This is a genomic window from Bradyrhizobium sediminis (genome assembly GCF_018736105.1).
In the GTDB taxonomy this organism is placed as follows: domain Bacteria; phylum Pseudomonadota; class Alphaproteobacteria; order Rhizobiales; family Xanthobacteraceae; genus Bradyrhizobium.
Genome location: NZ_CP076135.1, coordinates 4,500,289 through 4,556,169, shown reverse-complemented (window position 1 = coordinate 4,556,169; position 55,881 = coordinate 4,500,289). Strand labels below are relative to the sequence as shown.

The 55,881-nt window shown below is 64.5% G+C and carries 52 protein-coding genes and 3 pseudogenes (1 of these 55 only partly in view); 33 read left to right on the top strand and 22 right to left on the bottom strand.

All coding sequences use genetic code 11. The annotated features are described in order from the left end of the window. Positions 1-298 precede the first annotated feature (298 nt). Together KMZ68_RS21675 and pgm are read left to right on the top strand one after the other, a co-directional pair. The gene (locus KMZ68_RS21675) at positions 299-3,469 is read left to right on the top strand and encodes a PAS domain S-box protein (protein ID WP_215613192.1); all 3,171 of its coding nucleotides are present in this window, start codon (positions 299-301) and stop codon (positions 3,467-3,469) included. A 134-nt stretch (positions 3,470-3,603) separates the two neighbouring features. Beyond that, on the top strand, positions 3,604-5,259 hold the full coding sequence (pgm, locus tag KMZ68_RS21670; protein WP_215613191.1) for a phosphoglucomutase (alpha-D-glucose-1,6-bisphosphate-dependent): 1,656 nt from the start codon (positions 3,604-3,606) through the stop codon (positions 5,257-5,259). Between the two features lie 20 nt (positions 5,260-5,279). Here pgm and KMZ68_RS21665 read toward each other — a convergent pair whose 3' ends face one another. The 3 genes from KMZ68_RS21665 to KMZ68_RS21655 all read right to left on the bottom strand — a co-directional run bounded on the left by KMZ68_RS21665 (position 5,280) and on the right by KMZ68_RS21655 (position 6,704). After that, positions 5,280-5,480: a hypothetical protein gene (locus tag KMZ68_RS21665; protein ID WP_215613190.1), complete on the bottom strand. Its 201-nt coding sequence runs from the start codon at positions 5,478-5,480 to the stop codon at positions 5,280-5,282. Further along, a complete protein-coding gene (locus tag KMZ68_RS21660; protein ID WP_215613189.1) occupies positions 5,473-5,727 on the bottom strand; it encodes a hypothetical protein in 255 nt (84 codons plus the stop codon). The genes KMZ68_RS21665 and KMZ68_RS21660 overlap by 8 nt, the downstream gene beginning before the upstream one ends. Before the next feature lie 65 nt (positions 5,728-5,792). Then, the gene (locus tag KMZ68_RS21655) at positions 5,793-6,704 is read right to left on the bottom strand and encodes a LysR substrate-binding domain-containing protein (RefSeq protein ID WP_215613188.1); all 912 of its coding nucleotides are present in this window, start codon (positions 6,702-6,704) and stop codon (positions 5,793-5,795) included. Positions 6,705-6,809: 105 nt separating this feature from the next. Between KMZ68_RS21655 and KMZ68_RS21650 the strand changes: the two genes are divergently transcribed. The 3 genes from KMZ68_RS21650 to KMZ68_RS21640 all read left to right on the top strand — a co-directional run bounded on the left by KMZ68_RS21650 (position 6,810) and on the right by KMZ68_RS21640 (position 8,708). Next, on the top strand, positions 6,810-7,571 hold the full coding sequence (locus KMZ68_RS21650; protein WP_215613187.1) for a sulfite exporter TauE/SafE family protein: 762 nt from the start codon (positions 6,810-6,812) through the stop codon (positions 7,569-7,571). A gap of 16 nt (positions 7,572-7,587) precedes the next feature. After that, positions 7,588-7,824, top strand: coding sequence for a hypothetical protein (locus tag KMZ68_RS21645; protein WP_215613186.1), 237 nt, complete (start codon positions 7,588-7,590; stop codon positions 7,822-7,824). 176 nt (positions 7,825-8,000) lie between these two features. Next, a complete protein-coding gene (locus KMZ68_RS21640) occupies positions 8,001-8,708 on the top strand; it encodes a glutathione binding-like protein (RefSeq protein WP_215613185.1) in 708 nt (235 codons plus the stop codon). Between the two features lie 117 nt (positions 8,709-8,825). Here the strand turns inward: KMZ68_RS21640 and KMZ68_RS21635 are convergent, their stop codons facing one another. Then, entirely contained in the window at positions 8,826-9,617 is a 792-nt protein-coding gene (locus KMZ68_RS21635; protein ID WP_215613184.1) for a crotonase/enoyl-CoA hydratase family protein, read from the bottom strand. A gap of 82 nt (positions 9,618-9,699) precedes the next feature. Between KMZ68_RS21635 and KMZ68_RS21630 the strand changes: the two genes are divergently transcribed. Then, the gene (locus KMZ68_RS21630; protein WP_215613183.1) at positions 9,700-10,305 is read left to right on the top strand and encodes a TetR/AcrR family transcriptional regulator; all 606 of its coding nucleotides are present in this window, start codon (positions 9,700-9,702) and stop codon (positions 10,303-10,305) included. A 34-nt stretch (positions 10,306-10,339) separates the two neighbouring features. Here KMZ68_RS21630 and KMZ68_RS21625 read toward each other — a convergent pair whose 3' ends face one another. The 5 genes from KMZ68_RS21625 to KMZ68_RS26075 form a co-directional block, all read right to left on the bottom strand. Then, positions 10,340-10,984 (bottom strand): nitroreductase family protein, encoded by a 645-nt coding sequence (locus tag KMZ68_RS21625; RefSeq protein WP_215613182.1) that lies wholly within the window; start codon positions 10,982-10,984, stop codon positions 10,340-10,342. 55 nt (positions 10,985-11,039) lie between these two features. Continuing rightward, on the bottom strand, positions 11,040-11,297 hold the full coding sequence (locus tag KMZ68_RS21620) for a hypothetical protein (RefSeq protein WP_215613181.1): 258 nt from the start codon (positions 11,295-11,297) through the stop codon (positions 11,040-11,042). Between the two features lie 118 nt (positions 11,298-11,415). Continuing rightward, positions 11,416-11,901 (bottom strand): hypothetical protein, encoded by a 486-nt coding sequence (locus KMZ68_RS21615; RefSeq protein ID WP_249779442.1) that lies wholly within the window; start codon positions 11,899-11,901, stop codon positions 11,416-11,418. Beyond that, positions 11,898-12,473: a hypothetical protein gene (locus KMZ68_RS21610; RefSeq protein WP_215613179.1), complete on the bottom strand. Its 576-nt coding sequence runs from the start codon at positions 12,471-12,473 to the stop codon at positions 11,898-11,900. The genes KMZ68_RS21615 and KMZ68_RS21610 overlap by 4 nt, the downstream gene beginning before the upstream one ends. 173 nt (positions 12,474-12,646) lie before the next feature. Beyond that, entirely contained in the window at positions 12,647-12,844 is a 198-nt protein-coding gene (locus tag KMZ68_RS26075) for a hypothetical protein (RefSeq protein WP_249779441.1), read from the bottom strand. Between the two features lie 112 nt (positions 12,845-12,956). On the opposite strand from KMZ68_RS26075, the gene KMZ68_RS21605 reads away from it, so the two are divergent. The 3 genes and pseudogenes from KMZ68_RS21605 to KMZ68_RS21595 all read left to right on the top strand — a co-directional run bounded on the left by KMZ68_RS21605 (position 12,957) and on the right by KMZ68_RS21595 (position 16,174). Next, on the top strand, positions 12,957-14,519 hold the full coding sequence (locus KMZ68_RS21605) for a DUF1800 domain-containing protein (protein WP_215613178.1): 1,563 nt from the start codon (positions 12,957-12,959) through the stop codon (positions 14,517-14,519). Then, complete coding sequence (locus KMZ68_RS21600; protein WP_215613177.1) at positions 14,516-15,745, top strand: DUF1501 domain-containing protein; 1,230 nt, start codon at positions 14,516-14,518, stop codon at positions 15,743-15,745. Before KMZ68_RS21605 ends, KMZ68_RS21600 begins: the two co-directional genes overlap by 4 nt. An 83-nt stretch (positions 15,746-15,828) precedes the next feature. Continuing rightward, positions 15,829-16,174, top strand: a pseudogene (locus tag KMZ68_RS21595) (endonuclease domain-containing protein). 184 nt (positions 16,175-16,358) lie between these two features. Here the strand turns inward: KMZ68_RS21595 and KMZ68_RS21590 are convergent. From KMZ68_RS21590 to KMZ68_RS21575, 4 genes are all read right to left on the bottom strand, one after another. Then, positions 16,359-17,300 (bottom strand): aldo/keto reductase, encoded by a 942-nt coding sequence (locus KMZ68_RS21590; RefSeq protein ID WP_215613176.1) that lies wholly within the window; start codon positions 17,298-17,300, stop codon positions 16,359-16,361. Between the two features lie 90 nt (positions 17,301-17,390). Continuing rightward, a complete protein-coding gene (locus KMZ68_RS21585) occupies positions 17,391-18,227 on the bottom strand; it encodes a lysophospholipid acyltransferase family protein (RefSeq protein ID WP_215613175.1) in 837 nt (278 codons plus the stop codon). 236 nt (positions 18,228-18,463) lie between these two features. Next, positions 18,464-18,925, bottom strand: coding sequence for a GNAT family N-acetyltransferase (locus tag KMZ68_RS21580; protein ID WP_215613174.1), 462 nt, complete (start codon positions 18,923-18,925; stop codon positions 18,464-18,466). 117 nt (positions 18,926-19,042) lie between these two features. After that, positions 19,043-19,858, bottom strand: coding sequence for a PAS-domain containing protein (locus tag KMZ68_RS21575; RefSeq protein ID WP_215613173.1), 816 nt, complete (start codon positions 19,856-19,858; stop codon positions 19,043-19,045). Between the two features lie 204 nt (positions 19,859-20,062). On the opposite strand from KMZ68_RS21575, the gene KMZ68_RS21570 reads away from it, so the two are divergent. Next, positions 20,063-20,416, top strand: coding sequence for a DMT family protein (locus KMZ68_RS21570; protein ID WP_215603365.1), 354 nt, complete (start codon positions 20,063-20,065; stop codon positions 20,414-20,416). Positions 20,417-20,638: 222 nt separating this feature from the next. On the opposite strand, the gene KMZ68_RS21565 is transcribed toward KMZ68_RS21570, so the two are convergent. Further along, positions 20,639-21,115, bottom strand: coding sequence for a cupin domain-containing protein (locus KMZ68_RS21565; RefSeq protein WP_215613172.1), 477 nt, complete (start codon positions 21,113-21,115; stop codon positions 20,639-20,641). A gap of 111 nt (positions 21,116-21,226) precedes the next feature. On the opposite strand from KMZ68_RS21565, the gene KMZ68_RS21560 reads away from it, so the two are divergent. From KMZ68_RS21560 to KMZ68_RS21530, 7 genes are all read left to right on the top strand, one after another. Beyond that, a complete protein-coding gene (locus tag KMZ68_RS21560) occupies positions 21,227-21,646 on the top strand; it encodes a MarR family winged helix-turn-helix transcriptional regulator (RefSeq protein WP_215613171.1) in 420 nt (139 codons plus the stop codon). A 544-nt stretch (positions 21,647-22,190) separates the two neighbouring features. Next, positions 22,191-23,609: a M20 family metallopeptidase gene (locus KMZ68_RS21555; protein ID WP_215613170.1), complete on the top strand. Its 1,419-nt coding sequence runs from the start codon at positions 22,191-22,193 to the stop codon at positions 23,607-23,609. A 269-nt stretch (positions 23,610-23,878) separates the two neighbouring features. Next, the gene (locus KMZ68_RS21550; protein ID WP_215613169.1) at positions 23,879-25,675 is read left to right on the top strand and encodes a peptide ABC transporter substrate-binding protein; all 1,797 of its coding nucleotides are present in this window, start codon (positions 23,879-23,881) and stop codon (positions 25,673-25,675) included. Positions 25,676-25,696: 21 nt separating this feature from the next. Further along, positions 25,697-26,656, top strand: coding sequence for an ABC transporter permease (locus tag KMZ68_RS21545; protein ID WP_215603360.1), 960 nt, complete (start codon positions 25,697-25,699; stop codon positions 26,654-26,656). Beyond that, positions 26,622-27,539: an ABC transporter permease gene (locus tag KMZ68_RS21540; protein ID WP_215613168.1), complete on the top strand. Its 918-nt coding sequence runs from the start codon at positions 26,622-26,624 to the stop codon at positions 27,537-27,539. Before KMZ68_RS21545 ends, KMZ68_RS21540 begins: the two co-directional genes overlap by 35 nt. Further along, on the top strand, positions 27,539-28,519 hold the full coding sequence (locus KMZ68_RS21535) for an ABC transporter ATP-binding protein (protein WP_215613167.1): 981 nt from the start codon (positions 27,539-27,541) through the stop codon (positions 28,517-28,519). Before KMZ68_RS21540 ends, KMZ68_RS21535 begins: the two co-directional genes overlap by 1 nt. Then, on the top strand, positions 28,516-29,499 hold the full coding sequence (locus KMZ68_RS21530) for an ABC transporter ATP-binding protein (RefSeq protein ID WP_215613166.1): 984 nt from the start codon (positions 28,516-28,518) through the stop codon (positions 29,497-29,499). The genes KMZ68_RS21535 and KMZ68_RS21530 overlap by 4 nt, the downstream gene beginning before the upstream one ends. Positions 29,500-29,536: 37 nt before the next feature. Here the strand turns inward: KMZ68_RS21530 and KMZ68_RS21525 are convergent, their stop codons facing one another. After that, positions 29,537-30,730 (bottom strand): CaiB/BaiF CoA transferase family protein, encoded by a 1,194-nt coding sequence (locus KMZ68_RS21525; protein WP_215613165.1) that lies wholly within the window; start codon positions 30,728-30,730, stop codon positions 29,537-29,539. A gap of 218 nt (positions 30,731-30,948) precedes the next feature. Continuing rightward, positions 30,949-31,878, bottom strand: coding sequence for a glycine reductase (locus KMZ68_RS21520; protein WP_215613164.1), 930 nt, complete (start codon positions 31,876-31,878; stop codon positions 30,949-30,951). A 230-nt stretch (positions 31,879-32,108) separates the two neighbouring features. On the opposite strand from KMZ68_RS21520, the gene KMZ68_RS21515 reads away from it, so the two are divergent. After that, entirely contained in the window at positions 32,109-32,903 is a 795-nt protein-coding gene (locus KMZ68_RS21515; protein WP_215613163.1) for an enoyl-CoA hydratase/isomerase family protein, read from the top strand. 52 nt (positions 32,904-32,955) lie between these two features. On the opposite strand, the pseudogene KMZ68_RS21510 reads toward KMZ68_RS21515, so the two are convergent. The 4 genes and pseudogenes from KMZ68_RS21510 to KMZ68_RS21495 form a co-directional block, all read right to left on the bottom strand. Then, positions 32,956-34,108, bottom strand: a pseudogene (locus KMZ68_RS21510) (PQQ-dependent sugar dehydrogenase). A 60-nt stretch (positions 34,109-34,168) separates the two neighbouring features. After that, the gene (locus KMZ68_RS21505; protein WP_215613162.1) at positions 34,169-34,345 is read right to left on the bottom strand and encodes a hypothetical protein; all 177 of its coding nucleotides are present in this window, start codon (positions 34,343-34,345) and stop codon (positions 34,169-34,171) included. Positions 34,346-34,488: 143 nt separating this feature from the next. After that, complete coding sequence (locus KMZ68_RS21500; protein WP_215613161.1) at positions 34,489-35,142, bottom strand: glutathione S-transferase family protein; 654 nt, start codon at positions 35,140-35,142, stop codon at positions 34,489-34,491. 181 nt (positions 35,143-35,323) lie between these two features. Then, on the bottom strand, positions 35,324-36,565 hold the full coding sequence (locus KMZ68_RS21495) for a glycosyltransferase family 87 protein (protein ID WP_215613160.1): 1,242 nt from the start codon (positions 36,563-36,565) through the stop codon (positions 35,324-35,326). Between the two features lie 193 nt (positions 36,566-36,758). On the opposite strand from KMZ68_RS21495, the gene KMZ68_RS21490 reads away from it, so the two are divergent. From KMZ68_RS21490 to KMZ68_RS21480, 3 genes are all read left to right on the top strand, one after another. Further along, positions 36,759-37,961, top strand: a complete 1,203-nt coding sequence (locus KMZ68_RS21490; RefSeq protein WP_215613159.1) for a pyridoxal phosphate-dependent aminotransferase — start codon at positions 36,759-36,761, stop codon at positions 37,959-37,961. Between the two features lie 240 nt (positions 37,962-38,201). Next, positions 38,202-38,732, top strand: a complete 531-nt coding sequence (locus KMZ68_RS21485) for a DUF992 domain-containing protein (RefSeq protein WP_215613158.1) — start codon at positions 38,202-38,204, stop codon at positions 38,730-38,732. A 264-nt stretch (positions 38,733-38,996) separates the two neighbouring features. Then, the gene (locus KMZ68_RS21480; RefSeq protein ID WP_215613157.1) at positions 38,997-39,482 is read left to right on the top strand and encodes a DUF992 domain-containing protein; all 486 of its coding nucleotides are present in this window, start codon (positions 38,997-38,999) and stop codon (positions 39,480-39,482) included. Between the two features lie 294 nt (positions 39,483-39,776). Here the strand turns inward: KMZ68_RS21480 and KMZ68_RS21475 are convergent, their stop codons facing one another. After that, positions 39,777-40,529, bottom strand: coding sequence for an SDR family NAD(P)-dependent oxidoreductase (locus tag KMZ68_RS21475; RefSeq protein WP_215613156.1), 753 nt, complete (start codon positions 40,527-40,529; stop codon positions 39,777-39,779). 2,368 nt (positions 40,530-42,897) lie between these two features. Here KMZ68_RS21475 and KMZ68_RS21470 point away from each other — a divergent pair. Both KMZ68_RS21470 and KMZ68_RS21465 read left to right on the top strand, forming a co-directional pair. Then, a complete protein-coding gene (locus tag KMZ68_RS21470) occupies positions 42,898-44,946 on the top strand; it encodes an elongation factor G (RefSeq protein WP_215613155.1) in 2,049 nt (682 codons plus the stop codon). A 137-nt stretch (positions 44,947-45,083) separates the two neighbouring features. After that, positions 45,084-45,932: a shikimate dehydrogenase gene (locus KMZ68_RS21465; protein WP_371741367.1), complete on the top strand. Its 849-nt coding sequence runs from the start codon at positions 45,084-45,086 to the stop codon at positions 45,930-45,932. A 57-nt stretch (positions 45,933-45,989) separates the two neighbouring features. Here KMZ68_RS21465 and KMZ68_RS21460 read toward each other — a convergent pair whose 3' ends face one another. Next, positions 45,990-47,126 carry an alpha-hydroxy acid oxidase gene (locus KMZ68_RS21460; protein ID WP_215613154.1) on the bottom strand — a complete coding sequence of 379 codons (1,137 nt, stop codon included), beginning with the start codon at positions 47,124-47,126 and terminating at the stop codon, positions 45,990-45,992. 107 nt (positions 47,127-47,233) lie between these two features. On the opposite strand from KMZ68_RS21460, the gene KMZ68_RS21455 reads away from it, so the two are divergent. The 10 genes and pseudogenes from KMZ68_RS21455 to serA form a co-directional block, all read left to right on the top strand. Then, positions 47,234-47,407: a hypothetical protein gene (locus tag KMZ68_RS21455; RefSeq protein WP_215613153.1), complete on the top strand. Its 174-nt coding sequence runs from the start codon at positions 47,234-47,236 to the stop codon at positions 47,405-47,407. A gap of 212 nt (positions 47,408-47,619) precedes the next feature. Then, positions 47,620-48,966, top strand: a complete 1,347-nt coding sequence (gene glmM / locus KMZ68_RS21450; protein WP_215613152.1) for a phosphoglucosamine mutase — start codon at positions 47,620-47,622, stop codon at positions 48,964-48,966. A gap of 162 nt (positions 48,967-49,128) precedes the next feature. Continuing rightward, positions 49,129-50,373: an MFS transporter gene (locus KMZ68_RS21445; protein WP_215613151.1), complete on the top strand. Its 1,245-nt coding sequence runs from the start codon at positions 49,129-49,131 to the stop codon at positions 50,371-50,373. 347 nt (positions 50,374-50,720) lie between these two features. Further along, positions 50,721-51,554: an outer membrane protein gene (locus KMZ68_RS21440; RefSeq protein WP_215613150.1), complete on the top strand. Its 834-nt coding sequence runs from the start codon at positions 50,721-50,723 to the stop codon at positions 51,552-51,554. Positions 51,555-51,765: 211 nt separating this feature from the next. Next, the gene (locus KMZ68_RS21435) at positions 51,766-52,599 is read left to right on the top strand and encodes an outer membrane protein (protein ID WP_215613149.1); all 834 of its coding nucleotides are present in this window, start codon (positions 51,766-51,768) and stop codon (positions 52,597-52,599) included. A 101-nt stretch (positions 52,600-52,700) separates the two neighbouring features. After that, a complete protein-coding gene (locus KMZ68_RS21430; RefSeq protein ID WP_215613148.1) occupies positions 52,701-53,291 on the top strand; it encodes a glutathione S-transferase family protein in 591 nt (196 codons plus the stop codon). A gap of 18 nt (positions 53,292-53,309) precedes the next feature. Continuing rightward, positions 53,310-53,781 (top strand): annotated as a pseudogene (locus tag KMZ68_RS21425) (GNAT family N-acetyltransferase). Positions 53,782-53,954: 173 nt separating this feature from the next. After that, positions 53,955-54,179, top strand: a complete 225-nt coding sequence (locus tag KMZ68_RS21420; RefSeq protein WP_215613147.1) for a hypothetical protein — start codon at positions 53,955-53,957, stop codon at positions 54,177-54,179. Positions 54,180-54,314: 135 nt separating this feature from the next. Continuing rightward, positions 54,315-55,487, top strand: a complete 1,173-nt coding sequence (locus tag KMZ68_RS21415) for a phosphoserine transaminase (protein WP_215613146.1) — start codon at positions 54,315-54,317, stop codon at positions 55,485-55,487. A gap of 222 nt (positions 55,488-55,709) precedes the next feature. Beyond that, positions 55,710-55,881, top strand: the beginning of a protein-coding gene (gene serA, locus KMZ68_RS21410) for a phosphoglycerate dehydrogenase (RefSeq protein WP_215613145.1). 1,418 nt of this gene lie beyond the right edge of the window; only the first 172 of its 1,590 coding nucleotides appear in the window; the start codon lies at positions 55,710-55,712; its stop codon lies off the right edge, out of view.

Sequence of the window (55,881 nt, the reverse complement as noted above, 5' to 3'; positions counted from 1 at the left end):
GGGATGAGTCCGGCGGACATAAAAGGGCAAAAAGCCCGTGAGGATACGCGCGTGAATTGGTCGTCTCGGGACATCGACATCGGCTGTCGTTCCCGGTGCGCCGTCACGCTGCATTGTCAGCAGGTGGCAGCACCGTGGAACGACGCGGCGCCCGGCTGCCTGTCGCGGGTTGCTCGCCGCGCCGGCACCGTATCGCGCCTGCGCGGCGGCGCCGGTAATTCTGCGGCGGCCGGACGATTTGGGATTGACCGGGGGTCCTATTGGGGCCGACCATCGAGGCGCTGCCAGAGGGCAATCCATGAGGTTGTCGACTCGGTTGACGATTGCGATGGTCGCGCTGGTGTTGCTGGCGACGACTGCGGTAGGGGTGTTGACCTATCGCAAGATCGCGTCGATTGCGCTGCCCCGGGCATTGGATCGGGTCGATACCCACGCTCATCTGCTCGGCAGCGAGCTTGCCGCCTCGGTCCGCGGCGCCCGCGCCGACGTGATGGGATTTCGCTCCGCCGTCGCTGTCAACGACATCATGACTGTGCGTCTCAATCGCGGGATCGATCCGGCCGCCGCCGCCACCGAGGCGGAGTTGCGGCGGCGCCTCGGCCAGCGCTTCGCGGCGGAGCTTGCCTCCAAGCCCAACTATCACGCGTTTCGTATCATCGGGGTCGACGACGGCGGGCGCGAAATCGTGCGGGTCGACCGTTCCGGCCCCGCCGGCGCCATACGCATCGTTCCGGACCATGAATTGCGGCGCAAGGGCGACAGCACGGCCTTTGCCGAAACGATCCGGCTGCCCGCCGGCGAGGTCTATGTCTCGCCGGTCGATCTCAATCAGGACGACGGCGTGATCGAAATCCCGCATGTGCCGGTGGTGCGGATCGCAACGCCGCTGCACAACCCGGCCGGGCAACCCGTTGCGATCGTGATCATCAACGTCGATTTGCGGCCGACATTCAACCGGATCCGCTCGTCCCCGACCGAAGGCGGCCTGAGCTATGTCGTCAACGCTCAGGGCGACTATCTCGTTCATCCCGATCCGGGCCGCGAGTTCGGCTTCGTGCTCGGCAAGCCCGTTCATATCCAGGACGACTTTCCGGACTTCGCGGCAATACTCGCGGCCGGCGACGGCGCCCCCCGCGTCATGCAGGACCGGGCCGGCAATTCCTTCGGGCTCGGCATGGATATGCTGCGGCTGGCCGAAGGTCCGCTGGTCGCGGTGATCCAGGCGGTGCCGTATTCCATCCTGATGGCGGCCACGACAGCGGTGCGCGATTCCAGCCTGCTGGTCGGATTGGGTGCGGGCTTTCTTGCATTCCTGCTCGCCGTCATCGTCGCCCGCTCGCTGACGCGGCCATTGGTGCAGATCACCGGGGTGGTGGATGGCTTTGCCCGCGGCGAGACGATCGCGCTGCCGACCGGAGGAGGCCAGGAGATCAGGGCGCTGGCCGATGCGTTTGCGCATATGGCGGCCGAGTCGCGGGCGAAGACCGCGGCGCTCAATCAGGAGATCGAGGAGCGCCGCCGCACCGTCGAGCGCCAGCAATTGTTGGTCGCCGCGGTGGAATCGTCGAACGATGCGATCGTCACCGAAACCCTCGATGGGATCATCACCGGCTGGAATCCCGCCGCCGAACGCCTGTTCGGCTTCACCGCGCAGGAGGCGATCGGCAACAGCATCGACATCATCGTGCCGGCCGACCTGCGCAGCGAGGCCAGCGCCACGCTGGACAGGATCCGGAGCGGCGAGAAAGTCGATGACCACGAAACCGTGCGCACCGGCAAGCACGGACGGCGGATCGACGTGTCGCTCGGCGTCTCGCCGATCAGGTCGCAATCGGGAACGATCATCGGCGCCACCAAGGTGTCACGCGACATCACCGCGCGAAAGAAGGCGCAGGAAGCGCTGTTGGAAAGCGAGCAGATGGCGCGGGAAGTCATCGCCAATGCGTTCGAGGCGTTCATTCAGACCGACGATTCCAGTTATGTCCTCGAATGGAATCCGCAGGCCGAGGCGATCTTCGGCTGGTCGCGGCAGGAGGCGCTGGGCAAGCACCTGCCCAGCCTGCTGCTGTCGGAAACGCTTCAGCCGTACTGCCAGAGCATGAAGAAGCGGCTGCTGCAGAACGAGGAGAACGCGGCCGCCGGCGCGCGTTTTGAAGTCCAGGTCAAGCGCAAAGACGGACATTCCGTCAGGATCGAAGCATCCATGAACGCGCTTCGCCGTCGCAGCGGCTACCTGTTCAATATCTTCGCGCGGGACCTGACCGAAAAGATCGCGGCCGAGGAGCAGTTGAGACAGGCCCAGAAGATGGAAGCCCTCGGCCAGCTGACCGGCGGCATCGCGCATGACTTCAACAACGTGCTCACCGTCATCTCCGGCACCATCGAAATTCTGGCCGAGGAGGTCGCCGACAAGCCGGAAGCCGCGGCGATCGCCAAACTGATCAGCGAGGCGGCCGACCGCGGCGCGGAACTCACCGCGCATCTGCTCGCTTTCGCCCGCAAGCAACCGCTGCGGCCGCGCGAGACCGACGTCAACCGCCTGATCGTCGAATCGGCGAGGCTGCTGCGGCCGACCTTGGGCGCGCGCATCGAAATCGAAACGATGCTGATGGATTCGGTCTGGACGGCGCTGGTCGACCCGGGCCAGCTCAGTTCGGCCCTGCTCAATCTTGCGATCAATGCCCGCGATGCGATGCCGGGCGGCGGCAAGCTCATGCTCGAAACCAGCAACGTCACCCTCGACGAGAGCTATGCCGCCGCCAACGGCGACGTCAAGGCGGGCAACTACGTCATGATCGCGGTGAGCGATACCGGCAGCGGGATTCCGGAGGCGATCCGCGACCGGGTATTCGATCCGTTCTTTTCGACGAAGCAGACCGGCAAGGGGACCGGGCTGGGATTGAGCATGGTCTACGGCTTCGTCAAGCAATCCGGCGGACACATCAAGGTCTACAGCGAAGAGGGCCACGGTACGACGTTCAAGATCTATCTGCCGCAGGCAGACGCCGAGCCCGAGCCGGTCGCGGCGGAAACGTCCACGCCCGAGATGGTGGGCGGCAACGAGACGATCCTGGTGGTCGAGGACGACCCGCTGGTGCGCGCCTATGTCAACACCCAGCTCCAGAGCCTCGGCTACAAGACCCTGTCGGCCGCAAACAGCGTCGAAGCCCTCGCCATTGCCGACAGCGGCGCAGCCTTCGATCTCCTGTTCACCGATATCATCATGCCCGGACGGTTGAATGGCCGGCAGCTCGCCGCGGAGATGGCATCGCTGCGCCCGTCGCTCAAAGTACTGTTCACGTCGGGTTACACCGAAAACGCCGTCATCCATCATGGCAGGCTGGATCCCGGCGTGCTGCTGCTCGCCAAGCCCTATCGAAAACTCGAGCTGGCGCACATGCTCCGCGTGGCGCTGACGGCCGCCGGAATCTTCGCGGAAGCAACGCCGCCTTCCGGACCGGGCGGCTGAGCCCGGATATTGTCATTCCAAAGGCGCTTCATCGCTCGACCGCGAGAGAGTCCAGTATCGGTCTCTTGTTCGCAACTGCAAAATCTATCTAAAATGCCGCCATCGTATCCCCCTGAAACGCCTGAGGAGACCACGTGGCTGCTGAAATCAATCCGCTTGCCGGCAAGATCGTCGAGCCGTCGATGCTGGCGAATGTGCCGCGGCTGGTGACCGCCTATTTCGCAGGCAGGCCCGACCCGTCGGTGTCGGCGCAGCGGGTGGCGTTCGGCACCTCGGGGCATCGCGGTTCCGCGCTCAACAATGCTTTCAATGAGGCGCACATCCTCGCCGTCAGCCAGGCGCTGTGCGACCATCGCAAGCGTAGCGGGATCGATGGGCCGATGTTCGTCGGCATCGACACCCACGCGCTGGCGGAACCGGCGCTGGCGAGCGCGCTCGAGGTGTTCGCGGCCAACGGCGTCGAGGTGATGATCGACGAGCACGACGGCTATACGCCGACGCCGGTGATCTCGCGCGCGATCCTCAGCTACAACAAGGGCCGCGAGCGCGGTCTTGCCGACGGCGTCGTGATGACGCCGTCGCACAATCCGCCCGAGGATGGCGGCTTCAAATACAATCCACCCAACGGCGGGCCGGCGGACACCGACATCACGTCAGGGATCGAGCGCGCCGCCAACGGCTTTCTCGAGGACGGGCTCAGAAGCGTCAAACGCATTCCCTACGACCGCGCGCGCAAATCGTCCTGCGTTCACCGCCATGACTATATCGGGCCCTATGTCGCCGACCTTGCCAATGTCCTCGACATGGAGGCGATCCGCGGCTCCGGCGTCAGGATCGGGATCGATCCCTTGGGGGGAGCCGGCGTGCGCTACTGGCAGCCGATCATCGAGCGTTATCGCCTGACGGCGACCGTCGTCAGCGATGCGGTCGATCCGACCTTTCGCTTCATGACGGTGGATTGGGACGGCAAGATCCGGATGGATTGCTCGTCGCCCTATGCGATGGCGCGGCTGATCGGGATGCGCGACAGGTTCGAAGTCGCCTTTGCCAACGACACCGACGCCGACCGGCACGGCATCGTCACCGGCTCGAACGGGCTGATGAATCCGAACCATTACCTCGCCGCCGCCATTGCCTATCTGTTCGAGAACCGTCCGCAATGGCGCAAGGACAGCGCGGTGGGCAAGACCATCGTCTCCAGCGCGATCATCGACCGCGTCGCGAACAAGCTCGGCCGCCGGCTGGTCGAAACCCCGGTCGGCTTCAAGTGGTTCGTCGACGGCCTCAACGACGGCTCGTTCGGCTTCGCCGGCGAGGAAAGCGCCGGCGCCTCGTTCCTGCGAAAGGACGGATCGGTGTGGACCACCGACAAGGACGGCATGATCCTGGGACTGCTGGCCGCCGAAATGACCGCGCGGACCAGATCCGACCCGAGCCAGTTGTTCGACAAATTGACCAGCGAACTGGGCGTGCCGTTCTACGGTCGGATCGACGCGCCGGCGACTTCGGCGCAGAAGAATCTGCTGAAGGCGCTGTCGCCCGCAAAGCTTGCGATGGCGGAACTGGCCGGAGATCCGGTTCGATCGGTACTGACCGCGGCGCCCGGCAACGGTCAACCGTTCGGCGGCATCAAGGTCTCGTCGGACAATGGATGGTTTGCCGCGCGGCCGTCAGGCACCGAAGACGTCTACAAGATCTATGCCGAGAGTTTCCGCAGCGAGGCGCACTTGCGGCAGATTCAGGACGACGCCCAGCGCGCCATCGCACGCGCATTTGGGGCGAGCGCTTGAGCGAGAGCTTGCGCGGAAGGCTAGACGGCGCGGGAGGTCGGCGAGGGTTTGACGATATCGAGATGGATGCCGCCGCATCGCGTGCATCGAAGGGTCCAGTATTCGGACCCCGCCCGCCCGCCGATCACGCGCAGCACCGCCAGCGGGGCATCGCACTGCGGGCAGTCGGACAGCACCGTCGCGGTAGCGGGTGCGGCGCGTTTGGACTCGGATTCAAGCATAGGCGGCCGACCGCTCGGTCTGCGGCGACTGCCCGGCCGCCGCGTATCGCCTGAGGTTGAGGCGGTCGATCTGATTCTTGGCGTCGGCTATGGCGGCATCCGGATCGGGCCAGGCGAAGCCGATTTCGAGGGCCGCAAACGCGACGCCGCCGATCGACACAGGCTCGAGATCCGCCCGCCTGAGCCTGGCGTGCCAGAGGCCCTTGCCGGCTTCGAAGGATTCGATCGCAAAGCCCTCGTAGGTCATGCCGCGGCTCCAGATATTCCTGGAACCAAGGAAGCACGAGCCGATAAGACCGAACGTGATCCGGTTCACATTTCGGCGATTTTTTTTCGCCCCTTGTCCCGGGCCGCCGGTCCCGCGGCTGATCGCATGATCCAGCGCCGGAACGCGGCGAAATCGCGTTGCTCGGTCCGGAAGCTGCGATAGACCAGATACCATTGCATGCCCTTCGGCACCGTCAGCGCAAACGGCGCGACCAGCCGTCCCGCGGCGATGTCGTCGTCGATGTAGGGCCGGATGCCCATGGCGATGCCGAGCCCGTCGGCGGCGGCCTGCAAGGCCTGGCCGTAGAACTGAAACTCGGGCCCGCGCGCCGTGATCCGCGCTACCCCTGATGCCTTCAGCCATGACGGCCAGTCGCCGGGCGAATGTGCGACGCGGAGCAGGCTCGGTCCCCTGAGGTCGCCGGGCCGTTTCAGCTGTTGCGCGAGCTTCGGCGCGCATACCGGCACCAGGTCGGCCGCGAACAGCGGCTCGGCGACCAGGCCGGGCCATTTGCCGTCGCCGAGCTTGATGCCGCAGCTCCAGTCGTCGCCGAACGGCGCCGCGGCACCGCCGGTGGTGATGCGCACCTCGATGTCAGGCGCGTGTTTGCGAAAATCCGCCAGCCGCGGGATCAGCCATCGCATCGCGAAGGTCGGGCCGACGCCGATGGTCAGCACCCGGACGTTCGACGGCGCGGTCACCTGCGCGGTCAGGCTCGCCAGCGCGTCGAAGATCGGCGTCAGCCCGCTCTGATAGGCGCGCCCGGCCGGCGTCATCGCCAGCCGGTTGGCCTTGCGCTCGAACAGCGCGACGCCGAGCCGGTCTTCCAACAGATGCACCATCCGGCTGACCGCCGCCGCCGACACGTTGAGCTCGGCGCCGGCGCCCGCGAAACTGCCGGTGCGCGCGGCGGCCTCGAACGCCTTGATGCCGTTGAGAAAGAGCAGCCGCCGCATTTCACCCCAAAAACTTGCCACCCTCAGCAAAACTGATGCCAGGGCAAGGTAACTCAGTTTGCACCGCCGGTACAGGCGAGGCACAAATAACGCCGGAGATTCGAGATGAGCCCGCTTCTGATTGCCGCCCTCGGCTTGCTGATGGTCGCGACAGCGTTCCTGTCCGGTCTGTTCGGCATGGCCGGCGGCCTGATCCTGATCGGCGTGCTCCTGACCATCCTGCCGCTGCCGTCGGCGATGGTGCTGCATGCGATCACGCAGATGGCGTCGAACGGCTGGCGCGCCTTTCTGTGGCGCGGCCACATCAGGTGGCGGCCGGTCGCGATCTACCTGATCGGATGCGCCCTGGCGCTCGGCGCATGGTCGATCACCCGCTACGTGCCGGACAAGCCGATCGCGCTGCTGCTGCTGGGAGTGACCCCGTTCATGGCGCGGCTGACGCCGCGGAACCTGAAGCCCAACCCCGACAGCATCTGGCAGGGCAGCTTCTATGGCTTCATCTGCATGGGTCTGATGCTGATGACCGGCGTCTCCGGGCCCCTGATGGACACCTTCTTTCTCGGCGGCAATTTCGGCCGCCGCGAGGTGGTAGCGACCAAGGCTGCCTGTCAGGTCGCCAGCCATTTCGTCAAGCTGGTCTATTTCGGCGGCATCATCGATCAGGCCGCCACGCTCGATCCGGTGCTGGCGATTATCGCCGTCGCGGCGTCGATGACCGGCACCACGCTGGCGCGGCGTTTCCTCGAGGCCATGACCGACCTGCAATTCCGCACCTGGGCGGGACGGCTGATCACGACGGTGGCCTGCTATTACATCATCTACGGAAGCTGGCTCTTGCTGGCGCGCAGCAACGCGTTCGCCTTTTGACGAAAGGAGAAACCGGATGGCCGACAGCACAGATCCGCTGGTGCTCGATCTCGTCGAATGGATCGCCCGCGAACCGAGAACCTACTCCGAAGCGATCGAGGCGTGGCGAACCTCATGCCCGCGGCTGACGATCTGGGAAGACGCGGTCGACTGCGGTTATGTCACGCGCGAGGCGATCGTGGGCGCCGCCGTCAAAGTGAGGCTCACCGAGGCCGGCGAGAAATTCCTGCGGGATAACGGCCGCGTCGGCTGACCACGGCCGCGCCGACCGGCTTCTGCGAATATCGTCAAATCGTGCGGGCGGCAGCCGCCTGATCACAATCCCGCGCGCGGCGCCAATGCCATTGACTTGCCGCCGCCTTCCGGCAACATTCATGCAAACGCATCCAAATTGGATGACAGGTCATCCCCAGCAGGACAGCAACGCCCATGATCGATCTCTATTACTGGACCACGCCGAACGGCCACAAGATCACGATGTTCCTCGAAGAGACCGGGCTGAAATACAAGGTCTTCCCGATCAACATCGGCAAGGGCGACCAGTTCAAGCCGGAGTTTTTGGCGATCGCGCCGAACAACCGCATCCCGGCGATGGTCGATCACGAGCCGAAAGGCGGGGCTAAGCCGATCTCGATCTTCGAATCCGGCGCGATGCTGCTCTATCTCGCCGAGAAAACCGGAAAGTTCCTGCCCGCCGACCTCTATGGCCGCTACGACGCGATCCAATGGACGTTCTGGCAGATGGGCGGGCTCGGGCCGATGGCCGGGCAGAACCATCACTTCTCGAACTACGCCCAGGAAAAGATCAAATATGCCATCGACCGCTATGTGAACGAGACCAACCGGCTCTACGGGGTGCTCAACAAGCGGCTTTCCGATCGCGAGTTCATCGCCGGCGACTATTCGATCGCGGACATGGCGAGCTATCCCTGGATCGTGCCCTACAAGAATCAGAGCCAGAACATCGACGACTTCCCGCATCTCAAGCGCTGGCTCGAGACCATCCGCGAGCGGCCGGCGACGGTGCGCGCCTACGCCATGGCCAAGGAGGTCAATCCGAATTTCGGCCAGCCGGCGATCCGCACCGAGGAAGAGCGCAAGCTGCTGTTCGGGCAGACCGCGGCGGTGGTGAGGTAGTTGACAACTCCAACTCGTCATACGCGGGCTTGATCCGCGTATCCATCGTTTCAAGAGGGATGGATTGCCGGGTCAAGCCCGGCAATGACGAGAAGGAAACGCCGGCTCGGCCTAACGTCATCGGCCGCTGTAGACCGGCCGCCGGTCCGCGATCCATGCGGCGAGGCCTTCGCCGAGATCATGGCTGGGCACCATGGCGGCGAATTGCTCGCTCTCGATCTGCAGCCCTTCGGCGATGCCCATGTTCAACCCGCGGGTCACGGCGGTGATGATGCCGCCGATCGCCAGCGGCGAATGGCGGGTGATCCGCGCCGCCAGTTCGCGCGCGGCTGACAACAGTTCGCTGTGCGGCACCACCATGTTGACCAGCCCGACCTCCAATGCGCGCGACGGCGGGAACGGGTCGCCCGTGAGCAGCAGTTCGAGCGCGCGCTTTCGCCCGGCGAGCCGCGGCAGCCGCTGGGTGCCGCCGAAGGTCGGTGGCATGCCCAGATTGATCTCTGGCTTGGCGAACAGCGCCTTGTCGCTGGCCACGGCCAGATGCACGGCCTCGGTGATCTCGCAGCCGCCGCCGAACGCGATGCCGTTGATCGCGGCGATCACGGGCTTTCGGAAAGCCTCGAGCCGCGCGGTCATGGCCTGTCCGCGCCGGACGAAGTCGCGGATCGCCGTATTGGTCCCGCGGCGCACGCTTGCGGAAAATTCATGGATGTCGGCGCCGGCGGAAAAGGCGCGCTCGCCCGCGCCGGTCAGGATGACGGTGCGAATGCCGGGGTCGACCTCGATGCTGTCCAGCAGCGCCATCAGGCGGTCGATCAGATGGTAATTCAGCGCGTTGAGTTTTTCCGGCCGGTTCAGCGTGACCAGGGCGATCCCGCCGGTGACGTCGAGCAGTACAACTTCGGACATGTTCCATCTCCCAAAATGCTGCGGGCACCCTATGGGGCACAGGCCGTTGTGTATATTCACTGGTTAGTATACATGCGGGGACATGGCGCGGCCCGTTACCGATACCCGTGAACGAATCATCGCAGCGGCGAGCAAGCTGTTCTACGATGATGGCATCCGGGGCGTGAGCGTCGACGCGGTGGCGGCGAAAGCCGGGCTCACCAAACGCACCCTCTATTATCATTTCAAGAGCAAGGACGATCTGGTGGCGGCCTATCTCGCCGCCCGCGATCAGCCCAATCTTGCCTTGTTCAAGCGCTGGTTCGCCGAGACCGAGGGCGGATTGCCGGACAAGGTGGAAGGGATCTTCCGCAATCTCGCCCGTTCGGCGCGGCATCCCAAATGGAAGGGCTGCGGCTTCCTGCGTACCTCGGCCGAACTTGCCAACATGCCCGGGCATCCGGCGATCCGGATCGGCGCCGCCCACAAGAAAAAGTTCGAGGGCTGGCTGCGCGCTGCGTTCGAGACCGAGGGAATCGCGCAGGCCACACAGCTAGCCCGCCAGATCCTGCTGCTGCTGGATGGCTCGTTCGCCGTCGTGCTGCTGCACCGCGACCCCTCCTATATGGAGACGGCCGGCGAGGCGGCAGCTTCGTTGACGAAGGCCGCACTGCCGGCGCGGCGCAAGCGCGGCTCCGCCGGTCGATGACGATTGCCGCGGGACGCGCGTGATGACGTAGCGATCAGCTCTTGGGAAAACCCACGGTCTGCGACAGCAGCACCTGCTGGTCGTGGCCCAGCCCCAGCGCATTGGCGATCGCGTCGCGATCGATCCAGGCGCGGATCACGGTCGAAAGCCCGTTGCCGGCGGCGAACAGGTACACATTTTGCGCGACCGCGCCGGCTGCGGCGGAGGCAAAACTCTCGCGGCTTGCGACCGGCACCAGCCGCATGCGGCTGTGGTCCGCGACGTAGACGAGGTCGAGCGGCGCCTCGTCGACGAAATCCTGATAGCCGGTCACCCGCCGCAGATCGGTGCCCGCAACGAGCTGCAATGCGTTGGCCTCGGCGTTGTACAGATACGCCCCTGATGGTAACGCCACATAGATGTCGATCTCCTGCGCGTGCATCGCCGAGGGCGCGGTGCGTCCGCCGTCTGGACGGTTGATGCCGTTGGCGGCCCATAGCAGGCTGGAGAGCATGGCCAGCGGCAATTCCGTGCGCGCGAATTCGCGCTCCGAGCGCCGCTTCGAAATGGCCTCCATCAGCGGCATGCCGCCGGCCTTGTCGGGGGCGGGCAGCGCGATCTTCGGCGTCGCATCGCCTTGCGCCGGCCTGGGACGCAATCGTCCCATCGCGCCGAGCGCCAGTTTTGTCAGTGTACTCATCGCGCCGGTCTCCTGTTGTTGAATTGCAGTTCGCGGTGCTGCAGCTACGGGCCGGTCAAGCCGTCCGTGCGGAGGTCTGCGGCGGGGCACCGGAACCGAGATTTGAATCGATCAGCACGGCCGTGCCCTGGTTGACCATGGCCACGGCGCTCTCGGCGTCGCCCGCCCTGGCCTCGAACAGCGCGCATCCTTCCAGCCCGCCGTCGATCAGCAGCTTCTGGGCGGCCCTGAATCGGGCGAGCGCCGCCTTCGCCGAGTCAAACGTCTTGAAATCGAAATCCTCATTGGGCCGTTTAAGGCGGACCACGAACATGCTGACCTCCGCAGTCAACGGGCGTCGCAACGACGATAGAATAATGAAGCGCCGAAATCGGCGGGCGCGTCTTGCTCTAGATCAAGAAAACGGCCGGTCCTGCCGCGAGCGAAAAGCCTCAGCCCGCGCAAGCCTTGCCGGTCACGCGCTCGTTCTTGACCACGGTCGCGACCATCCTGGCTGCGACGGCTTCAAAATCCGCCGGTTTCAAATAGCCTCTGGCATAGGCGTCCTGCGTCAGGCGGTCGATCCGCTGGTCGTCGGTGGTCGACCATTGCTTCGCGATGTAGTCGGCGCCGAGTTGGCCGTAGGTCTCGGGGTAGCGCTCGGTCTGGTTCTGGCGGTGATAATAATATTCATTGAGGCCGCTGATAAAACGCTTGCGATCCTCGCCGGCACAGCGGCTGGCCCACGGCAGGTCCAGAGCCCTGAAAGCATCCTTTCGCTGCGAGGCCCGGCCTTCGACCGTGATGTACTCATTGGAGCCGAAAGCCTTGCCGCGATTCACCTCCAATATCGGCGGCGGCGGAGGCGCCGCCGGCGCGAATGCCCAGCTGGCGACCAGCGAGATCGCGAGAGCCCAGACGATGAAGAACAATCTCACCGGCGGACCTGCTCGGCTGGCCCCTCGCATGCGGACATCGGGTTGCCCTGGCTGTTCGCGAGCGACATCACCGCCATTTGCAGCCCGGGCGGGAAATCGGCCTTGCTGACGCCGCCTTTCTCAAACGCTTCGTGCAAGGCCTCGCGCACTCTCAAGTCGAGCGGCGTCGAATAAGTTGCATTGGCCTTGTCGTATACGGGATCGCAGTTTCGGAACATCGGGTTGCATTTCCCGATTTCGGAATATGCCATTGCGTAGGCCCGTGTGGCGGCGACCAGGTTGGCTTTCATTGTCTTGTCACACGGCGACAGGGCATATCCGGTGGCCGCCTGGAGAGTATCCGCCCGCAAGGGGTTACGTTTGGCGTTTTCCGGATCCTGCAACTGTTGCTCAGCCAGTCGTTCGCGTTTCTTCTCGCTGCTATTATCGCCAAACGTCGCACTAACGGTCGGCTCCAGCGGTTGGGCGCCGACCGGGCTGGGGAAGCGCATCGGAAAGCCGCGCGAGGCCCAGGACACGCCGACGAAGGCGGTAACGAAGGCCATGCACACATAAAGAATGAAGCGGGTCATCGAGAATGCTCGCGGAGATTGCCGCGGCAAAATATACCCTGGCGGGTTAACGCATCCGTCGACGCCTTGTCGTCGTGCGGGGCAAGGTAATCGAAGCGTAAATCGCAGCCGCGGCATTCTCGTCGAATTTGATCCGGACGGGAATCCGGCACCGTTCACGGCGATGCCTGAGACTACGGGCTTGCGGCCGCCTGCGCCGCCGCTTTCCGCAGACAATCCCGGCACAGGCAATCGCCGCCATCGACCGGCATCGGCAGGCGAATGGTCTCTTCGGCGCACCAGCAGGGCCCCGACAGGGTGCAGGTGAATTCGGTTCCGCAGCCGGAGCAGGTGAGGCGGCGCGGGGCCGGAATTTCTAACCGATTTGTCATGAATCGAAGCGCTTCGTGAGCTGGTTTTAATTCGGGGTTCATCCCGAAGGTGTCTATGATCGGCGCAAAGCATACGCCTAAAGAAGCCGAACAGACAGTCCAGGGAAATCCGATGGCCCGCGATTCGAAAGCCGCTCTCGTCGCGCTCAATCGTTTCGGGTTCGGCGCGCGCGGCGGCGCCTCCGGCGATTTCATCAACGCGGCTTCCGATCCGCGCGGCTTCGTCAAGGCGGAACTGGCCCGGCCGAACGGCGGGCTGCTCGAGGTGCCCGGATTGCTGTCGACCCCGGCATTGGGCAGCGCGGTGTTCGCCTATCAGTTCGAGATCCAGCAGGCGCGGGACGCCGCCGCGAAGATGCCGGCTTCCGAAGCCAATCCGGTCGATGACGCCAAGGCGCAGCGGCGAAATCTTTCGCTCAGCCGCATCGCCCAGGACCTTGCCGGAAAAGATCCGGCCGCAACGAAGCCGGCGATGCAACCGGAAAGCGGCAGCGCCGGTGCGGCGATGGTTTCGCCGGAGGCGATGCAGCCCAATGCGCCGAAGCCGCCGCCTCAGCCCCTCAATATCATCCAGAAGACCTACCGCGCCGAGGCGCTGGCGCGGCTGCAGCGCGCGACGCTGGCCGATTGCGGCTTCGTCGAGCGGCTGGTGGTGTTCTGGTCCAATCACTTCTGCATTTCCGCCAACAAGGGAGGGCTGGCGCGGATGTGGGCCGGCTCGTTCGAGCGCGAGGCGATCCGGCCTCACGTGCTCGGCCGTTTCGGCGACATGCTGAAGGCGGTCGAGCAGCATCCGGCCATGCTGTTCTTTCTCGACAACCAGCAGTCGCTCGGCCCGGAATCCCGCGCCGGGCAAAATCGCAAGCGGGGTTTGAACGAGAATCTCGCCCGCGAGATCATGGAGCTGCACACGCTCGGCGTCGATGGCGGTTATTCGCAGGACGACGTGACGTCGCTGGCGCGCATCATCACCGGCTGGACCTATGCCGGACGGCAGGGACAGCTCGGCGCGCCCGGCAGTTTTGTCTTCAACGCCAATGCGCATCAGCCGGGCGCCCAGAGGCTGCTGGGAAAAATCTACGAGAACAATGGCGTTGCGCAGGGCGAGGCGGCGCTGGCGGATATCGCCCGGCATCCCTCCACCGCGAAATTCATCGCCACCAAGTTCGCGCGTCACTTCGTGGCCGACGATCCTCCGCCGGCCCTGGTGGCGCAGCTGCAGCAGGCGTTCGCCAGATCCGACGGCGACCTGATGGCGCTGGCGACCGCACTGCTGGAGTCCAATGAGGCGTGGTCCGCGCCGCTGACGAAGGTGCGCAGTCCCTATGAATTCCTGGTAGCGGCCGGCCGGCTGCTGGCGCGCATTCCGGAAGAGCCCGGCCGCTATCTCGGCGGTCTCAACGTGCTGGGCCAGCCGCTGTGGTCTCCCGCCGGACCCAACGGATTTCCCGATAGCAACGCGGCATGGGCGGCCCCCGAGGGGATGAAACTGCGGCTCGACATCTCGGCGCAGATTGCCTCGCGTCTCGGCGACAGCATCGATCCCAGCACACTGCTTGAATTCGCGCTGGCCGACGCCGCCTCGCAGGAAACCCGGCGGGCGGTCGAGCGCGCCGAATCGCGGCAGCAGGCGCTGGCGCTGTTGTTGATGTCGCCGGAATTCCAGAGGAGATGACGATGGATTGCAGCGTATGCCCGACATCGGCGGCAACCTCGCGCCGCGCGCTGCTGCTCGGCGGCGCATCGTTCGCGGCCTGGGCCTATCTGCCGAAATTCGCGTGCGCCGCCGACGGCCGCGATCCGCGGCTGGTCATCGTCATCCTGCGCGGCGCGCTGGACGGCCTTGCCACCGTGGCGCCAACAGGCGATCCCGACTATGCCGGCCTGCACGGCTCGATCGCGTTGGCCTCGAGCGGCCCGCGCGCCGCGACCGCGCTGGATTCATTCTTCGCGCTGCATCCGTCGATGCCGGAATTCGCGCGGATGTATCGCGAGAAGCATGCCGCGGTGGTCCATGCGGTGGCGACGCCGTATCGCGAGCGTTCGCATTTCGACGGACAGGACGTGCTCGAAAGCGGCTTTGCCGGGCCGGGCCGGGTGCAATCCGGCTGGCTCAACCGCGCGCTGGAAGCCTTGCCGAGAGGCGAGCGGGTGATGGGCGGCCTCGCCATCGGTCCGACCACGCCGCTGGTGCTGCGCGGCGCGGCGCCTACGGTCGCCTGGGCGCCCGCCAACTTGCCGCAAGCCGCCGACGATACCGCAGCCCGCCTGGTCGAACTCTACCGGCATCGCGATCCCGCGCTGGCGACGGCGCTGACGCAAGGCCTGCAGCTCGACAAGGCGGCGCAAGGCGACGACATGAAGCCGAAGCCGGGCGCGGGCGGTGCTGCTGCGATGAAGCTGGTGGCGCGCGGCGCCGCCAAGCTGATGTCGGCGGACGACGGCCCGCGGATCGCGGCGCTGGCGTTCGACGGCTGGGATACCCATGCCAATGAAGGCGGCGCGGTCGGCCGGCTGGCGCAGTTGCTGTCGGGCCTCGACGGCGCGCTGGCGGAATTCGAAAGCGGCCTGGCTGCGCGCTGGCGCGACACCGTGGTGGTGGTCGCCACCGAGTTCGGCCGCACCGCGCGCATCAACGGCACCGAGGGCACCGACCACGGCACCGGCACCGTGGCGCTGCTGGCCGGCGGCGCGGTGAAAGGCGGGCGGGTGATCTCCGACTGGCCGGGGCTGAAGCCCGCCAGTCTCTACCAGGGCCGCGACCTCGCGCCGACCACCGACCTGCGCGCGGTCATCAAGGGCGTGCTGCACGACCATCTCGGCCTCGCCGAGCGTGTGCTGGCGGAGGCGGTATTTCCCGACAGCGCGCCGGTGAAGCCGATCAAGGGGCTGGTGGGGTAGGTTCTCGTTTAACCTCTCCCCGCTCTTGGCGGGGAGAGGTCGGAGGCGGTGCGTAGCGCCGCCTCCGGGTGAGGGGCAAGGCGATGCGCGGGCCAGATCGCAAGACGATCCGAATCGCAAGAAAGCTACGCGTCAATCAAACCGACGCGGAGACTGTTCTCTGGAATCGTATTCGCAATCGGCAGGTCGACGGACATAAGTTCGTCCGCCAGCAACCGATAAGCGGCTACGTCTGTGATTTCGTCTGTCGGGAAAGACGTCTTGTTGTTGAGGTCGACGGCGGGCAGCATAATGAATCTGTTGCGGATGCCATCCGTGATCGTCGGTTGACCGAGGAAGGTTACAAAGTCCCTTCGATTCTGGAACAACGAAGTGCTTGGTAATCTCGAAGGCGTCCTGATGACGATTCAAGCCGAGCTATTGCAGTAAGGCCCTGCTGCCTCTTAGCCTCGCCCCGCTTGCGGGGAGAGGTCGGATCGCATCGCAGATGCGATCCGGGTGAGGGGGTACAGGAGCATCAATAAGGTGAATGCGCGGAGAGAGCCCCTCACCCCAACCCTCTCCCCGCGAAGAGCGGGGAGAGGGAGCAGGCCGTCGCCGTCTCAATCCATCTTCACCCCTTCGTAATCCCGTCGATCTCCGCAAGCTCCTCCGCGCTCAGCGTCCAGCCGATCGCCTTGACGTTCTGCTCGACCTGCTCGACGCGGGTGGCGCCGGCGATCACGCTCGACACCTGCGGTTGCGACGCCAGCCAGGAGAACGCCAGCTCGAGCATGCTGTGGCCGCGCGCTTGCGCGAAGGCCTGCAGCTTCTCGACGATGTCCTCGTTGCGCGGCGTGACGTAGCGGTCGCGCAGCGCGGGCGCCTTGGCAAAGCGGGTGTCGGCGGGTGCTGCGGCGCCGCGCCGGTATTTGCCGGTCAGCAGGCCGCTCGCCAGCGGGAAGAACGGCAGCAGCCCGAGCCTGTATTCCTGCGCCGCCGGCAGCAGATCCTTTTCGATGTCGCGCACGACCAGGCTGTATTCGTCCTGACACGATACGAACCGGTTGACGTTCATCTGCCGCGCGGTGAGTTCGGCCTCGGCGATGCGCCAGGCCGGAAAGTTCGAATTGCCGATGTAGCGCACCTTGCCCTGCCGGATCAGGTCGTCCAGCGCCCGCAAGCTTTCCTCGATCGGCGTCAAGGGATCGTATTCGTGCTGCTGGTAGAGATCGATGTAGTCGGTCTTCAGCCGCTTCAGGCTGGCCTCGACCGCCGACATGATGTAGCGCCGCGACGCGCCCTGCCTGGTGCCGTCGGTCGCCATCGGCTTGGAGTATTTGGTCGCCAGCACGATGTCCTTGCGGCGGTCGCCGAGCACTTCGCCCAGCACGGTCTCCGAACCGCCCATCCCCGCGTAGATGTCGGCGGTGTCGAACAAAGTGATGCCGAGGTCGATCGCCCTGTGAATCACCTTGCGCGAGGTCTCGAGGTCGGTGCGCTGGCCGAAATTGTTGCAGCCGAGGCCGACGGCGGAAACGCGCAGGCCGGAGCCGCCGAGATTGCGAATTTGCATGGATCGATCCTGTGCGGATGGAGGCGCGAGACGGGACGATATTGTGGCCCGGCCGCGCTGCAGCCGCAAGGCGCGGCGCTGCCGCGCGGGTCAGGCCTGCGCGGGCAGCGGCTGCAACCGTCCGGAGGCCGGAGCCGGCGCGGCCGGCGCATTTCGCAGCGCCGCTGCGGTCATGCGGCGCACCGATCGTTCGGCGTCGCGCGCGATCGCCTTGCGATCCGCGCTGATGTCGTAGGCGACCGCCTCGCCCCAGCTCACGGTGACGTCGACGGCGCCCGACGCCAGCACGCGGGCCAGATGCGGAATCAGGTCGGCGTCGCCGTACCACGCCACCCGCTCGCGCAAGGCCCGGCCCAACGGCACGCCGCTGAAGCTGACATAGGCCAGCGACATCGGCTGCACGGTGACGTGGGTGTGGTGCGCCGAAGTGCCGAGCGCGTGATGCACCGCGCCGACCAGCGAGGAGCGGAACGGCAGCACGCGGATGCCGTCGCTCGAGGTGCCCTCGGCAAACAGCACCACCGCGTCGCCGCCGAGCAGCCGGCCGGCGATCTCGCGTGTCGCCGCCCCGGTCTGATGCCGCGCCTGCCGGTTGATGAAGATGGTTCGCTGCAGTTTCGCCAGCCAGCCCAGCAGCGGCCAGCCCGCGACCTCGCTCTTGGCGACGAACACCACCGGCCCGAGCGCCGAAATGACGCAGATGTCCAGCCACGATGCGTGGTTGGACAGGATCAGCGCCGGGCTATCGGCCGTTCGCAGGCCGACCTCGCGGATCCGCACCCCGATCAGCGCGCACAGCATGCGGTGATACAGGTGGGGAATGCTCCGCTGCAGCCGCAGGTCGAAGGCGAGGCCGATCAGCTGGAACGGCAGCAGCACCAGCGTGAGGGCGACGAAGGCAAGGGCGATGGCTGTGACGCGGATCATGCGGCGGTCGAACCTGGACGCTGGCGCGGCGATCGCGCCGCGGGGGTTATACGCAACGCAACAAACGGCACCGCAAAAAAATGCGGCCCCGGTCAGACGCGGCGACTGACGGGGACCGCTTGGGGCGCGTGATCTGTGACGGGGGGCCTGATCAGACGCGAGCGCAACCTAACCTTGCTTTGTTACGCCGGCATGACAGGCGGACTTATCCACAGGCCTTGCCCGGCCGAAGCCCGTCAAAACAGCTTGCGGTAGACGACAAATCCGGAGCGCTCCGCCACCTTGTCGTAAAGCTGCATCGCGGTGAGGTTGGTTTCGTGGGTTTGCCAGTAGACCCGCGATAATCCGGCAAGTTTCGCCTGCTCATAGACGCCGTTGATCAGCGCTCGTCCGACGCCTTTGCCGCGCGCGGCCTCGCTGGTGAACAGATCCTGCAGATAACAACTCGGCTCGATGGCCGTGGTGCTGCGGTGGAAGAGATAGTGCGTGAGGCCGAGCAATTCTCCGCCACTCTCGGCGACCAGCCCGTGCACCGGCTCATAGGCATCGAAGAAGCGTGCCCACGTCATTCGCGTGATGTCGGGGGAAAGCGCGGTCGCGCCCGAGCGCCCGTAAAACGCGTTGTATCCGTCCCACAAGGGCAGCCATTGGTCGTAGTCCCGCCGGGTGACGAAACGGATCGAGAGGTCGCTGGGCATTGGTGATCCTGCATGGATGGAGGAAGCGTCATCGGCGCGCGCCGGCCGATGACGGTGCGCCCTTATTAGAGACAGCGCCGGAGAGGATCAATCTCGGTTCGATGCTGGATCGGCCTGCTATTCGGCGGCGCGCAGGTGCCGGGCGAGGCTGCGTTCGCCGCCGCCGCGCAGCGACCGGTAGTAGTCGGCGCTGGCGGGGTCGTCGGTGTGGCGCACCAGGTCGGTCACCGGCGTGTAGCTCAGCATGCGTCCGCCGTCGGGCAACGCCGTGCAGCTGAAGCGCAGCACCTGTCCATCCCTGAGGTTGATGTTGATCGGCGTCGAATCGCCCGACCGTATCATCTCGGTGCGCCGGGCGATGAAGGCGCTCAACTCGTCCTCCGGCAGCTCGAACGCGCCGGTATCGCGGCCGTGATACATCAGCGCGATGAAGGGCGGCTTGCTGTCGGCCTTCGCATCGGGAAGCGAGAAATAGCTGCGGAAGGCGCGGTTGATGAATTCGGCGCGGGTGTCGGAATCGAGCAGCACGATGCCGATGTCGACCTGGTCCAGCGCCGCCCGCAGCCGCTCCGCGGTGGCGTAATGCCGGTGCTGCCAGGCGAAGGCGTCGACCCATTTCTGGCGCAGCAGGCCGGTGATGACGGCGGTGCCGGCCGCGGTCAGCGCCAGCAGCACCATGCGCACCAGGTCGGATATGTCGTAGCCCGGCGTCGCGCGATGGTTGAGGAAGAACAGCGCGGACGAAACCACCGCAATGGCGGCGCTGGTGAGCCCGGAGGCGATGCCGCTCAGCGAAGCCGCGAACGCCACGATGCAGACGAACAGCGGCGCGGGGTTGGGCACCGCAACGAGATTGCGATCGACCAGGAAGGCGAGCAGCGCCGTCGCTGTCGTCAGGGCCGGCCCGGAGATTGCGCGCCAGTCGAACTGCATGTCTGGCCTCGTTGCGTGACGAGAGTAAGGGCCGCAGCATGACGCATGGTTGCAACATCGGAAGGATTTCCTGCGCCAGCCCTAAAAGGCGGTTGACTCGATCGAGGCGGATTTCCGATCTGTTGCATCAAATGATACCCGATTGCCGATGGAACCGGGTTCCATGCTGATCCGTTCAGCCGCGGACCTTTCGAAAGGACGTTCATGCCCACCACTTCGCCCGCCGTGTTGCCGGTTCTCATGCTGTTTGCCTCCAACGTCTTCATGACCTTTGCGTGGTACGGCCATCTCAAGTTCAAGGGGAGCTGGCTGCCGCTCGCGGTGGTGGCGAGCTGGGGCATCGCGTTCTTCGAATACTGGCTCGCGGTGCCGGCCAACCGCTGGGGCAACGCGGTCTATTCCGCGGCGCAGCTCAAGACCATGCAGGAGGTGATCACGCTGGTGGTGTTCGCCGGCTTCTCGGTGCTGTATCTGAAGGAGCCACTGGGCTGGAATCACGGATTGGGTTTCGCGCTGATCGCGGCGGGGGCGTTCTTCATTTTTCACAAGTGGTCGTGATTTCTCACTTCACCCGGGGGCGCAGGCAAAGGAGGCCGCCGCTTGTTTGCTGGTCGCCTGGATGAGCGATAGAACATTGCAAATTCCTTCAGAAGGGCGGGAATAATCGTTTGGTGGTCCGAGCTGCGTGGTGGCAGACATTCACTCACGCGCTCGCAATTCAAATGAGCGCGGTACTTGCATCTGCGAGAACTTCGCGGCCGGAATGCCCGCTCCCGAGCGCTACGCCTGAGGCGGAGCCGGCGTGAGGCCGTGTCGGCGCATGATCTCCGCCATCTTTGCTCGGTCCGGTGGACCGCCAGCCGCCGCGTCGATCACCTCGGCAGACTCGCGGAAATACTGCGGACCTATCGCGGCTGGTGTGATCACGCAGAGTGCCTTCACGTCCCGGCTTCCGTTATTATCGAACCGGTGAATGGCGCCTCGCGGAATGCATAGCGCCTGCCCCGGCCCGACGTCGATTTGTTTTCCGGCGACGGTCCAGGTCAACACTCCGTCGATGCCGTAGATCGTCTCTTCATAATGGTCGTGGCTATGCGTTGGAGCCGCCAGGCGCGACGCGCCGGGGACAATGAGCTCAAAGGCCGCGATGCTGCCGCCCGAGTTGTCTGCGGTGAGCAGGAAGCGCACCGCGAGCGGCCCGAGATGGATGGTCTCGTCGGAAGGATTGACGCGGAGATCGATGGCCTCTTGCAGCATGAGCGTCTCCTGCGGTAAATTGCATTGACTTGAACTGTAAATGCAATTTACTTAGGCTGTCAATTGTCAATGACGTCATCGCCAAAAAGTTCACCAGTCGAAACGAGGGATATGCTCATCGGCGCACTACTCCGCGTCCCGGCCCAGGCAATCCAGCGCCGCCTTATCAAGGAACTCAACGCGGCCGGTTTTGACGAGCTGCGCCTGCCACATATGGCGGTGCTGAATTTTCCCGGTCCGGATGGGGTTCGCCCAGGAACGCTCGCCGAGCGCTCCGGCATGAGCAAGCAAGCCATCAACCAGCTGCTCGGGAGCCTCGAAGGCCTTGGTTATATCGTCCGGTCCGACGTGCCGGACGAGGGCAGCGCGCGCGTCGTCCACTTCACCAAACGTGGACGTGCCGCATATTCAAAAATCCACGACATTCTCCGCGACGTCGAGCGCGAGTGGAGCGCCGAGCTCGGGCCCAGGCGTTTCGCACAGCTCAAAGAGCTCCTGTCTCTCGTCTGGGAAAGCCCGTTGATTCGTTAAGCCAGGTTCGTCCGGCGCTCTTGCGACGGCCAGCGCTATTGTCGCGCAAACCGGACAGGCAAATGCCAGGGGTCCTGGTGGATGCGTTACACTTCGACAGATCGAACAGTTCGATCGGCGAAATTGCTGCAATTCCCGCGCACCGGCTTCACTACTGGCCGCATGCGACGGCCCGGCCGAACGGCCGGCGACCACGGAAGAAATGATCCATGCCTAGCGGATGTTTCCCGGGGAGGGCGGCATCGACCTGGTCTCGCTGATACGTGCGATGCCGTCGGATATCGCCGTCAGCATCGAAGTTCCGACCGCCGAGCTTGTCATGACGGCGGATGCGAAGGCTCGCGCCCGGCGCGCGCTCGGCGCTGCCAGGGAGGCGATAGCGGCGGCGAGAAGCAGACCATGGAGCCCGGTTCTGATTGAATCAGAACCGGGTCTCTTGATCTTGACGCGTTTTCATTCGCATGGCTGGTGCCCGGGCCGGCGCTAGGCGAGATTTGCCGAAGCTGATAGCGATTCCAGTCTCACAGGGATCAAGGATCGGACGATGGATAACCGCAGTGACATCTGGCGTGGCATCGACGCCATCAAGGCGCGTTTCATCGCCCTGAGCGACAACGTCTGGGCGATGCCCGAAGTTTGCTACACCGAGGCGCGCTCCGCCGCCGAACATCTGGCCGAGCTGCGCCATCAGGGTTTCCGCATCGCAGAGAATGTCGCAGGCATTCCCACCGCCCTGATGGGCGAATGGGGCGAGGGGGGGCCCATCATCGCCTTCCTCGGTGAATACGACGCGCTGCCCGGCCTAAGTCAGGAGGCGGGCGTGGCGGAGGCCCGGCCGGTGGAGGCGGGAGGGCATGGCCATGGCTGCGGCCACAATTTGCTCGGCTCGGCCGCCTTGCTTGCCGCCACGGCGGTGAAGGATTGGCTTGCCGCCCACAAGGTGCCCGGACGCGTGCGCTATTACGGCTGCCCAGCGGAGGAGGGCGGCGCAGCGAAGGCCTTCATGGTGCGCTGCGGGGCCTTTGAAGACGCCGACGTCGCCATTACCTGGCACCCCAACAGCTTTTGGGAGGTGGCGGTAACTCCTTCGCTGGCCAACACGCGGGCCGATTTCATCTTCACCGGGCGCACCTCGCACGCCGCGGCCTCGCCCCATCTCGGCCGCAGCGCGCTCGACGCGGTGGAACTGATGAATGTTGGCGTGAACTACATGCGCGAGCACATGCCCAGCGACGCCCGCGTACACTATGCCTTGCTGGACACCGGCGGCATTGCCCCCAATGTGGTGCAGGCCCATGCCCGCGTGCGCTATTCCATCCGCGCCCGCGACCTGCCCGGCATGAACGAACTGGTGGAGCGCGTCCACAAGATCGCGCAGGGGGCGGCGCTGATGACCGAAACCAGGGTCGAGATGCGGATCATTTCCGCCGTCTCCAACCTGTTGCCCAACACCCCTCTCGAGGAAACGCTGCACCGGGTCATGGAGGAACTGGGTCCTCCGCATTTCGACGCGGCGGACGAGGATTTCGCCGCAAAAATCCGCGCGACGCTGACCGACGAGGACATCGCCACCGTCTATTACGCCATCGGCATGGATCCCACCGACCGCCCGCTGGCCGATTTCCTCGTGCCGCTCGACGCCAAGCGCAACCCCCTCATTGGTTCGACCGATGTGGGCGACGTCAGCTGGGTGGTCCCGACCGTTCAGGTCCATGCCCCGACGATCGCCATCGGCACCCCGCTCCACACCTGGCAGGTCGTGGCGCAGGGCAAGAGCCCGGCCGCCCACAAGGCCATGGTGCAGGCCGCCAAGGCCATGGCGGGGCTCGGCGTCAAGGCACTGACGGAACCGGATCTGATCGCCGCCGCCAAGGCCGACCTCAAGAAACGCACGGCCCGCACGCCCTATGTCAGCCCGCTGCCGGACGATGTTGCACCGCCGCTGGACATGTCCCTGACCTGATCCTCAACCAGACTGGGTGAACAAATTTATTGCACTCCGGGGTGCATTTAACCGCGCTTTGGCGTGTCAAGGCCGCCGGATTGCCGAAGCGATGTGCGGCGCCGCATGTTTCTGCCCAAGCAAAAATCATGGCCGCTTCGCCATCCTCCGGGTTGTCGATCACGGGATGTTGACCTCCGGGGCATTTGGTGTGCCATCTTACCGGCGAACACCCGACGCTGCCGCCCGGCGGCGCACCGCAACAAAACCAGAACCATACGGGGACAACGATGCTGGACACCGAACTGCGAACCATGATCGACGAGGTGAAGGACGGGCGCATGGATCGCCGCGGCTTCGTCCAGCGTATGCTGGCCTTCGGTCTCACCGCGCCGATGGCGACGCAGCTGCTCGCCATCGGTGGCGTGGCCATGGCCCAGAGCCCGGCCCCCTACAAGCCGACCAAGCGCGGCGGTGGCGGCCCGCTGAAGCTGCTGTGGTGGCAGGGCGCGACGCTGCTCAATCCGCATTTCGCCACCGGCACCAAGGACCAGGATGGCTCGCGCCTGTTCTACGAACCGCTCGCCAGCTGGGATGGCGACGGCAATCTCAACCCGATCCTCGCCGCCGAAATTCCGTCGATCAAGAATGGCGGCCTCGCCGCCGACGCGAAGTCGGTGACCTGGAAAATCAAGCCCGGCGTCAAATGGCATGACGGCAAGCCGCTGACGGCCGACGATCTGGTGTTCACCTGGGAATATTCCAACGATCCCGCCACGGCTGCCGTGAGCAAAGGCGTCTACGGCGACATCAAGGTCGAGAAGGTCGACGACCTCACGGTCCGCGTTCTGTTCAAGGCGCCGACCCCGTTCTGGGCCAACGCCTTTGTCGGCGCCTATGGCTGTATCCTGCCGAAACATTTGTTCGCCGAGTACAAGGGCGCGAAATCCCGCGAGGCGCCGAACAATCTGAAGCCCATCGGCACCGGTCCCTACAAATTCGTCGAGTTCAAGCCGGGCGACGTCGTGCGCGGCGAGATCAATATGGACTATCACATGCCGAACCGGCCGCATTTCGACACGGTCGAGATGAAGGGCGGCGGCGACGCCGTCTCGGCGGCGCGTGCCGTGATCCAGACCGGCGAATATGATTTCGCCTGGAACATGCAGGTGGAAGACGAAGTCCTGCTGCGGCTCGAAAAGGGCGGCAAGGGCAAGACCAGCTACGCCGTGGGCGGCGACATCGAATTCATCATGATCAACTTCACCGACCCCAACACCGAGGTGGACGGCGAGCGGTCCTCGATGAAGACGAAGCACCCGATCCTGTCCGATGCCAAGGTGCGCAAGGCGCTCAGCCTGCTGGTCGACCGCGAAGCCGTGCAGAAGGTCATCTACGGCCGCGCCGGACGCATCACCGCCAACTACCTGAACGGGCCGGCGCAATACGTCTCGAAAAACACCTCGTGGGAATTCAGCATCGAGAAGGCGAACAAGCTGCTCGACGAGGCCGGCTGGAAATTGGGAGCGGACGGCGTCCGCGAAAAGGACGGCAAGAAGCTGAAGCTGGTCTACCAGACCTCGATCAACGGCCCGCGTCAGAAGACCCAGGCGATCGTCAAGCAGGCGTGCCAGAAGGCCGGCATCGACGTCGAACTGAAGTCGGTGGTGGCGTCCGTGTTCTTCTCCTCCGACGTCGCCAATCCCGACACTTACTCCAAGTTCTACGCCGACCTCGAGATGTTCCAGATCCCGATGACGCAGCCGGATCCGGCGCTCCATATGCGGCGCTATCTGTCCAAGAACGTCGCGACCAAGGAGAACAAGTGGCAAGGCCAGAACTTCCCGCGCTGGGTCAACAAGGAGTTCGATGCGGCGATTGAACAAGCCGAGGGCGAGATCGATCCGATCAAGCGCGCCAGCCTTTACATCAAGGCCAATGATATCATGTGGCAGGACACGATGGTGATCCCGGTGATGCACCGCCTGAAGGTGGAAGCCACGTCCAACTCGCTGCGCCCGGTGCTCTCCGGCTGGTCCAACGAAACCGACAACATCCAGGACTGGTACCGCGAGGCGACGGGATAGCCGCGAAGGGATTTTTCCCTCATGGGTCAGTATGTCCTGCGTCGCCTCCTGATCGCGGTGCCGAGCTTGCTCGGCATCTCGCTCGTGCTGTTCATCGTGCTGGCGCTGGCGCCTGGCGATCCCTTCAGCGAGCTTGCGACCAACCCGAACGTGCCGCCCGAAGTCGGCGCGGCGCTTCGGGCCAAGTTCGGCCTCGATGATCCTATCTACATTCGTTACCTGCGCTGGCTGGCGGCGATGGCGCAGGGCGATTGGGGCTTTTCCTTTGTCAGCCGGATGAATGTCGACACGCTGATCCTGCAGCGGCTGCCGACCACGCTCTACGTGATCGGCTCGGCGCAAATCCTGGCGCTGCTGGTGGCGATCCCGGTCGGCGTATTCGCCGCCACACGGCCCTATTCGATCTTCGACCAGATCGCCAATACGCTGGCCTTCATCGGCTTCTCGTTGCCGACCTTCTTTACGGGGCTCCTGTTCATCCTGATCTTTTCGGTGACGCTCGACTGGCTGCCGTTCGTGTATTCGACCGACGTCAAGGGCACCGGGATTAGCTGGCTGTTCGGGCAAATCCGGCAGGCCATCATGCCGGTCATGGTGCTCGGCCTGTTTCAGGGCGCGTCCATGACCCGCTTCGTGCGCTCGGCGATGCTGGACGTGATCCGGCTCGACTATGTCACGACGGCCCGCGCCAAGGGACTCGGGCAGGCCAGGGTCATCGTCAAGCACGCGATGCGCAATGCCATGATCCCGGTCGTCACCCTGATCGCACTGCAGATGCCGGCGATTTTCGGCGGCGCCATCGTCACCGAGCAGATCTTTCGCATTCCGGGCATCGGCTCGCTGCTGATCTCCTCCATTCTCTCCAACGACACGCCGGTCATCATGGCCGTGACCTTCGTGTTCGCCTGTCTCGTAGTGTTCTTCAACCTGATCGCGGATGTGCTGTATGGCTGGCTTGACCCTCGCATCTCCTTCCGCTGAGCGGCGCACCTATTCGCCGTGGCGGGAGACCTGGCGGCGTTATCGCCGGCACCGGCCGGCAACCGTCAGCGCCGTGCTGCTGCTGGTGCTGATCCTGGCCGTCGTGCTCGGCCCGTTCGTCTGGCGCGTCGCCATCAACGAGATCGACATCACCGCCGGCCTGCAGGGTCCGTCGCTGGCACATCCGTTCGGCACCGACGATCTGGGACAAGATATCCTCGCCCGCATGATCTATGGCGGGCGCATCTCGCTCGCCGTCGGCCTCGCGGCGATGATGGTCGCCGTCATCGTCGGCACGCTGATCGGCGCGCTCGCCGGCATGTCGCGCGGCGCGTTGGGGCATGCGCTGATGTGGCTCACCGATCTATTCCTCTCGATGCCGCAATTGCCGCTGCTGCTGCTGCTGATCTACCTGTTCCGCGACGGGCTGAAAGCCGTGTTCGGCCCGGAGGGCGGCATCTTCATCTTGATCGTGCTGGTGATCGGCGGCCTGCGCTGGATGCCGGTCGCCTGCCTGGTGCGCTCCCAGTTCCTATCGCTGCGCGAGAAGGAGTTCGTCGAGGCCGCGCGCGCGCTCGGCGCCAGTCCGGTGCGGCAGGTGGTGCGTCACATCCTGCCGAACGCCGTCGGACCGGTGATCATCGCGGGCACGATCGACGTGGCCGCGGCCATCATCGCGGAATCGACGCTGTCCTTTCTCGGGCTCGGCTTTCCGCCGGATACCCCGACCTGGGGACGGCTGCTTTACGATGCCAAGGACTTCCTCGACATCGGCCCGCACTGGGCGCTGTTTCCGGGTGGCGCCATCTTCATCGCGGTCGTCGCCATTAATTTCATCGGCGACGGCTTGCGCGACGCGCTCGATGCGCGGCAGGTGATCTGATGCCGCCCCTGCTCGAGATCAAGGGCCTGAAAACCCACTTCGCCACCGACGACGGCATGCTGCAGGCGGTCGACGGTGTCGACCTCACGCTCAACAAGGGCGAGACGCTCTGCGTGGTCGGTGAGTCCGGCTGCGGCAAGACGGTCACGGCGATGTCGATCCTGAAGCTGATCGCGATGCCGCCGGGCCGCATCGTGCAGGGCGAAATCCTGTTCGAGGGCCGCGATCTGGTGCCGCTGACCAGCAGCCAGCTCGACGACATCAGGGCCAAGGAGATCGGCTTCATCTTCCAGGAGCCGATGACCTCGCTCAATCCGGTGCTGACCGTCGGCGAACAGGTCGCCGAGAGCCTGCGCCGTCACGAAGGCCTGTCGAACAAGGACGCGCTCGAGCGCACGGTCGAGATGTTCAAGCTGGTGCAGATCCCCAATGCCGCGGGCCGGCTGCACGATTACCCGCACCAGTTCTCCGGCGGCATGCGCCAGCGCGTGATGATCGCGATGGCGCTAGCCTGCAAGCCCAAGCTCGTCATCGCCGACGAGCCGACCACCGCGCTCGACGTCACCATCCAGGCACAGATCCTCGATCTGCTGCAGGACATGAAGGAACGCTTCGGCATGGCCGTCATGCTGATCACCCATGCGATGGGCGTAGTGGCCGAAACCGCGCAGCGTGTCGTGGTCATGTATGCCGGCAAGGTGGTGGAAGAGGCCGATGTCGACAGCCTGTTTGCCAGTCCCGGCCATCCCTATACCCAAGGCCTGATCCGCTCGATCCCGCGCATCGACCTCGCCAGCGAGCACAAGACCCGGCTCGAGGCGATCGGCGGCACGGTGCCGATCCTGATCAATCCCGCGCCGGGCTGCCGCTTCGCGCCGCGCTGCCGCCACGCCATGCAGATTTGCTCCGAACAGGAACCGGTGCTGCGCGAGATCGCGCCCGGTCACCGTATGGCCTGTCATCTCGGAGCGGCGCCATGAGCGAAGTTCAAACCAGCGAACCTTTGCTGCGGGTCACCGACCTGAAGAAGTATTTCTCGGTCAAGGGCGGATTGCTGTCGCGCGAGCTCGGACGCATACATGCGGTGGACGACGTGTCGTTCGAAGTCAGGCGCGGCGAAACGCTGGGCCTGGTCGGCGAGTCCGGCTGCGGCAAATCCACCACGGCGCGCTGCGTGCTGCGGCTGTTGGAGCCTTCCGCCGGTGAGGTGATGTTCGACGGGCAGGACGTGCTGAAGCTCGGCGGCACCGATTTGCGCGCGATGCGGCGCAACATGCAGATCGTGTTCCAGGACCCGTTCGCCTCGCTCAATCCGCGCATGACCGTCGGCGCCATCCTCGGCGAAGCTCTCACCATCCACCAGCTCGGTTCCTCCGCCAGCGAACGTGAAGCGCGAGTGGCGAGCCTGCTCGTCAAGGTCGGGCTGAAGGCCGAGCACATGCGCCGCTACCCGCACGAATTTTCCGGCGGCCAGCGCCAGCGCATCGTGATTGCCCGGGCGCTTGCGGTGGAGCCCAAATTCATCGTCTGCGACGAGCCGGTTTCGGCGCTCGACGTTTCCATTCAGGCGCAGGTGATCAACCTGCTGGAAGATCTGCAGGCAGAGCTGAACCTCACCTACCTGTTCGTGGCCCACGATCTTTCGGTGGTGGAGCATATTTCCGACCGCGTGGCGGTGATGTATCTCGGCCGCATCGTCGAGCTCGCCAGCGCCAGCGACCTCTATCGCCATCCGCAGCACCCCTACACGCAGGCGCTGCTATCCGCCGTGCCGGTGCCGGACCCGAAGGTGAAGCGCAAGCGGATCCGCCTGCAAGGCGATGTGCCAAGCCCGATGAACCCGCCGCAAGGCTGCCACTTCCATACGCGCTGCCCGGTCGCCGAGGCTCGCTGCAGGCAGACTGCACCCGAACTGAAGCAAGGAAGCGACGGGCATTTCGTGGCCTGCCATCTGGCGTGACGCGAAGCCATGAATGCAATCCTATGAGCGCCGCCGCTCAGACGACGTCGCGCGCGCGCAGGTCCGCAATCGCATCCGCGCCATAGCCGAGCGAGATCAGCACTTCCTCGGTGTGGGCGCTGAGTTCGGGCGCCATCGAATCGAGCCTGCCGGCGCCATGGGCGAGCTGGAAGCCGCTGCCGGCGAAGCGCAGGCGGCCATAGGGCGTGTCGATCTCCTGAATGGCGCCGCGCGCCGAGATCTGCGGGTGATCGATCACCTCCTCGATCTTCCAGATGCTGGCGCAGGGCGCGCCTGCCGCCTCGAGGATCTTCTCCCACTCGCGCGGGTCCCTGTTCGCGAGCGCTTGCTCGATGATGGCGCGCAGCGCCGGCTCGTTTTGCTGCCGCGCGAACCAGTCGGAAAAGCGCGGGTCTTCCAGCGCGTCGGCGCGGCCGAGCGCGGTCATCAGCGCGCGGTATTGCTTCTCGCTGTTCACCGCGAGCAGCAGATAGCCTTCGCCCGCCCTGAACAGGTTGGCGGTCGGCCTGCGGCTCACCGCCTGATTGCCGGACAGTTGCTGGCGATGGCCGGCGACGGTGTAGTCCGCCACCTGTCCCGACAGAAACGCCAGCGAGGCCTCGAGCATGGAGACGTCGACCATCTGCCCCTTGCCGGTGTGGGTGCGCTGGAACAGCGCGCTCGATACGCCGAACGCGGCGGTGGCGCCGGACAGCACGTCGCATACCGCGAAGCCGGCGCGGGTCGGCCCGGTCTCCTCGTGACCCGTGATCGCCATGATGCCCGACAGCGCCTGGATCTTGCCGTCGTAGCCCGCGCCGGATCGTTCCGGGCCGGTCTGGCCGAAGCCGGAGATGGCGCAATAGATCAGCCGCGGATTGATCGCCGACAGCGCGGCGTAGCCGATCCCGAGCTTGTCCATCACGCCGGGCCGGAAATTCTCCATCACCACGTCGACCCCTGCTGCGAGCTGCTTGACGATGGTGATCGCTTCCGGCTTCTGCAGGTCGAGCGTCAGGCTGCGCTTGTTGCCGTTGATCGCCTGCCAGCCCGGGGCGAGGCCGCGCTCGGCCCATTCGCGGCTGAGCGGGGTGCGGCGCATGTCCTCGCCCTCGCGGCGCTCCACCTTGATGACGTCGGCGCCGAGCAACGCGAGCTGGTAGCTCGCATAGGGGCCGGCCAGCACCTGCGTGAAGTCGAGAATCTTCACGCCTTCGAACGGTCGGGTCACTCGGGCGTCCTCCTGATTCTTCCCTCTCCCCTTGTGGGAGAGGGTGGCTTCGCGAAGCGAAGACGGGTGAGGGGTCTGTCGCCGCGAACACCGAATGCGCTGTGAGATATCCCTCATCCGGCGCCATAGCCGATGCAAGGCATCGGCGTTCTAAGAGACGGCGGCCGGAGGCCGTCTACGCCACCTTCTCCCACAAGGGGTGAAGGGAAGCCGTCGCCTCAGGCGGCCCGGTTGCCGCGCGCGATCTCCTTTTGCTTGTCGAATTCGGCCCGGCGCCGCGCCAGTTCTTCCGGGCTCATCTGCGCGACGTTGTTGTAGTCGAGCTTCCAGGAGGCATCCTCGCTCCAGCGCAGCGGCGACTGCATCGTGGTGCGCGCGCCGAAGGCCCGCTCGAGCAGGCTCAGCGCCAGCTCCAGCGTCAGCGCCTGCGACTCGACGTCGTGCGGCCTGCCGGCGGAATTGCCGAGCGGGAAGTCGGAGAACAGGAAGCGCGGCACGGCCGCGTGTTCGACGATGTCCTTGGCGCAGCCCATCACCACGGTGGAGATGCCGTTGGCTTCGAGGTGGCGGGCCACCAGCGCGGAAGTCTGGTGGCAGACCGGGCAGTTCGGCACCAGCACCGCGACATCGACCTTGTCGGCGAGGCAGCGGGCGAGGATATCGGGAGCATCGACGTCGATGGTGACCCGGTGGCTGCGGTTGGTCGGCGCGCCGAAGAAGCGCGGCGCGACCTCGCCGATCCGCCCCGAGGCTTTAGCCTTCAGGAGCTGCGGCAGCGGAAACCAGGTGCCGCTGTCGGTCGCCGACGTATGCTTGCGGTCGTAGCCGATATGCGAGATGCGCAGGTCGTGCGGCTTCGAGGTGTCGCCGTCATAGACTTGGTAGAACTTGGCGCCGCCGTTATAGGCCGCACCGGGGCCCTGATCGCCCTTCGCCGGATCGTAAGGGGCGGCGGTGGTGACGATCGTCACGCGCGATTGCGCCAGCGGCTTTTTCAGCGGCTGGAACGGCGCATCGACATGGTGCGCCCAGCGATAGGGCGTGGTGTAGCCGATCGCGGCGTAATAGTCGCGGGTGCGCTGCATATAGGGGATCGGGGAATCGTAGTCGGGCGCAAAGCCAAGTTGGTCATCGAGCGAGCCTGGCATGGTCGTGTCTCTCCTGCGCTTGCACCGTCGGATCATCAATCGAGCTTCGGCCAGACTAGAGATCGCCCGGTTCGGGTCAAGCCGCGATCGCGCGGCAAGCTCCGGCGCTGGCGCAGAGGCGGCATGACGAAGCGAGCGGGCATGCCATCTCGATCCGTCCGGTTCTTTGCCGGTTGTCTCCGATCGCGCATGGGCCGAAGATCAGGCTTGTATCGCGAATGGAGAATTGAATGCGAACTGATTTCGAGACGATCACGGTTTCCCGCGACGAAGATCACATCTTGCTGGTCACGCTCAACCGGCCCGAGGCGTCGAACGCGCTGAATACGCGGATGGGGCTCGATCTGGTGGAACTGTTCGAGACGCTCTCGACCGACCTGGCGGGCCTGCGCGCGGTGATCGTCACCGGCAGCGGCGCCAAGGCGTTTTGCGCCGGCGGCGATCTGAAGGAGCGCAACGGCATGACCGACGCCAGCTGGCAGTCGCAGCATCTGATCTTCGAGCGGATGGTGCGGGCGATGATGGGATGCCCGATCCCGCTGATATCGGCCGTCAATGGCGCGGCCTATGGCGGCGGCTGCGAGATCGCGGCGGCGTCGGATTTCGTCTACGCCGCCAGCCACGCGCGCTTTGCCCTGACCGAGGTGACGCTCGGCATCATGCCCGGCGCCGGCGGCACCCAGAACCTGGCCCGCGCCGTCGGCGAACGCCGGGCGAAGGAACTGATCCTGTCGGGCCTTCCCTTTACCGCCGCGGAGGCGGAGGCCTGGGGCCTGGTCAATCGCGTGGTCGAACCCGCCGAACTGCTGGAGACCACCCTCGCAATCGCCCGGCGCATCGCCGCCAACGGGCCGATTGCAGTGCGTCAGGCCAAGCAGGCCATTCATCGCGGCCTGCAGATGTCGGTGGGGGACGGCCTGGCGTTCGAGATCGAGGCCTACAATCGGCTGGTCCCCACCGCAGACCGCCGCGAAGGCGTGCTGGCGTTCAACGAAAAGCGCAAGCCGGTGTTCCGCGGGCAGTGAGCGGCGGTGCGCTGCGTTGCTGACGGTGGCTCACGCGTTCATGCCGGCTTCGTCATTTCGCCGCCGGCGACACCCGCAGGATCCGTCCCGCCGAGCTGTCGGTGAGTAGCCACAGCGCGCCGTCCGGGCCCTGCCGCACGTCGCGAATGCGTTCGTTGAGGTTTTGCAGCAGGCGTTCCTCTGATGTCACGCTGTTGCCGTTGAGCGAGAGCCGCACCAGCATCTTGTCCTTGAGCGCGCCGGTGAACAGGCTGCCGGTCCACTTCTTGAACAGCTTTCCGGTATAGAATGTCATGCCGGACGGGGCGATCGACGGCACCCAGTATTTGACCGGCTGCTCCATGCCGTCCCTGGCGGCGCTTGGCGCCGCTATAATCGATGCCGTAGCCGATCACCGGCCAGCCGTAGTTCCTGCCCTTGCCGATGATGTTGACCTCGTCGCCGCCGCGCGGGCCGTGCTCGATTTCCCAGAGTTCGCCCGACGCCGGATTGATCGCGAGGCCCTGCTCGTTGCGGTGGCCGTAGCTCCAGATCTCCGGTTTTGCGTCAGTGCGGCCGAGATAAGGATTGTCCGATGGCGCCGAGCCGTCGGGCGCGATGCGGATGATCTTGCCGAGATGGTTGCCGAGATTCTGCGCCTCGTCGCGCCAGGTGAAATGATCGCCCAGCGTGACGAACAAATTGCCGTCATTGGCCTGCACGATGCGGCAGCCATAATGATTGCCTCCCGACAGCGGCCCCTCCTGCCGGAAGATGACCTTGACTTCGTCGAGCCGGCCGCTGCCGTCGTTCAGCCTGGCCCGCGCCACCGCGGTGCGGCCGCCGCCGCTGGCGCGCTCGGCGTAGCAGAAGAAGATCGTCCTGTTCTGCGCGAAGGCTCTGTCGGTGACGACGTCGAGCAACCCGCCCTGGCCGGAGGCCCACACCTCCGGCACGCCTTTCAGCGGCGGCGACAACTGTCCTTCCGAGGTGACGAGGCGCATGCGGCCGGGACGCTCGGTCACCAGCATGCGGCCATCGGGCAGGAACGCCAGCGACCACGGATTGGTGAGACCGCCGGCGATGGTCTGGACCTCGAGCTGCCCCGCCGACGACGCGAACGAGGTGTTTTCGCCGCGCGTCGAGGTGACGATCAGGAACGTCGCCGTCAGCGCGGTCGCAACCGTCAACGAAGCCGTCACGAGGACTACTGGTGTCTTGGTCATGGTTGCCCGTTCGCGATGACATCACCGCTGGCAGTTGTGCGATACGACAGGTCTTCAGCGTTACGCCGGAATTGGCATCGCCATGGAAACCTTGATCGAGAACACCGTGAGGGTGACGATCAGGCACAGCGACAGCGCGCCGACCGCGAGCGAGGCCGCGACGGCGTGGGTCAGCCGGGACGAAGCAACAGGCGCCGGGCGGCCGTGAAAGCCCAAGGCGCCGAACGACCGGATCATGGCCGAAATCCTTCACTGCGCGGGCGAATCACCCGCACGCCCGCAAAATCTCGCAGGAATCGCGGGCAGGATTGCGGCGGGGCGTGGCTCGAAGATGGCAAAATGACGGCGGCGCGGGCGGTTATGCCTGCTGTTTCCCGGCCTCACGCCTCGGCGGCGATGCCGGGGGTATCGTCGACCTCGCTGCCGGGCTGCCAGTCCATCGGGACGAATCCCGGTGTCCGTTCGACCCGCCGCAGCCAGGCGCGGATCGCCGGGAAGGTCGAAAGGTCGTAGTCGCACTGCTCGGCGACATGGGTGTAGCCGTACAGCGCGATGTCGGCGACGGTCATCTGGCCCGCGGCGAAATTCTCGTGGGTCTTGAGGTGGTTTTCCATCACCTGCAACGCGCCGTAGCCGCGTTCCATCCAGTCTTCCAGCGCGTGGGTCTGCAGGTCGCGGCCGCCCTTGACCAGCGCCAGCCAGAAATAGGCGGCGCCGATGTTCGGCTCCAGCGCGTGCTGTTCGAAGAACATCCACTGCAGCGCCTCGGCGCGCTCGATCCGCGATTCCGGCGCCAGCGGCGTGCCGCCCGCGACATACCAGAGGATGGCGTTGGACTCGGCGAGGTAGCGGCCATCCCCGACTTCCAGAAGCGGCACCTGACCGCTGGGATTCTTCGCGAGAAAGTCCGGCGTTCGGCTCTCGCCGCGCAGAATGTCGATTTCGATGGCGCGGTAGGGCGCGTTCAGCAGCGCCAGCGCAAGGCGGACCTTGTAGCTGTTGCCGGAGCGCTGCATCGAATAGAGCTTGTACATCTTGAATTTCATTCTCGGTGAAAACGGCGGGTGCGCCGAGTGAGCCCGCCTTGTCGCGCCGCAACGCGGCTAAACAATGATGCCGTTGCAGGTAGGCCGCAAGGCCCGCGAGATGGAAAAGCTGCAAAACCTCTACCGCACTGCAACCGCGCAGAACAATGTGCCAGCAGGCGTCAACAATTCAGATCACGCTTGCGCGATGCACTTTCAGCGCCGGCGCCTGGCGATCCCGCACCGCGCGCCGCAGGGTGAAAACGAAAGTCAGCAGCAACAGCGTCAGGCCCAGCGGCAGTCCGGTCGCTCCGGCGACGCCGCGCGACAGCAGCGGCACCATCCACGCCGCAGCCAGCAGGCTGATCTCGTAAGGGTGGAACCCGCGGTTCAGTCCATGGCGCGCGAGAAACGCGATCGCGACCGCCAGCACCACCAGGTCGTAGTCGAGCACATAGGGCGTCGCGAGCAGGCTGCCGCTCGCCAGCGCCGAGGCCTTGAGCTCGAAGGCGGCATCGCTCTGCCAGAGCCATGCCAGAGCCGCGGCGAGCGCCAGCGCCAGCGCGATCTGTATCGCATAGGCCGACTGCACGCCGGCGCCCCACATCCGCGCCGCCGAAAACACCGACTGGATCTTCTCCCAGCCGGTGCCGCCCTGTTCGAGCACCACGACTTGCGTGAAATTCATGGAATCGATGAACGCCTGCCAGACGCCGCCGCCGAGCGCTGCAAAACTGACCGCGACCAGCGCGGCTACCGTGGCCGCCGCCGCGCCGATCGTGTTCCACCGTGCGCCCGCCAAGAGCGCCACCGGAATCAGCACGCCGAATTGCGGCTTGTAGGCGAGGGCGCCGATCAGCACGCCCGCGAGCCAGGGCCGGCGGTCGAGCAGGTGCAGCGCGCCGCCGAGCAATGAAGCGGTGAGAAATCCGTTCTGGCCGTGGCCGATATTGACGAACACGGCCGGAAAGGCCGCCGCGACCAGCAGCGTTTCGGGGCGCGGCAGGATCGCGCGCATCACCGCCAGATAGGCCGCGAAACTGGCGGCGAGCCAGATCGCCAGCCCCCAGGCATAGGGAACCGCCGATACGAGAACGGCGACCGCGAAGAAGAACGGCGGATAATGCCAGCCATAGAACGGCACCTCGCGGCCGCCGAACACGGCCTTTTCGGCGGCATGCTGCAGCGCCGGCTGGTAGGCCTCGGCGGGGTTGCCCTGCCAGGTCAGGCGGCCGGCGGCGTAGACGTTGGAAAAATCGGTGCCGACCGGCTTGCCGTTGCGGTCGATCAGGCCGTCCGACAGCGCGATCCAGCCGGCCACCGCCAGCGCGCAGATGCCGAGCAGGATCAGGCTGTAGCCGCGGATGCGCGCCGGGGTCAGCCAGCCGCCGGATCGCAACCCATGCCGTATCCCTTGCCAGATATGAGTCATTTCGCCGCAGAATTTTATGAATATTGCGCAACCGTAGCGGGGCCGTTTTAACGTTCCCTAAAGTTTGGCCGCATCCGGCCAAGCTTCTTGCGATGCAGCGTGGCCCGCTTTAGGGTGCCTCGATCCCATCAGGAAGAGTCGTGGATCGGTGTGCCAACACCCGCATGTCCACGACGTTTGCAAGGAGACGATGATGCCGTTCCTGTCCGCTGCGCTCGACCGTGTGAAGCCGTCCGCGACCATCGCGGTCACGGATAAAGCACGCGCGCTGAAAGCGGCAGGCCGCAACGTCATCGGCCTCGGCGCCGGCGAGCCGGATTTCGACACGCCCGCCAACATCAAGCTGGCGGCGATCCGCGCCATCGAGGCCGGCAAGACCAAATACACCGACGTCGGCGGCATTCCCGAGCTGAAGGAGGCGATCATCGCCAAGTTCCAGCGCGAGAACGGCCTGACCTACAAGCCGAACCAGATCATCGTCGGCACCGGCGGCAAGCAGGTGCTCTACAACGCGCTGATGGCCACCATCAATCCGGGCGACGAGGTCATCATTCCCGCGCCGTACTGGGTGAGCTACCCGGAAATGGTGGCGCTGGCCGGCGGCGACCCGGTGCCGGTGGTGTGCACGGCGGAGCACGGCTTCAAGCTGCAGCCCGACGCGCTGGAGAAGGCGATCACGCCGAAGACCAAGTGGATCATCCTGTGCTCGCCGTCGAACCCGACCGGCGCCGCCTATTCGCGCGCCGAGCTGAAGGCCATCACCGACGTACTGGTGAAGCATCCGCATGTCTGGGTGATGACCGACGACATGTACGAGCATCTGGTCTACGACGATTTCGTATTCACGACGCCGGCGCAGATCGAGCCGAAGCTGTACGACCGCACGCTGACGGTGAACGGCGTGTCGAAGGCCTATTGCATGACCGGCTGGCGCATCGGTTATGCCGGCGGCCCGGCCGAACTGATCAAGGCGATGGCGACCATCCAGTCGCAGTCGACCTCGAACCCGTGCTCGATCTCGCAATGGGCCTCGGTCGAAGCGCTCAACGGTCCGCAGGACTTCATCCCCGTCAACAACAAGGCGTTCAAGGAACGCCGCGATCTCGTGGTGGCGATGCTGAACCAGGCCAAGGGCATCGACTGCCCGCGGCCGCAGGGCGCATTCTACGTCTATCCGTCCTGCGCCGGCACCATCGGCAAGACCTCGCCGTCCGGCAAGGTGATCGCCAATGACGAGGACTTCGTCACCGAACTGCTCGAGCAGGAAGGCGTCGCGGTGGTGCAGGGTTCGGCATTCGGGCTCGGCCCGGCGTTCCGGATTTCCTACGCCACCAAGAACTCCGATCTCGAGGACGCCTGCAAACGCATCCAGCGCTTTTGCGGCAATTTGCGATAGAGCGTTTTCGAGCGAAGCATGTCCCGCACGTGATGCGGGATGGCTTCCCGGTTCGCGTTAAGAAAACGCGTCAGAAGAAAGGCGTGTCAAATCACGTCTTCGATATCCGGCCGTCGAACATTTGAAGTTTCGAGGGTGACATTTGGAAGCGCCTTGTTTTGGACAAGGCGCTTTCTTGTTTTCGACAAGGCGTTTTCTTTCTGTCGCTCCGCAAGTTCATTATTTCATGCGGAGACCAACATGCGACTCTCGACACTCACTATCGCCATCGCGGCGCTCGGCGCCTCGATCGCCGGGGCAAACGCGATGCCGCCGATGCGCGCCGGCATCCTGCAATGCCAGGGCGGCCAGAATGTCGGTTTCGTGGTCGGCTCGGTCACGTCATTCGAATGCGTGTTCCAGAGCGAAGGCCGCCGTCCCGAACCCTATATCGCGACGGTGCGCCGCTACGGCGTCGATCTCGGCTTCACCGAGCAGACCCGGCTGGCCTGGGCGGTGAACGCGCCGACCAGCAGGCTCGGGCGCGGCGAGCTCGCCGGCAATTACGGCGGCGTCGGCGCCAATGCCTCGGTCGGCGTCGGCTTCGGCGGCAATTTCCTGGTCGGGGGATCTGCCAATTCCTACGCGCTGCAACCGCTCAGCGTGCAGGGCCAGACCGGGTTGAATGTCGCGGCCGGCATTGCCGACATCGAGCTGCAGCCGGTCCGCTTCGGGCGCGGCGGCACTTACCGGGTGCATCGCCGCCATCACCACCATCGCCGTCACGGCTGAAGCGCCAACGAGGTTAACGAGAGAGGCCCGCGCAAGCGGGCCTTTTTTGCGAGTCCGTCATTCCGGGGCAGCCCGCAGGGCTGAACCCGGAATCTCGATGTGATGGGCACCGAAACCCCCGCATCGAGATTCCGGGTCTGGTGCTTGCGCACCATCCCGGAATGACAACGCCACCGCCATTGTGTCATAGAGAATCAGGCGCCAAGGCGTGGCGCTGTTCCGATTCCCTGCTCGCATCACATCCCTTCAGCCGGAGATTTCTTCATGCGCCGCTCACTCATCCTTGCCGGTATCGCCGTTAACCTGCTGCTTGCATCGTTTGGCGCCGCCCAGGCGCAGCAGCCGATGCAGCGCGTGCAGGTCGGTATTCTCGAATGCCGCGGCGGCGCCAGCATCGGCTTCATCGTGGGATCGGTGACCAATCTCGGCTGTGTGCTGCGCGCCGACGGCCTGCCGGAAGACCGCTACGTCGCGACCATCCGCAAGGTCGGGCTCGACCTCGGCATCACCCAGGAATCCGCGCTGGCCTGGGGCGTGTTCGCGCCGGTCGCGCGGCTCGGCCCCGGCGATCTCGCCGGCAATTACGCCGGCGCGCAGGGCAGTGCCGCGATCGGCGTCGGGGTCGGCGGCAACGTGCTGGTCGGCGGCTCCAACAACACCATCGCCCTGCAACCGCTCAGCGTGCAGGGCCAGGTCGGCCTCAGCATCGCGGCCGGACTGGAAAGCCTGGAATTGCGGCCGGGAAGGTGAGGGGGTTGATGGATTGGCGCCGATAGCACGCAGGATGGGTGGAGCGAAAGCGATACCCATCATGTTTTGCACGAGTGGTGATGGGTTTCGCGAAAAGCTCAACGCATCCTACGAGCTGCCCATGCTTCGAGACGCTCGCGCCGCTCGCTCCTCCCGAGTGAGCGCGAAGCGCTCATCCGGGCATGAGGTTGTTGTGTTTCAGCAGGTTCAACCTCATCCTGAGGAGCGTCGCGAAGCGATGCGTCTCGAAGGATGGACCGCAACACCGATTTGCAACTCCATAAGCCCGTCGTCTCAGTGGAAGATGCGTCCGGAATCGATGACGACGGTCTGGCCGGTCATGGTCTCGGTGCGGCACATGGCGACCACCATGTCGGCGCAGTCGTCCTTGTCGGCGGGCTTCTTCAGCAGCGCGCCCGATGCGGAGCGCTCGATCTGCTCTATCAGGAGATTCGCCGTTGCGCGCGTGCCTTCCAGCAGACCCGGCGCCACGCAGTTGACGAGCGTCTCCGGCGCCAGCGCCACCGCCATGCAACGCGTCAGATGAATCAGCCCCGCCTTCGACACGGCGTAGGCGATGGAAGAGCCGGTCGGGCTGAGCCCTGCCACCGAAGCGATGTTGACGATGCGGCCTCGCCCCTGGGCCTTCATGACAGGGGCCACCGCCTTGGTCAGGCGCATCGGCCCCGTCAGGTTGATGGCCATGATCTTGTCCCATGCCTCCAGCGTCAGATCGTCGAGATCGCCGAACGGGATCGAGACGTTGTAGGCGGCGTCATTGACCAGAACATCGAGGCGGCCGAAAGCCCGGGTGACCTCGCCCACCAGCCGATCCACCGCCGCGCCGTCGGTGATGTCACAGGCGAAAGCCCGGGCGTTGACCTGATAGCTCGACGTCAGTTCGCCGGCGACGCTTTCCGCCTGCTCGCGGCTGCGGGCGTACATGACGGCCACATGGGCGCCCTCCTGCGCGAGCGCATGGCAGATGCGCTGCCCCAGCCCGCCATTGCCGCCCGTCACCAGTGCAACCGCGCCCTTCAGGTCCATCGCTTCTCTCCCTTGACGCGAATGCGCTGTCGCAAGCCGCCATGTCTGCTCATCTTCAAATAGCAGTCAAGGGAACATCGAGTTTGCTAAATCCATTCTGTCGAACGATTGCCGCGCACGCCGCACCGCCATTGGGGCCGTAGGGCGGATTCACTTTAATCCGCCATCGCGTATGGATCGGCGGGTTAAAGTGAATCCGCCCTAAGCGAGCTGGCGCCGTTGAATTCTACATCAAAAGTTTTGGGATTAGTTGCGGTGCAGTAACCGCCATAAAGTGCTTTGAAAATGCAACCTAGGTATGCATGATTTAGTCGAGTATGCCAGGTCAAGGACCAAGGGGGAGCGCAAGCGTCGTAGTCATGGGGAAGCTATGTCCCTTTTCGTAATGCAGTTTATTTGTTTGGGACGCGCGAGGCATCATCATCCGTCTGTCTGGAAATGACAATCAATCGGATCACTCAATAAGCGGTTGTCAACTTCGGAGAATTCAGAAGTTGGAAATTTCACATCATTCATCGGAGGGGAGATGATGCACAGGCGATCTATGATTTTGGGCGGGGTAGCTGCCGCAACACTATCACCTTTGAAAGCCGCGGAAACGTTTGTCAACAACACACCGATGGGACCGCTCCGACGAGCTTATGTCGATCATCCAACAGTCATAAAGCAGAATTGCCAGCTTTGGTGTTGGGCCGCTTCATCGTCAATGATCTTTGCGTCTCACGGGCACCAGGTACCGCAACAGCAAATTGTCCAGAAACTCTTTGGTGAAACAGTTTGCGCATCTTCAGGCATGCATCCACTAGGTCCTACGGGGACAATCACAGCTACGCTCTCTTCGCCATGGACGAATATCAGCGGAACCACATTTAGTCCGCATATAGTTGCCGCGTACGACGCGTACAGGAGCATCAACGCGATCAACAACAACTTCATCATCAACGAGCTAACGCAGAACCGTCCGCTGCTTTACTGCAACCGGACCCATGCGATGGTCGTTGTGGCGATCGAATATATTGCCACTCCAATGGGACCGAACCCTACAGCGGTTGGCGTCATTGATCCCTATCCGGGATCTCCGGACTTTCATCTCTTGTCTGGTCCCGAAATGGTGCCTGCTCATATGGGCGGTGACATGACGTATGTTGCTTCAGTGCACATATAGGCCGTAGGGCGGATTCCCTTTAATCCGCTATCTCGTATGGATCGGCGGGTTGAAGTGAACCCGCCCTACGCGAGCTCCTTGCTTCATGTTGCAATCATACAGCATGCATCAAGGGCCGCTTCCGGGAGGGTGTGTCCGCCGAAAAAGACGCCACTGGCGGGATGATAGAATAGTGCCGGTGATTTGCCCGACGTGTCAAAATGTTTACTCACAGCATCCATGCCCCATGGTACTTTGCATGGGGTTGTTTTCGCGATTTTTACTTCGGCGCGACCGCTTGCGACAAATCAACCCGGCGGGCAAAATTTCCCTTCCGCCGTCGGGCAAATCACCGTTACGACTCCCGCCATCCTGTCCCCTTAGGAGGGGCGTTGGCCATCGTCACCGAACGTTGGGATGGGATGCGGTGGACGCGACGGCATCGTGCGCGGAAAAGGATTGCAGGGCGGGATAAACTCCGTGAGCGGTCTTTAGGACGTGCTGACGAGCGGTGTCGAAGCGTACGGCAAAGTCGTGTGGACCTGACGCCTCAGTGGTCGGCGTCAAGTCTTTCGGAGGCGCAAGGGCTCAACCGGGCCGGCGTGCCAAATTCCGGGAGGCGACGGAGGCGAGAAGAGCCCGATACTCCGGGGTGAGCGCGATATAAGCCGTAAAGCCATTGCGCAGGGAATGTCGGATGTTCTCCGCTGCCCTGTATGCTCGTGTGCGCTTTTCTTTCTACCCTTTTGCATGCGAGACCGCGGGTGCAGCGCGCATCCGGCATTCCCTGCTCCCTCATTTGAGGGGGACAACGACAGGCAAAGCTCGGGTGCCTCCCGCCGCGAGAAGGCGGACGTGTATCTGGCTGAAATTTGAGTCCGCAAGTCAGGAGCGGCCACGCTGTTCGCACACCTACCGCTGTCATCGCCCGGCTTGACCGGGCGACCCAGTATTCCAGAGACGGTCATGTTCAATCGAGAAGCCGCGGCGTACTGGATCGCCCGGTCAAGCCGGGCGACGACAGTCTTGTTGTGGCGGGCGGCTCGACTCGATCCCGGAGGGGAACAAGGGCGCGCGCTTCCTGCAAACGCCAGTCAGCGGCAACGATCGGGCGTTGCGCAATCCACCCCATCGACGTTTTTCTCGCTTGCCAAAATCCCGGGACGGGCGGACGATCCCCATGCCGACCCAATCAAGGGCCGAGCTCCAACCAAGGAGGCGGCAATGGGACAAGACGTCAGAAGTCCCCGCGGTCCACGGTGCATTGCGCTGGTGGGCCCTTTCCAAAGCGGTAAAACCACACTCCTCGAAGCGATATTGGCGCGCACCGGCGCCATTCGTAACGCCGGCAGCGTCGACGCCGGAACCTCGGTCGGCGACGCCAGCCCGGAGGCCCGCCGTCACAAGATGGGCACCGGCCTCACCGCCGCCACCACTGACTTCATGGGCGACAGCTACACCTTCCTCGATTGTCCCGGTTCGATCGAATTCGCGCACGACATGCGCGCCGCGATCCCGGCGGTCGATGCCGCTGTCGTGGTCTGCGAGGCGGACGAGAAGAAGCTGCCGCAGCTTCAGATCATCCTGCGCGAACTCGAGGATCTCGGCATTCCGCGCTTTTTGTTTCTCAACAAGATCGACCGCGCCAACAAGCGCATCCGCGAGACGCTGGCGACCCTGCAGCCGGCCTCAAGGATCCCGCTGGTGCTGCGGCAGATTCCGATCTGGAACGGCGACCTGATCGCGGGCTTCGTCGACCTCGCGCTGGAACGCGCCTTCGTCTACCGCGAACACAAGGCGTCCGAAGTGGTGGCGCTGCAAGGCGGCGACCTCGACCGCGAGAAGGAAGCCCGCTTCTCGATGCTGGAAAAGCTCGCCGATCACGACGACGCGCTGATGGAGCAACTGCTCGAGGACATTACGCCGCCGCGCGATGCCATCTTCGACGATCTCGCCCGCGAATTGCGCGAAGGCCTGATCTGTCCGGTGCTGCTCGGTTCTGCGCTCCGCGAGAACGGCGTGCTGCGGCTGATGAAGGCGTTGCGCCATGAGTCGCCCGGGGTCGCCGACACCGCCAAACGGCTCGGCGCGGCTTCGGCGAAGGACGCATTGGCCTATGTGTTCAAGACCCTGCATCTGCAGCACGGCGGCAAGCTGTCGCTGGCGCGCATCCTCGCCGGACATCTCGACGACGGCGCCACGCTGCAATCGTCATCGGGCGAGACCGGCCGGGTCTCCGGAATTCTTTCCGTCAACGGCGCGCACGACAGCAAGCGCGCCTCCGCCAACGCCGGCGACACCGTGGCGCTCGGCAAGCTCGACACCATCAAGACCGGCGACACGCTGTCGAGCGGCAAGACCGCGCCGAAAGCGCTGGTGAGCGTCGAGCCGACGCCGCCGGTGCTGGCGTTGTCTTTGTCGGCCACCGACCGCAAGGACGACGTCAAGCTCGGCCAGGCATTGCTGCGGCTCAACGAGGAGGATCCTTCGCTGACGATGATTCACAATCCGCGCACCCACGACATCGTCTTGTGGGGGCAGGGCGAGATGCATTTGCGGGTGGCGCTGGAGCGGCTGCGCGAGCGCTTCGGCGTCAACGTCAAATCGCAGCCGCCTTCGATCGGCTATCAGGAGACCATCCGCAAATCGATCACCCAGCGCGGCCGGCACAAGAAGCAGTCCGGCGGCCACGGCCAGTTCGGCGACGTGGTGCTGGAGATCAAGCCGATGCCGCGCGGCGGCGGCTTCGAGTTTCATGAACGTGTGGTCGGCGGCGCGGTGCCGCGAAATTATATTGGCGCGGTGGAAGAGGGCGTAGTCGACGGGCTGCTGCGCGGGCCGCTCGGCTTTCCCGTGATCGACGTCCAGGTGACGCTGACCGACGGCTCCTACCACAGCGTCGACTCCTCCGATCTCGCTTTCCGCACCGCGGCGCGGATCGGCGTCTCAGAGGCGCTGCCGCAGTGCCAGCCGGTGCTGCTGGAGCCGATTCATGTGGTCGAGATCGTCTGTCCGACCGACGCCACCGCCAGGATCAACGCCATCCTGTCGGGACGGCGCGGGCAGATTCTCGGCTTCGACACCCGCGACGGCTGGCCGGGATGGGACCGCGTCCGCGCCATGATGCCGGAGGCCGAAATCGGCGAACTGATCGTGGAGCTGCGGTCGGCGACCGCCGGCGCCGGCAGTTTCACGAGGGCTTTCGACCGCATGGCCGAAGTCACCGGCCGCGCCGCCGACCAGATCATCGCCGCGCACGGCGTCGCGGCGTAGGAGTTGTTTCTGGTCGCGTTCTTGACAGCAGCAAGCGGAAGATAAATTGATCGTCATGGCCGGGCAAAAGTGCGAAGCACGTCTCGCGCGAAGGCGCGCTTCGCGCTTTTGGCCGGGTATGACAAGGAGATCTGTCCGTGACCAAACCCCCCGCCGCATGCCTGATCGGATGGCCGGCGGCGCATTCGCGTTCGCCGCTGATTCATCATTACTGGCTGCGCTCGCTCGGCATCGAGGGCGGCTACAGCATCGAGGCGATCCCGCCCGAAGGCTTTGCCGAATTCGTGCTGCACCTCTCGACCCACGGCTTCGTCGGCGCCAACGTCACCATTCCGCACAAGGAGCGCGCGCTGGCGCTGTCGAAGCCGGACGAGCGCGCCAGTGCCGTCGGCGCGGCCAATACGCTGTGGTACGAGGGCGGCGAGTTGCGCTCGACCAACACCGACATCGAGGGCTTCATCAACAATCTCGACGCCTGCGCGCCCGGATGGGACCGTGCCGAGGAAGCGCTGGTGCTGGGCGCCGGCGGCTCGTCACGCGCGGTGGTGTTCGGCCTGCTCGAGCGCGGCATCAAGAGCGTGCATCTGGCCAACCGGACCATCGAGCGCGCCCGTGCGCTGGCCGGGCAATTCGGCGCTCATGTGCATCCGGTCGCGTGGGAGACCGTCGAGGAGCTGCTGCCGCGCGCGGGCCTTTTGGTGAATACGACCTCGCTCGGCATGCACGGCCAGCCGCCGCTTGAGATCGACGTCGGCCTGTTGCCTGATAACGCCGTGGTCGCCGATCTCGTCTATGTGCCGCTGGAAACGCCGTTGCTGGCGGCCGCCCGCGCGCGCGGACTGAAGGTCGCCGACGGGCTCGGCATGCTGCTGCACCAGGCCGTGCGCGGCTTTGAATTGTGGTTCGGGCAGCGGCCGAAGGTCACGCCGGAACTTCGCGAACTGGTCGAGGCCGATCTCATGCCAACGTCAGGCACGACCGGATGACGCCGCCGATGCCTTCCCCTCTCCCGCAAGGGGAGAAGGAAGACGGCCACGCCGATCCTAAATCGCCAGCACGTGGTCGTCGATCTCGGCGATGGTGTTGACGCCGCACAGGCCCATGGTCACGCTGAGTTCGTTGCGGATGATGTCGAGCGCCTTGGCGACGCCGGGGCCGCCATAGGCGCCGAGGCCGTGGATATAGGCCCGGCCGATCATGCAGGACTTGGCGCCGAGCGCCAGCGCCCGCATCACGTCCTGGCCCGAGCGGATGCCGCCGTCGAACAGGATCTCCATCTGCGTGCCGACCGCGTCGACGACCTCAGGCAGCACCTCGATCGACGATGGCGCGCCGTCGAGCTGGCGGCCGCCATGGTTCGACACCACCAGCGCCTGCGCGCCGGTCTTGGCCGCTTCCTCGGCGTCCTCGACGTCGAGAATGCCCTTCAGGATCAGCTTGCCGGGCCAGATGCTGCGGATCCACTCGACGTCCTTCCAGTTCAGCGTTGTGTCGAACTGCGTCGCGATCCAGGTCCCCAGCGCGGTGATATCGTCGGTGCCTTTGAGATGGCCGACCAGATTGCCGAAGGTGCGGCGCTTGCCGCGCAGCACGCCCGCGACCCAGGCCGGCTTGGTGGCGAAATCGACCAGCTTCGACAGCGACCATTCCGGCGGCACCGTCATGCCGTTCTTGATGTCGGCATGGCGCTGCCCGATCACCTGCAGGTCGACGGTCAGCACCAGCGCGCTGCATTTCGCGGCGATGGCGCGCTCGATCAGCGCCTTGATGAAGCCGCGGTCCTTCATGACGTAGAGCTGGAACCAGAACGGCTTGTCGACATTGGCGGCGACATCCTCGATCGAGCAGATCGACATCGTGCTCAATGTATAGGGAATGCCGGCGGCCTGCGCGGCGCGGCAGGCGTGGATTTCGCCGTCGCCGTATTGCATGCCGGTCAGCCCGACCGGGGCGAGGATCAGCGGCAGCGCGGCGGGCTCGCCGAGGATCGTGGTCGAGAGGTCGCGCTTCGACACGTCGACCAGAATGCGCTGGCGGAACTTGATCTGCTGCAGGTCATCGACGTTGGCGCGCAGCGTGTCCTCGGAATAGGAGCCGCGATCGGCGTAATCGAAGAACGCCTTCGGCACTTTGCGCATATGGACCTGGCGCAGATCCTCGATGCAGGTGATGTGTTTCATATGCGCTCCCGGCCCTTCTTGCATTCGTCGCTTTGACTATTCATCTAGCATGGTTGGGGCCCCTGCAAAATCGCCCCACGGGAGGCTGCCAGCCAGGGAGGCCATCCATGACCGGATCACGCACCAAAGTCGGCGAGGTCGCCGACAAAGTCGCCGAGAAGCGCCAGCTGGATAGGGCGCTGGAGGAGGGGCTGGAGGAGACCTTTCCGGGTTCCGATCCGGTCAATGTCACCCAGCCACCGCCCTCGAAGGCCGACCATCACGTCAAGCGCCGCGACTAGCGGGCCCGCCGGCAGGTGTGCCGGCGGCATAATACCCGCATTAACAATGTGTTAGCCGCCGGCGGGTCAATCGGCCGCCGGTAATGATTCATCATATTTTTTGAAGCCATTTTAGCGCTGCAGGCATTATAACCCGCTGCACGCTATGATAGGCGGGCGTTCGGGGCTTCTCGCAGGGTGGTTGCAGGAGCCGGGACGGAGCTGGGGGTCACATGAGCCGCAAATATTTCGGGACGGACGGGATCCGGGGCCGTGCCAACGGTCTGATCACGCCGGAGCTGGCGCTCAAGGTCGGGCAGGCGGCCGGACTGGTGTTTCAGCGCGGCGACTATCGCCATCGCGTCGTCATCGGCAAGGACACGCGGCTTTCCGGCTACATGATCGAATACGCGATGGTGGCCGGCTTTACCTCGGTCGGCATGGACGTGCTGCTGCTCGGCCCGATACCGACGCCGGCGGTGGCAATGCTGACCAAGTCGATGCGCGCCGATCTCGGCGTGATGATTTCGGCTTCGCACAATCTGTTCGAGGACAACGGCATCAAGCTGTTCGGCCCGCAGGGCTTCAAACTGTCCGACGACGTCGAAAAACAGATCGAACAGTTGCTCGACGAATCGCTCGACAAGAAACTGGCGCAGAGCGCCAGTCTCGGCCGGGCCCGCCGCATCGACGGCGTCCATGACCGCTATATCGAATTCGCCAAGCGCACGCTGCCGCGCGATCTCAGCCTCGACGGCCTGCGGGTGGTGATCGATTGCGCCAACGGCGCCGCCTACAAGGTGGTGCCGGAAGCGCTGTGGGAACTCGGCGCCGACGTCATTTCCATCGGGGTCGAGCCGGACGGCTTCAATATCAACAAGGAATGCGGCTCCACCTCGCCGGAAACGCTGAGCCGCAAGGTGCGTGAGATGCGCGCCGATATTGGCATCGCGCTCGATGGCGACGCCGACCGGGTCATCCTGGTCGACGAACGCGGCCATCTGGTCGATGGCGACCAGCTGCTCGCGGTGATCGCGCAAAGCTGGAAGGAAGACGGCCGGCTCGCCAAGCCCGGCGTCGTCGCCACCGTGATGTCGAATCTCGGGCTGGAGCGTTTCCTCGAAGGCCAGGGCATCGAGCTGATCCGCACGCCGGTCGGCGACCGCTACGTGCTCGAACAGATGCTGAGCCGTGGCTACAATGTCGGCGGCGAACCGTCCGGTCACATCATCCTGTCGGACTACGCCACCACCGGCGACGGCTTTGTCGCCGCACTTCAGGTGCTCGCCGTGGTGCAAAAGCTGCGCCGCCCGGTATCGGAGGTCTGCCACCGCTTCGACCCGCTGCCGCAGATCCTGAAGAACGTCCGCTATCGCAGCGGCAAGCCGCTCGACGATGCCGAGGTCAAATCGGCGATCGTGGACGGCGAAAAACGGCTCAACGGCCATGGCCGGCTGCTGGTCCGCTCCTCCGGCACCGAGCCCGTGATCCGGGTGATGGGCGAGGGCGACGACCGCATCCTGGTCGAGGAAGTGGTCGATCACATCGTCACCGCGCTCGGTCAGGCCGCGGCCGCCTGAGCGCGCTAGACTTTTGTTTTGACGCGTTTTCTTTATGCGAACCGGGATCCACTTCGCTCGAAAACGCTATGATCGCATCGCAGCCATTATCTAATGGCGCTGGTCGGTGCGGCGCCGCCGTCGTAGGAGGAGCTATTGCGCTCCGAATCCGGATTTCAGGTCTTGAACAAGCCCGTCGTCGTCAGTGAGGAGGCGCTGGTTGCGCCGGTGGTGGTGCCCGATGTCGTGGCGCCCGCCGCCGTGGCGGGGCCGGCCTATGTCGTGCTCGCGGGCATCAGCCTGTCGCATTTCCTCAACGACACCATGCAGTCGCTGATCGCCTCGGTCTATCCGATTCTGAAGGACAGCTACGCACTCGACTTCGCGCAGATCGGCATGATCACGCTGGCGTTCCAGTTCACCGCCTCGCTGCTGCAGCCGGTGATCGGATATGTCACCGACAGGAAGGCGCAGCCGTTCTCGCTGGCCATCGGCATGGGCTTCACGTTCTTCGGTTTGCTGCTGCTCAGCGTGGCGCAGCAATATCCCGTCATCCTGGTCGCGGCAGCATTGGTCGGACTGGGTTCGGCGGTGTTTCATCCGGAGTCGGCGCGGATCGCCCGCCTTGCTTCCGGCGGACGCTACGGCTTCGCCCAATCGGTGTTCCAGCTCGGCGGCAGTTTCGGAACCTCGATGGGCCCGCTGCTGGCGGCGTTGATCGTGGTGCCGTTCGGTCAGCCCAGCATCGCCTGGTTTTCCTCGATCGCATTTCTCGCCATCGTCATCCTGTGGCGGATAGGGCATTGGTACAAGCCGCAGATCGCGACGAAGAAGGCGCCGCCGCCGGCGCATCTGGACGCGCCGAGTTCCCTCCGGGTCAAGGTCGCGCTGGTGGTGTTGGTCGCGCTGTTGTTCTCCAAGCAGCTCTACGTCTCCAGCCTGTCGAGCTATTACATCTTCTATCTGATCGACAAGTTCGCGGTCTCGACCCAGACCGCACAGTTCTATCTGTTCATCTTCCTTGCCGCCAACGCCGCCGGCGCCTTTTTCGGCGGTCCGCTCGGCGACCGTTTCGGCCGCAAATACGTGATCTGGTTTTCGATCCTCGGCGCGCTGCCGTTCACACTGGCGCTGCCTTATGCCGGGCTGTTCGCCAGCGCCGTGCTGACCATCTTCATCGGCTTCATCATTTCGTCGGCGACTTCGTCGATCATCGTGTTCGCGCAGGAACTGATGCCGCACCGGCTCGGGATGATCTCCGGGGTGTTCTTCGGATTTGCCTTCGGCATCGGCGGGCTCGGGGCCGCGGTGCTCGGCAAGGTCGCCGACCACACCGGCATCGCCTTCGTCTATCAGGTCTGCGCGTTGCTGCCGGCGATCGGATTGCTCGCGGTGTTCCTGCCGAAGATGCCAAACGCCGCGCGCTGACGCGGCAACCGTTGGCGCTGCAACCGCCGGATTTCCATCAACACATTGTTAGCGATTGTGGCGGTTCCCGCCATTTCCGTGCTGCCGATTTCACCGCTGCAGAAATTTCCCATGGCGCGATTGGGAAGACGCAGCCGGCGTTTTTCGCCGGCGGTTGCACGGCAAAATATTGAAATTCCGCACGGTCTCGTTGCCGGACCGCACGCGCCCGAGGGGCGTGCGCAACAGATTATCAACCTTAATAATTAGGGTTAAGTGCCGCTTAAACATTTGATGGCATCGTCCGACCGTGAGTTTTTGATGTGAGGCCTCCGTTGTCTGCCTCACCGGACAAAAGGACGAAGCCAATGCGTAGCGTTAAGTTTCTCGTTGCCGCCGGAGCGGCATCAATGTTGTCGTCGATGGCTTCTGCCGCCGACATGGCCATCATGCCGCCGCCGGCATACGCACCGCCTCCGGTGGTCGAGGACTTCGGCGGCTGGTATCTGCGTGGCGACATCGGATTCAGCAATCAGCGGGTCGATCGCCTGAACAACGCGCTCGATGCCGGCCTCACCACCCAGAGCCAGAGCCTCAACTTCAACACCGCTGGCATCTTCGGCCTCGGCGTCGGTTACAAGGTCAACAACTGGTTCCGCGCCGACGTCACCGGTGAGTATCGCGGCAATTCGCATTTCTTCGGCAAGGACAACATCAGCTACGTCGGCGGTGTCGGTACCGACACCTATCATGCCACCAAGTCCGAATGGGTGGTTCTCGCCAACGCCTATGTCGATCTCGGCACCTGGTGGTGCATGACGCCGTTCATCGGCGCCGGTGTCGGCGGCGCGCGGGTTTCGATCAACAACTTCACCGACCAGAGCATCGCTCTCAATGGCGGCGTTGGTCCCGCGTTGCCGGGCCTCGCCTTCGGCGACAGCGCATCGAAATGGAATCTCGCCTGGGCGCTGCATGCCGGTGTCGGCTACAAGGTCACGCCGAACTTCACGGTCGAACTCGCCTATCGCTATCTCGACATGGGCGACGGCGTGACCGGCGATCTCAGGGCTTTCGACGGCACCAACGGCATCAACAATCCGATGACGTTCAAGAGCATCACCTCGCATGACCTCAAGCTGGGCGTGCGCTGGGATCTCTCGAGCCCACCGGTCTACGCGCCGCCGCTGATGCGCAAGGGCTGATCGAGCCTCATTCCTCTTAACGAGTATTAACGGCGCGGGATCTTCCCGCGCCGTTCTCGTTTGGCGTGGGCCGATACGCTTGCGCAAGGGTCCGTTGCGGAAATGATCTCGGGTTTTCGCACAGGATCGTGCCGATCGCGGCCTGCGACAACGATTGGTTAAGGTTAACAGGCGATGATCAGCGCCAGTCAGAGTTCGAGGGAGCGTTGCGATGCGTAGATTTTTGCTGGCGGCGATGATTTTCGGGGCGGCCTCCGGTGCGGAAGCGGCCGACCTTCCGTTTCTTCGCGGCTCCTTCACCGACGGGCTGACCACCGCGAGAGTCAACTGGCAGGGCTACTATATCGGAGGACAGGCAGGCTACGGGTCTTCCGACGAGAATTTCAACGGTTCGACCTCGAACATGACCGCGGCCTTGCTGGCCAATACCACCATTGAAAGCGAAATGCAGGTTTCGCGCTGGAACCTCGGGCTCGGCAAGCAGTCAGCACGAAGCTCTGGCTTCGGCGGGTTCGTCGGATATAATTCGCAATGGGACGACGTGGTCATCGGTGTTGAAGCGAGCTATCTCCACGGCGCATTTGGCGGGTCGACCTCGGCGAGCCAATCCCTCGTCAGCTCCACACCGCTATCCGACGGCTTCTATCATGCTGTGACGGCAACGTCGTCCTCCGCGATCGCGGTCAAGGACATGGCCACACTCCGCGCGCGCGCGGGCTATGCCTACGGGAGCTTCCTGCCATATTTGTTCGGCGGAGTCGCACTCGGAAATGCCGATATCACGCGCTCCGTGACTGTCAACGACCACTATGCGCTTACTTTTGCAAACGCAGTAGCTTCCTGTGCCGTTGCATTCTGCGCCACGTTGAGCGCAACGCAGGCCCAGCATAATCATCTGGTATATGGCTACTCCGCAGGCCTCGGCGTGGACGTCAATCTGATTGGCGGTCTCTTCATGCGTGCAGAGTGGGAGTATCTGCGTTTTTCCGCCAGCACGGATACCAGCATCAACACGGTGCGTGCCGGCCTGGGCTACAAGTTCTGAAACCCGGCGCGGCTGCGAGATTCCGGGCGCCGCCCGATGCTGTTGACAGAAGTGCTGCCGGCTGCTGGTCTGTCGCTCTGTCCTGAGAACGGTGGCCGGCCATGAAAATCTACGGCGATACCAATTCGGGCAATTGCCTGAAGGTGAAATGGGTCTGCGATCGCCTGGCGCTGCCCTACGAATGGATCAGCGTCGATACGCTCAAGGGCGAGACCCGCACCACGGAATTTCTCAAGCTCAACGGCGCCGGGCAGGTGCCGACGGTGGTGTTCGACGACGGCCGCGCGCTGGCGCAGTCCAACGCCATCATCCGTTATCTCGCCCGCGGCAGCGATCTCATTCCCGCGGATGACTTTGCCGCGGCGAAGATGGACGAGTGGCTGTTCTGGGAGCAGTACAGCCACGAGCCCTATATTGCGGTATGCCGCTTCCAGATGGTCTATCTCGGCAAGCCGGCCTCCGACCTCGATCCCGACAAGATCAAGCGCGGCTATGCGGCGCTGGCGCGGATGGAGCATCAGCTCGCCGAGACGCGGTTCCTGGTCGGCGAGGCTGTTTCGCTCGCCGACGTCGCGCTATTGGCCTATACGCGGGTGGCGCATGAGGGCGGCTTCCACCTCGACGGCTATGCCGCGGTGCGGCGCTGGATCGGCGAGACCGAACGTTATCTCGGGTTGCCTCCGGCGCGCTGAATTCCCGGGATTACCGCCATGGCCGCAATTTCCAACGTCACCATCCGGCGCGCCCGCCGCGACGACGTCGGCGCCATGGTGGCGATGCTGGCGGACGATCCGCTCGGCAGCGCGCGTGAACGGATCGAAAACCCGCTGCCGCCGTCCTATTTCCGAGCATTCGATCGGGTCGAGGCCGATCCGAACATTCATCTCGTGGTCGCCGAGGACGGCGAGGGCACCGTGATCGGCCTGCCTGCAGCTCTGCATCCTGCCGGGACTGAGCTCGCAGGGCTCCGTGCGCGGCCTGATCGAGGATGTCCGTGTCGCCACCGATTGCCGCAGCCACGGCGTAGGGGAGCAGCTGGTGCAATGGGCGCTCGACGAGGCTCGTGTCAACGGTTGCAAGCTGGTCGAACTGTTCACGCATAACAGCCGCGTCGACGCGCAGCGGTTTTACAGGCGGATCGGGTTTCAGCCGAGCCATGTCGGCATGATCTGGCGATTTTGATACAACCCAATTGCTCCCGATCGATGGGGCCTTGCGCCGATTGCGAAACGGGCTTTGCCATTCGTTCTGGTTAACGCGCGATAAACCAGCCAGCGGTTCGTAATTATTTCCGCGCAACGATGCGTGGCATTGTGGTGTATCCCGCCGGGCTCGGGCAGGTTGGGGATCCGCACATGAAAAACTATTCGATCGTCAGGGTCGGCAACGAGTACGTCGTGCAGGCGGGCGAAAAGAGCGTGTTGAAAACCTCGAGCAGGCGAAGGGCGGCAAGAACCGTCACGGATGCTGACGAACTGCTTCAGTCGCAGGCGGCTGCGGTGGTCCCGCCCGATGTGGACGACGGGCCATCAATCGGTTGCGATTCCAGCATGATACCTGATCCCAAGGGGCGCACTTGATCCCTGGGTTACACCTGATCCGAAAGTGCATATCCGCCCCCTCGAAAGTTCCTTGACGATTCCAGGCGTTTCCCTTATGCACCGCGGCGGGACACCTCCCCCCAACGGGAGGCTAGCTATCTGGAAGGATAGATTATGACTGCAGCGAAGCCCGCTTTGCGGCCCAATGTGCCGCATTTCTCCTCCGGCCCCTGTGCGAAGCGCCCCGGCTGGAACCCCCAAAATCTCAAAGACGCCGCCCTCGGCCGCTCGCATCGAGCGAAAATTGGCAAGGCCAAGCTCAAGCTCGCGATCGAGTTGACGCGTGAAGTGCTCGAGGTGCCCGCCGGCTACAAGATCGGGATCGTGCCGGCGTCCGACACCGGTGCGGTCGAAATGGCGCTGTGGTCGCTGCTCGGCGCGCGGCCCGTGACCACGATCGCCTGGGAATCCTTCGGCGAGGGCTGGGTCAGCGACATCGTCAAGGAATTGAAGCTCAAGGACGTCACCAAGCTGCATGCCGGCTATGGCGAAATCCCCGATCTCAGCAAGGCCGATCCCGCTTCCGACATCGTCTTCACCTGGAACGGCACCACGTCGGGCGTGCGCGTGCCCAACGCCGACTGGATCAAGGCTGACCGCGAAGGCCTGACCATCTGCGACGCCACCTCGGCGGCGTTCGCGCAGCCGCTCGACTGGGCCAAGCTCGATGTCGTGACCTTCTCCTGGCAGAAGGCGCTCGGCGGCGAGGCCGCGCACGGCATGCTGGTGCTGTCGCCGCGGGCGGTGCAGCGCCTCGAGACCTACAAGCCGGCCTGGCCGCTGCCGAAGATCTTCCGCATGACCAAGGGCGGCAAGCTCAACGAGGGCATCTTCGAGGGCGAGACCATCAACACGCCGTCGATGCTGTGCGTCGAGGATTATCTCGACGCGCTGAACTGGGCAAAATCGGTCGGCGGCCTGAAGGCCCTGATCGCCCGCGCCGACGCGAACACGAAAGTGCTCGCCGACTGGAAGGCGAAGACGCCGTGGATCGATTTCCTGGCCAACGATCCGGCGATCCGTTCCAACACCTCGGTGTGCATGAAGGTGATCGATCCCGCGATCACCGCTCTCACCGCCGACGCGCAAGCCGACTTCGCCAAGAAGCTGGTGGCGCTGGTGGAGAAGGAAGGCGCCGGCTACGATTTCGCGCATTATCGCGATGCGCCGGCGGGGCTGCGCATCTGGTGCGGCGCCACCGTCGAAGCCAGGGACGTCGCGCTGCTGACGCAGTGGATCGACTGGGCGTTCGCCGAGACCAAGGCTGCGCTGCCGAAGGCGGCGTAACTTCTTTCGCCTCTCCCCGTTCTTACGGGGAGAGGTCGGATTTGCGTAGCAATCCGGGTGAGGGGCTCTCACCACTCGCGCTGGTGTTCGTGGCTGCCCCTCACCTCGACCCTCTCCCCGTAAGAACGGGGAGAGGGAGAAGACAACGTCCGAGAGAAATTCACCCATCCCGGCCCTCGCAGGCCGATCCTTCCTTTCAGGGAAGGGCGAAGGAACATTCAGATGCACAAACCCAAGGTTCTCATTTCCGACGCGTTGTCGCCCGCCGCCGTGCAGATCTTCAAGGATCGCGGCATCGAGGTCGATTTCCAGCCCAATCTCGGCAAGGACAAGGAAAAGCTCGCCGAGATCATCGGTCATTATGACGGCCTCGCGATCCGCTCCGCCACCAAGG

Coding starts and splice junctions, on each gene's coding strand:
- KMZ68_RS21435 (WP_215613149.1), top strand. CDS start 51,766: ATGCGTAGATTTTTGCTGGCGGCGATGATTTTCGGGGCGGCCTCCGGT.
- KMZ68_RS21610 (WP_215613179.1), bottom strand. CDS start 12,473: ATGACCCGCTTCATTCTTTATGTGTGCATGGCCTTCGTTACCGCCTTC.
- KMZ68_RS21420 (WP_215613147.1), top strand. CDS start 53,955: ATGAAAAACTATTCGATCGTCAGGGTCGGCAACGAGTACGTCGTGCAG.
- KMZ68_RS21530 (WP_215613166.1), top strand. CDS start 28,516: ATGAGCGAAGTTCAAACCAGCGAACCTTTGCTGCGGGTCACCGACCTG.
- KMZ68_RS21660 (WP_215613189.1), bottom strand. CDS start 5,727: ATGACCTACGAGGGCTTTGCGATCGAATCCTTCGAAGCCGGCAAGGGC.
- KMZ68_RS21580 (WP_215613174.1), bottom strand. CDS start 18,925: ATGCCCAGCGACCTCTCGATCCGTTTCGTCACCCGGCGGGACTACGAC.
- KMZ68_RS21515 (WP_215613163.1), top strand. CDS start 32,109: ATGCGAACTGATTTCGAGACGATCACGGTTTCCCGCGACGAAGATCAC.
- KMZ68_RS21625 (WP_215613182.1), bottom strand. CDS start 10,984: ATGAGTACACTGACAAAACTGGCGCTCGGCGCGATGGGACGATTGCGT.
- KMZ68_RS21485 (WP_215613158.1), top strand. CDS start 38,202: ATGCGACTCTCGACACTCACTATCGCCATCGCGGCGCTCGGCGCCTCG.
- KMZ68_RS21495 (WP_215613160.1), bottom strand. CDS start 36,565: ATGACTCATATCTGGCAAGGGATACGGCATGGGTTGCGATCCGGCGGC.
- KMZ68_RS21675 (WP_215613192.1), top strand. CDS start 299: ATGAGGTTGTCGACTCGGTTGACGATTGCGATGGTCGCGCTGGTGTTG.
- KMZ68_RS21570 (WP_215603365.1), top strand. CDS start 20,063: ATGCCCACCACTTCGCCCGCCGTGTTGCCGGTTCTCATGCTGTTTGCC.
- KMZ68_RS21540 (WP_215613168.1), top strand. CDS start 26,622: ATGGCTGGCTTGACCCTCGCATCTCCTTCCGCTGAGCGGCGCACCTAT.
- KMZ68_RS21460 (WP_215613154.1), bottom strand. CDS start 47,126: ATGAAACACATCACCTGCATCGAGGATCTGCGCCAGGTCCATATGCGC.
- KMZ68_RS21575 (WP_215613173.1), bottom strand. CDS start 19,858: ATGCAGTTCGACTGGCGCGCAATCTCCGGGCCGGCCCTGACGACAGCG.
- KMZ68_RS21470 (WP_215613155.1), top strand. CDS start 42,898: ATGGGACAAGACGTCAGAAGTCCCCGCGGTCCACGGTGCATTGCGCTG.
- KMZ68_RS21585 (WP_215613175.1), bottom strand. CDS start 18,227: ATGATCCGCGTCACAGCCATCGCCCTTGCCTTCGTCGCCCTCACGCTG.
- KMZ68_RS21630 (WP_215613183.1), top strand. CDS start 9,700: ATGGCGCGGCCCGTTACCGATACCCGTGAACGAATCATCGCAGCGGCG.
- KMZ68_RS21620 (WP_215613181.1), bottom strand. CDS start 11,297: ATGTTCGTGGTCCGCCTTAAACGGCCCAATGAGGATTTCGATTTCAAG.
- KMZ68_RS21455 (WP_215613153.1), top strand. CDS start 47,234: ATGACCGGATCACGCACCAAAGTCGGCGAGGTCGCCGACAAAGTCGCC.
- KMZ68_RS21665 (WP_215613190.1), bottom strand. CDS start 5,480: ATGCTTGAATCCGAGTCCAAACGCGCCGCACCCGCTACCGCGACGGTG.
- KMZ68_RS21440 (WP_215613150.1), top strand. CDS start 50,721: ATGCGTAGCGTTAAGTTTCTCGTTGCCGCCGGAGCGGCATCAATGTTG.
- KMZ68_RS21650 (WP_215613187.1), top strand. CDS start 6,810: ATGAGCCCGCTTCTGATTGCCGCCCTCGGCTTGCTGATGGTCGCGACA.
- KMZ68_RS21645 (WP_215613186.1), top strand. CDS start 7,588: ATGGCCGACAGCACAGATCCGCTGGTGCTCGATCTCGTCGAATGGATC.
- KMZ68_RS21655 (WP_215613188.1), bottom strand. CDS start 6,704: ATGCGGCGGCTGCTCTTTCTCAACGGCATCAAGGCGTTCGAGGCCGCC.
- KMZ68_RS21520 (WP_215613164.1), bottom strand. CDS start 31,878: ATGCCAGGCTCGCTCGATGACCAACTTGGCTTTGCGCCCGACTACGAT.
- KMZ68_RS21640 (WP_215613185.1), top strand. CDS start 8,001: ATGATCGATCTCTATTACTGGACCACGCCGAACGGCCACAAGATCACG.
- KMZ68_RS21545 (WP_215603360.1), top strand. CDS start 25,697: ATGGGTCAGTATGTCCTGCGTCGCCTCCTGATCGCGGTGCCGAGCTTG.
- KMZ68_RS21535 (WP_215613167.1), top strand. CDS start 27,539: ATGCCGCCCCTGCTCGAGATCAAGGGCCTGAAAACCCACTTCGCCACC.
- KMZ68_RS21605 (WP_215613178.1), top strand. CDS start 12,957: ATGGCCCGCGATTCGAAAGCCGCTCTCGTCGCGCTCAATCGTTTCGGG.
- KMZ68_RS21565 (WP_215613172.1), bottom strand. CDS start 21,115: ATGCTGCAAGAGGCCATCGATCTCCGCGTCAATCCTTCCGACGAGACC.
- KMZ68_RS26075 (WP_249779441.1), bottom strand. CDS start 12,844: ATGACAAATCGGTTAGAAATTCCGGCCCCGCGCCGCCTCACCTGCTCC.
- KMZ68_RS21430 (WP_215613148.1), top strand. CDS start 52,701: ATGAAAATCTACGGCGATACCAATTCGGGCAATTGCCTGAAGGTGAAA.
- KMZ68_RS21550 (WP_215613169.1), top strand. CDS start 23,879: ATGCTGGACACCGAACTGCGAACCATGATCGACGAGGTGAAGGACGGG.
- KMZ68_RS21635 (WP_215613184.1), bottom strand. CDS start 9,617: ATGTCCGAAGTTGTACTGCTCGACGTCACCGGCGGGATCGCCCTGGTC.
- KMZ68_RS21475 (WP_215613156.1), bottom strand. CDS start 40,529: ATGGACCTGAAGGGCGCGGTTGCACTGGTGACGGGCGGCAATGGCGGG.
- KMZ68_RS21560 (WP_215613171.1), top strand. CDS start 21,227: ATGCTCATCGGCGCACTACTCCGCGTCCCGGCCCAGGCAATCCAGCGC.
- KMZ68_RS21480 (WP_215613157.1), top strand. CDS start 38,997: ATGCGCCGCTCACTCATCCTTGCCGGTATCGCCGTTAACCTGCTGCTT.
- KMZ68_RS21490 (WP_215613159.1), top strand. CDS start 36,759: ATGCCGTTCCTGTCCGCTGCGCTCGACCGTGTGAAGCCGTCCGCGACC.
- KMZ68_RS21555 (WP_215613170.1), top strand. CDS start 22,191: ATGGATAACCGCAGTGACATCTGGCGTGGCATCGACGCCATCAAGGCG.
- KMZ68_RS21600 (WP_215613177.1), top strand. CDS start 14,516: ATGACGATGGATTGCAGCGTATGCCCGACATCGGCGGCAACCTCGCGC.
- KMZ68_RS21415 (WP_215613146.1), top strand. CDS start 54,315: ATGACTGCAGCGAAGCCCGCTTTGCGGCCCAATGTGCCGCATTTCTCC.
- KMZ68_RS21590 (WP_215613176.1), bottom strand. CDS start 17,300: ATGCAAATTCGCAATCTCGGCGGCTCCGGCCTGCGCGTTTCCGCCGTC.
- glmM (WP_215613152.1), top strand. CDS start 47,620: ATGAGCCGCAAATATTTCGGGACGGACGGGATCCGGGGCCGTGCCAAC.
- KMZ68_RS21500 (WP_215613161.1), bottom strand. CDS start 35,142: ATGTACAAGCTCTATTCGATGCAGCGCTCCGGCAACAGCTACAAGGTC.
- KMZ68_RS21505 (WP_215613162.1), bottom strand. CDS start 34,345: ATGATCCGGTCGTTCGGCGCCTTGGGCTTTCACGGCCGCCCGGCGCCT.